This is a genomic window from Streptomyces fumanus (assembly GCF_014655295.1).
Taxonomy (GTDB): Bacteria; Actinomycetota; Actinomycetes; order Streptomycetales; family Streptomycetaceae; genus Streptomyces; species Streptomyces fumanus.
Genome location: NZ_BNBI01000006.1, coordinates 224,527 through 279,756, shown reverse-complemented (window position 1 = coordinate 279,756; position 55,230 = coordinate 224,527). Strand labels below are relative to the sequence as shown.

Sequence of the window (55,230 nt, the reverse complement as noted above, 5' to 3'; positions counted from 1 at the left end):
GCGTGGACGAGGCGTCGGTGCGGGCGCTGGCCAAGCTGGAGCAGGTGCTGCCGTCCCGGCTGCGGCACCGCGTCGCCACGCTCCAGGCCGCGACCACCGCGCTGACCAGCGGGGACGGCCCGAGCATCGCGCCCGAGACGCTCACCGTCATGGCTTCGACGGTGGCCGGCCGCGAGCGGCTGCGGTTCGCCTACCGGGCCGGCGACGGCACGGAGTCCCGGCGGGTGACCGAGCCGTACCGGCTGGTGTCGACCGGGCGGCGCTGGTACCTGGTCGCCTACGACCTCGACCGCGACGACTGGCGGACCTTCCGCGTCGACCGGGTCGGCGACCCGTTCCCCACCGGCGTCCGGTTCACGCCCCGCGAGCTGCCCACCGGGAGCGCGGCGGAGTTTCTGCGCCGGTCCATGCGGCGACACAACGACTCCTACGAGGTGGTGGTCGCCTTCGCCGCCTCGGCCGAGGCCGTCGCGGCCCGCCTCCCGGCCTGGCTCGGCCCGCCGGAACCCGCCGCCGACGGCACCTCCTGCGTCTGGCGGGCGACCGTCAGCGACGCACCGGAGTGGCTGGCGGTCCGGCTGGCGCTGCTCGGCTTCGACTTCCGCGTTCGGGAACCGGCGGAACTGGTGGCGTGCGTACGGGAGCTGGGGGCCCGGCTGAGCGGGGCGGCGGGGGACGGGTAGCCGCCCCGCCCGGCCGGCCCGCTCACTCCGGCACCCGGGTGATCGCCTCCCACGGCAGGGCGCGCAGCGCCTCCAGGTTGGCGAGGGCCACGTCGAGGGGGCCCCGGCCGGGGTGGGCGGGGCGGTCGTCGTCGGCCCAGTGCTCCACGGCGATGCGGACGGCGGCGCCCGCGCTGGCGGCGGCGAAGCGCAGGTAGGGGGAGGCGGCGAGGCGTACGGCAACGTTGTCGTCGCCGGCGGCGGCGCGGGCGGCCAGCACCTCGGTGAGCGTCCGTTCCGAGGCGAGGCAGACCTCCGCCCAGACCTTGCGCAGGGCCGGGTTGGTCCCGGTGAGCCGGACGAGGGTGCGGACCCACTCCCAGGACGCCGCCGACACCCCGGCGCCGGGCGTCAGGGTGTGCCGTACGGCGTGGGCGAGGGCCTCGGGCGGGGAGAGCGCGGCGGGGGCGTCCCGGACCGCCTCGGCCCAGCGCTGGGCGCCTGCCGCGTAGAGGGGGGCGACGGCCTCCTCCTTGGCCGCGAAGTAGCGGTAGAAGGTGCGGGGGGCGATGCCGGCGGCCTGGGCGATGTCCTCGGCGCGGGTGGCCCGCGGCCCCTGCTGGACGAAGAGCCGGGCGGCGGCCCGGGCGATCTCCATCCGCGTCTCGGCCTTGCGCCGCTCGGTCAGCGACGGCCCGGGGGCGGACGGGGCGAGGCGGGCCGGCCGATCCGGCGGGGTGGACCGATCCGGGTCCGACCGCGAGGACCGACCCGGCTGGGAGGAGAGATCGGAGGCCGACCGAGAGGACGGATCCAGCTCCGGCTGAGAAAACGGAACCGGGTCGGGCTGAGAAGACGGATCCAGGTCCGGCTGAGAAGACGGAACCAGGTCCGGCTGAGAGGACCGATCCGGCGGGAACGGCCGATCTGGCTGAGAGGTGGTGCTGCTCACCATCGGCAATCTATGCCCCTGTGGCACAATCTGCCATCTGGCGGGCCACCCCGGGGTTCAGGTTCGGGGTGCCCCGCCCCCCAAGCCTGGGCACGCCCGGACGAGGGGGTGAGCCGGACCCGGCGCCCGGGGGGAGAACGCCGAGTCCGGCTCGGGAAAGTCCCGGCACCGGGGGGAGTGCTACGGGACGTGGTCTTCGGGGGCCAGCGGGGTGACCCGAGGCCCGAACACGCGGACCCGGAATGCTTGTTCCCTGGACCCCGCGGGTTGAAGCAGCGTTCCACGGCCATGTTCGCGCCGACCCGCGCGCCCGCCGGGCGCCGGAGCCCCCGGGAGGGCCACAGCGCGGTCCGCACGGACGTACGTACCTACCTACGTTACGCCGCGGCCTCGAAGCCGGTGTCACGGGCCAGCTTCTTCAGCTCCAGCAGCGCGTGCTTCTCGATCTGGCGGATGCGCTCACGGGTCAGGCCGTGCTCCTTGCCGACCTCGGTCAGGGTACGCTCCCGGCCGTCCTCGATGCCGTACCGCATCTTGATGATGGAGGCCGTGCGCGGGTCGAGGCGGCCGATCAGGTCGTCCAGCTCCTCGCTGCGCAGCAGCGTCATCACGGACTGCTCGGGCGAGACGGCGGAGGAGTCCTCCAGCAGGTCGCCGAACTGGGTCTCGCCCTCGTCGTCCACCGGCATGTTCAGCGAGACCGGGTCGCGGGCCCAGTCGAGCACGTCGGTGACGCGCTCGGGCGTGGAGCCCAGCTCGGCGGCGATCTCGGCGTGCTCCGGCTCGCGGCCGTGCTCGCGGTTGAACTCGCGCTGCACCCGGCGGATCCGGCCCAGCTCCTCCACCAGGTGGACGGGGAGCCGGATGGTGCGGGACTGGTCGGCGATCGACCGGGTGATGGCCTGCCGGATCCACCAGGTCGCGTACGTGGAGAACTTGAAGCCCTTGCGGTAGTCGAACTTCTCGACCGCGCGGACCAGGCCGGCGTTGCCCTCCTGGATCAGGTCCAGCAGGGGCAGGCCGCTGCGGGGGTAGCGGCGGGCGACGGCCACGACGAGGCGGAGGTTGGACCGGATGAAGACGTCCTTGGCGCGCTCGCCCTCGTCGACGAGGGCCTGCAGCTCCTCCCGGCTGGCGTCCGCCTCGGTGTCCTCGTACCCTTCAAGGACCTGCCGTGCGAACACGCCCGCCTCGATGATCTGGGACAGCTCGACCTCCTTGGCGGCGTCGAGCAGCGGTGTACGCGCGATTTCGTCGAGGTACATGCCGACCAGATCGCGGTCGGCGAGCTCGCCGCCGTTGGCGCGGACGCTGGTTGCCGCGTCGGCCGTCTCGCCGGTGGCGGACTGACGACGGGCGACGGCACGGGTTGCCATGCGTGCTCCCTTGCGATGGTGGGGTCAGCGGGCGGTTCTGTGGAATCTGGGCGCCTCCCGAGTGCTCCGTCTCGATCCGGACTCACCGGGTGCCCTGCATCCGATGGAAACAACGACTGGAATCCGGACAGAATTCCCAACCCGCCCCCCGATTTTTCTGATCATGCAGTACCCTGTGCCGCCACACGAGGAGGCGTGATGGGTGGGGAGCGTGCTGAGGTCCAGGTCAGGCCCGGTGCCGAGGGGGACCTCGGGGCCCTCACGGACCTCTACAACCACTATGTGAGTGAGACGCCCATCACGTTCGACACCCGGCCCTTCACCCCGGAGGAGCGCCGGCCCTGGCTGCTCTCCCACCCAGAAGACGGGCCGCACCGGCTGATGGTTGCCACGGACGCGGACTCCGGGCGGATTCTGGGGTACGCCACCTCCAGCCCGCACCGCCCCAAGCCGGCGTACTCCACCTCGGTGGAGACGACCGTGTACGTGGCCCCGGACGCGGGCCGCCGCGGCATCGGCACGCTGCTCTACGAGGCGCTCTTCGCGGCCCTGGCGGGCGAGGACGTGCACCGGGCCTACGCGGGCATCGCGCAGCCCAACGAGGCGTCCGTACGGCTGCACGAACGCTTCGGGTTCCGGTACGTCGGTACGTACGCGGAGGTGGGCCGCAAGTTCGGCCGGTACTGGGACGTGGCCTGGTACGAGAAGGAGCTGTGACCGGCGCGGCGGCGGGCGCCGGCCCTCAGCCGCCGTTCCGCCCGCCGAACTGCACCGACCGCTTCGCCAGCCCCAGCCAGAACCCGTCGATCACCGACCGCTGGGTGTCCAGCTCACCGGCCGCGTCCGCCGCGCCCAGCGTGACGAAGAGCGGGGCGAAGTGCTCGGTGCGGGGGTGGGCGAGGCGGCCCGCCGGGGACGTGTGGCCGAAATCGAGCAGGGCGTCGACGTCCCCGGCGTCCAGCGCGCGCCGGCCCCAGTCGTCGAACTCGGCGGACCAGGCGGGGGTGCCGTCCTGCCGCAGCGCGGCGAGGTTGTGGGTGAAGAAGCCGGAGCCGACGATCAGCACGCCCTCGTCGCGCAGGGGCGCCAGCTTCCGGCCGATGTCCATCAGCCGGACCGGGTCCAGGGTCGGCATCGAGACCTGGAGGACGGGGATGTCGGCCTCGGGGTACATCTCGACGAGCGGGACGTAGGCCCCGTGGTCGAGGCCGCGGTCCGGGACGTCCTGCACGGGCGTGCCGGGGGCGCGCAACAGCTTGCGGACGGACTCGGCGAGCGCGGGCGCGCCCGGGGCGGGGTAGCGCACGCGGTAGTAGTGCTCGGGGAAGCCCCAGAAGTCGTAGACGAGCGGGACGGTCTCGGTGGCGCCGAGGGCGAGCGGGGCCTCCTCCCAGTGGGCGGAGACGACGAGGATCGCCGTGGGGCGGGGGAGGCCGGCCGCCCAGGCGGCGAGCTGGCCGGGCCAGACGGGGTCGTCGGCCAGCGGCGGGGCGCCGTGGCTGAGGTAGAGCGCGGGCATGCGTTCCTGGGCGGCGGCCACGGTCATGGCGGCGCTCCCTCCTCGACGGGCGATTCTCGGCAGGCACTTCCCGGCAGGCGGCCTTCGGCAGGCGGTCACGCCAGACAGTTACTTGAAACATCAAGCTCGTGCCGGTAAGGCTACGCCTAACTTGTTTAACCTTCAAGAAGAAGCTCGTACAGTGGTTGCATGAACACGGCACCGACCCCCGCGCCCGGCGACGACGAGCCCCGCTGGCTCACCCCCGAGGAACAGCACGTGTGGCGCTCGTACATCGAGGCCGCCACGCTGCTGGAGGACCACCTCGACCGCCAGCTCCAGCGGGACGCGGGGATGCCGCACGTGTACTACGGCCTGCTGGTGAAGCTGAGCGAGGCGCCCCGGCGGCGGCTGCGGATGACCGAGCTGGCCCGCAGCGCGAAGATCACCCGGTCGCGGCTCTCGCACGCCGTCGCCCGGCTGGAGAAGAACGGCTGGGTGCGGCGCGAGGACTGCCCCTCCGACAAGCGCGGCCAGTTCGCGGTGCTGACCGACGAGGGCCGGGAGGTCCTGCGGCGGACCGCGCCGGGCCATGTGGCCGCCGTCCGGCAGGCCGTCTTCGACCGGCTCACCCCCGGACAGCAGCAGGCCCTCGGCGAGATCATGCGGATCGTCGCCGAGGGCCTGCAGCCCGGAGAAGCGGGGGCGGACCTGCCCTGGCTGCGCTGAGCGCGCGGCCGGGACAGGTCCGCCGGGACCGTACGAGCGGGGCGTCCCCTCCCCGTACGTACGGGTGGAACAGGGTGGTGCCCGAAGGGGTACGGCGTCAGTGGGCGACGACCGGGATCGGCAGTTCGTCCTCGGCGCCCTCGCCGGAGCCGGAGGCGGCGGGACCGCCCGGACGGCCGACGTTGATCAGCGTCAGCGCGATCGCGGAGGCCGCGACCAGGATGCCGACGGCGAACCAGATGGCGCTGGTGTAGCCCTGCACCTGACCCTGGATCTGCACCAACTGCTGCTGGGTGCGGCTGTTGGCGCCCCCGATGTGGTCGGTGATGTACGACGCGGTGGCCGAGGCGGCGATCGTGTTCAGCAGCGCCGTACCGATCGCGCCGCCCACCTGCTGGGAGGTGTTGACCATCGCGGAGGCGACACCGGCGTCCTGCGGACGCACACCCTGGGTGGCCATCGACATGGCCGGCATGAACGCCGTACCCATGCCCAGGCCGAGCAGCACCATGCCGGGCAGCAGCACGCCCGCGTAGGAGGTGTCGATCTCCAACTGGGTCAGCAGCAGCATGCCGACGGCGGCGACCAGGAAGCCGGGGCCCATCAGCAGCCGCGGCGGGACGCGGGTCAGCAGGCGGGTGCCGATCTGGGTGGAGCCCGTGATCATGCCCGCGACCATCGGCAGGAAGGCGAAACCGGTCTTGACCGGCGAGTAGCCCTTCACGACCTGAAGGTAGTAGGTCAGGAACAGGAACAGACCGAACATCGCGATGATCGCGAGGCCGAGCGAGAGGTAGACACCGCCGCGGTTGCGGTCGGTGACCACGCGCAGCGGCAGCAGCGGGGCCTTGACCCGGGACTCGACCAGCACGAAGGCGATCAGCAGCACGGCAGAGGCGACGAACATGCCGACCGTCACGCTCTCGCCCCAGCCCTCGGACTCGGCGCGGGTGAAGCCGTACACCAGCGCGACCAGGCCCAGGGTGGACAGGAAGACACCGGGGACGTCGAGCGCGGAGCGGTTGCGACCGCCCTCGGGCTCACGGATGACGAACCAGGCACCGGCCGCCGCGACCACGGCGAACGGGATGTTGACGAAGAACGTCCAGCGCCAGTCCAGGTACTCGGTGAGGAAACCGCCGAGGATCAGACCGACGGCGGCACCGCCACCGGCGATCGCGCCGTAGATGCCGAACGCCTTGGCGCGCTCCTTGGCGTCGGTGAAGGTCACCGCGAGCAGGGACAGCGCGGCGGGCGCGAGCATGGCACCGAACGCGCCCTGCAGGGCACGGGCGCCGAACATCATGGCCTCGTTGGTGGCCGCGCCGCCCAGCGCGGAGGCGAGCGCGAAGCCGGCCAGGCCGACGACGAAGGCGCGCTTGCGGCCCCACAGGTCGGCTATCCGGCCGCCGAACAGCAGCAGACCACCGAAGGCGAGGGCGTAGGCCGTGACGACCCACTGCCGGTTGCCGTCGGAGATGCCGAGGTCCTGCTGGGCGGAGGGCAGGGCGATGTTCACGATGGTCGAGTCGAGGACGACCATCAACTGGGCGAGCGCGATGAAGACGAGCGCTTTCCAGCGACCGGCGTCGGGGACGCCGGGTGCCTTGACGGCGGTTTCGGACATGGGAGTACCCACTTCGGGACGTCGTGACGGAAAAACGGATCGAACTTTTGAACGAATGACTGATCGGACCGCGCCCCGGCTACGGCGCTGTAGCAACGAAACGGTCCGAAGAAGTACGGAAGACGAAGGTGAGGGAGACGAGAGGGTGTCGGCAGGGAGAAGGGGCGGAGAAGGGGCGGGAGACAGGCGGGCGGAGCTGGCTAGTCGCAGGGCCGGCGCAGATCCTCCATGGTCACGGCCGCTCCCGGCAGGACCGAGCGGGCCGGAGCCCGCAGCCCGTCCAGGAACAGTTGCAGATGACGGTGGACGAACCGGTCGCCGCGCAGGCACTCCGTACCGGCCGGCGGCCGGCTGAGCTGGGCGACGGCCACCATCACGTCGCCGACCCCCACGTCGGAGCGGAGCTGCCCGGCGGCCCGGGCCCGGTCCATGACCTGGCCGACGAGCCGCTCGACCCGCTCACGCGCCGCCACCAGGTCGGGATGGTTCTGGTCGAACGTGACGGAGACCATCGGGCACAGCGCGCTGATCCGCTCGTCGGCGGAGACGTGCACGAAGCGCTCCAGCGCCGCGAAGGCGTCCCCGTTCTCCGCGAGCGCGGTCTCCGCCGCCCGCGCCGTCCGGTCCATCACCGAGCAGACGACTTCGCGGACGAGGGCGTCACGGTCGGGGAAGTTGCGGTACACCGTGGCATTGCCGACGCCGGCCCGGCGGGCGACGTCGTCGAGCGGGACCTCGGGGCCGTGCTCGACGAACATCTCCCGGGCGGCGGTGACGATCCGCTCCCGGTTGCGCAGGGCGTCGGCGCGCGGCCGGGCCACCTTGCGCTGCACGGGGGTGGCGGTCTTCACGGCGTAACTCCTCTGGCGATGGCCGGATGGTGGTCTGTGATGCGAACCGGGGATCGTTTCCCCGGTTCATGCGGACACAGGTTCAAACGGGGAAACGGTCCCCGGTTATTTCCCGCTCCCGGATTTCCTTCCTGTGACCTGAGCCACACCTCTCCTCCCCTTCGGGCCCGTCTCTCCGTCCACATCCCGTGAACCCACGTCACCCGTCCGGACCGGTCCGGCCCCTACCCACCGGAAACCCACGATCGGTCTCCTCCAACGCGCGTCCGCGCGCCCCTCGGCACAGGGTGATCGGGAGGGTGCAGCCGGAGACCGGTGGCTGCCGTGGCCCGGGAGGTCTGCATGCAGCCACAGCGCCGACGGATACGTCCCCGCCGCGTGGCCGCACTCGGTTCCGTCACCGCGCTGACCCTCGCGGTGAGCACCTCCGCCACCGGCCACCTCACGCCGGGCGCCACCGCGGCCGGCCCCGGCCCCGCCGTTCTCTCCCGCTCCGCGGCGCACGGGCCCTGCATGATCAGCGGCGGCGCCGAGATCCAGATGTCCGAGGGCGTCCCCACCTCAGCGGGCTACGCCCGCTCCACCGGCACCGTCCGCGCCCTCACCCTGATGGTCGACTTCTCCGACGCCCCCGGCGAGGGCGAGGCCCTCGACCGCTACGCCGAGTTCTTCCCGCAGACCCAGCGGTGGTTCCGTACCGCCTCCTACGGCCGTCTCGACTACCGCCCCGAGGTCCCGGTCCGTGACTGGCTGCGGATGCCGAAGCCGTTCCACGAGTACGGCATAGAACGCGGCGCCCCCTTCGACCCCGCCTACCGCGGCCTGGTCGAGGACATCGTGGCCACGGCCGACCCGAAGGTGGACTTCCGCTCCTACGACCTGCTGAACGTCCTGGTCACCCCCAACGCCGGCCCCTCCGCCCTGGACACCGTCCTGTCCGTGACCTTCGCCGGTAACACCGAGGCCCCCGTCGCCGACGGCGTCCCCGTCGCCAACGCCTCCTTCGTCTACTCCCGCCAGGACGACGGCTCCGGCTCCTACGACCGCACCGGCTACCGCGTCCTGCCCCACGAGAACGGCCACGTCTTCGGCCTGCCCGACCTCTACACCCAGGAGGGCGGGGGCGCGGCCGGGCACTGGGACATCATGAGCGAGGACTGGGGCGCCAACAACGACCTCCTCGGCTGGCACAAGTGGAAGCTCGGCTGGCTCGACGCCGACCAGGTGCACTGCGCCTCCGCGCCCGGCACCAGGGAGTACACGCTCACCCCGCTGGCCCGCGCGGGCGGCGACAAGGTCGTCGTCATACCCCTGGACGGCCGCTCCGGATACGCCCTCGAACTGCGCACCCGCGCCGGCAACGACGAGACGGTGTGCCGCCCCGGCATCCTCGTCTACAAGGTCGACGCCGACGTCGACACCGGCATGGGCCCGGTCACCGTCTACGACTCCCACCGCGACAGCGGCGGCTGCACCCGCAGCCCCAACGTCCACGCGGAACTCTCCGACGCGACCTTCACCCCGGGGGAAGTGTTCAAGGACCCGGGGCGGCGGGTGACGGTACGGGTGGTGGGGGTGGACGGGGAGGGGGGATGGCGGGTGCGGGTCCACCGGGGGTAGCGGGCGGGGCGCCTGCGGGGAAGACCGCTGCCGAGGAAGACCGCTGCTGACGGAAGAGTGCCTGGACCGCTGATGACGGAACGGGACGTGGACCCCTGATGACGGAAACACGACGTGGACCGCTGATGACGGAACTGGACCTGGACCCCTGATGACGGAAACACGACGCGGACCGCTGATGACGGAACTGGACGCGGACCGCTGATGACGGAACGGGGCCTGGACCGCTGATGACGGGACGGCCACCCCCGGGGATTACGGTAACCATGCCGCCACCGCCGTACCGGAGAGCAGATGCCCGCCCCCACCCCCACCACCCTCACCCCCGCCCCTGACTACGATGCCGTTCCGGCCGAGGCGGTCACCCCGCTGCTGCGCGGCATCACCGTGCTGCGGAGGCTGACGGAGGCGGACGGCACGCTCAGCCTCAGCGCCTTGGAGAAGTCGACGGGCCTGGCCCGTTCCACGGTCGACCGCATCACCGCCACCCTCGCCCGGATGGGATACGTCCGCCTGGACGGCCGCGACGTGACCTTGGCGCCCCGCCTGATGGAACTGGGCAACGCCTACCTGGCCGCACTGCGCCTGCCGGCGCTACTGTCCGCGCGGGCCGACGCCCTGGCCGACGAACTGGACGAGTCGGTCTCCCTGGCCGTCGCCGACCGCGACGGCATCCGCTTCATCCACCAGGCCACCCGGCGCCGCGCGATGTCCCTCAGCTTCCGCATCGGCGACCTGCTCCCGGCCGAACGCACCGCGCCGGGCCCGCTGTTCGCGACGGAGTGGACCGACGCCGACTGGCACCGCTGGCGCACCCGCCGCGCGGCGGACCCCAGGGACGAGGGCTTCCCCGCCGTCCCCCCACGCGAGCACGCCACTCCCGACGAGGACTTCGCCCGCCGTACGACCCTGGCGGCGGCGGACGGCTGCTCCCTGGACGACCAGTTGATCGAACCGGGCCTGGTGGCGGTCTCGGCCCCGGTACGCGACCCGCGCACGGGCAGACTGGCCTGCGTAGCCAGCGTCGTCAGCCACACCAGCCGCCACACGGCGGCGGAACTACGCGAAACCCTCCTGCCACCCCTCCTCAGGACGGTCGCCGCGATGGAACACGAGCTGCGCACCGCCCCACCCCCGACCCCCGGCCCGCCCCCCGCGGGCCTGGCCACCTGGACCGGCGCGTCGAAACAGGAACTGGGCCGGGAGTTCGTGGAGTCCCTGGCCCGCGGCCTGACCGTACTGACCGCGTTCGGCGAGGGCCGCCCCGCGCTGACCCTGACGGAGGTGGCGAAGGCGACGGGCCTGTCGAGGGCAACGGCCCGCCGCGCCCTGATCACCCACGAGCACGCGGGCCTGCTGACCTCCACCCCCGACCGCACCTTCACCCTCACCCCCGAGGTCCTCTCCCTGGGCTTCCCCCCGCTCTCCCGCCTCTCCCTCCCCCAGATCGCCCAGCCCCACCTGGACGCGCTGGCCGCCCGCATCCAGGAATCGACCTCACTGGCCGTCCTCTCCGACTCGGGCACGGAGATCCAGTACACGGCCCGAGCGACAGCCGGCCGCGTGATGAGCGCCGACATCGCCGTAGGCACCCGGCACCCGGCCCGGGCAACCTCCCCCGGCCGCGTCCTGCTGGCCGACGCCCCCGAGGGCTACGCCCTGACCGACGAGGAACTCGAAGCGGGCCTGCGCACCCTCGCCGTCCCGGTACGCGACCGCACCGGCACGACGGTCGCCGCCGCCACCATCGCCCTCCACGCCGCCCGCCGCACCCCCGAGTCCTGCCTACGGGACCTCCTCCCACCCCTGCGCACCACCGCCGCCGCCATCGAGACCGACCTCCGCACAGCGGGCCACTTCCGCCGAGTCCCACTGACCTGACCCGCTACACTGACGGCGGCAGCACGCCACGCCTTCGTAGCTCAGGGGATAGAGCACCGCTCTCCTAAAGCGGGTGTCGCAGGTTCGAATCCTGCCGGGGGCACAGAGAGAAGGGCCAGCTCAGGAGGGGTTTCCTCCCAGACTGGCCCTTCGTCGTGTCCGGGGTCGTGCCACGTCGGCTTCGCTGTCAGTCCCGGCACGTACGGTCCCGCCCATGGCTGAGAGACCGACTACAGGCTGGCGTCACGGCATAGCGGAGGAAGCCGCGGAGATCGCCGCCGGCACTCTGGACCCCGAGTGCGCCTGCATGACTGGGCTGTTCCCCGAGAAACTACTCGGAGCCACCGATGCGGTCCTCGACACCTTCGAGGGCCAGCTTGCCGGGCTTGGCAATGCCGGCGACAAGCAGGTCTTTGCCGTGGTCGAGCGCATCGTCCTGGCCCTCAACGCAGTGGACGAAGCCCACAACGGAAGCGCCTTCGAAACCGACGAGCGCGAGGAGCTGTGCGACTACATCGACCAGTCGCTCACCGAGCACGGCGTCGACGTCGTCGCACTGACCGCCCGCCACGGACTGGGCCGCTACCAGCTCACAGACAAGTGGCGGAAGTGGTAGGGACGCGCACCCTGCTGAGCGTCGTACTACCACCGCATCACAAACGCACCAGGTCGAGCGGGAAACAGCGGGGAACCACGGTCAAAAGCAGTCGGCCGTGAGGACGCGTCACCGCTGCTGTATACCCAGGTAAGCGACCGAACCGTCCGTGTGGGATCGCAGGCTCCCCATCTGAGGTTCCCGGTATGCCGGCGCAGACGGAGCCGTAAGGTTCCACTCATGGTGACTGCGACTGTCCGCGAGTGGCACGACGAGGAAGGGTGGGGCGTGCTCGACTCCCCCGAGACTCCCGGCGGATGTTGGGGCCACTTCTCCCACATCCAAGTGAAGGGCTTCCGAACGCTGTCGCCGGGACAGCAAGTGGACCTCCAGTGGGAAGCTCCTGGCTTCAAACAGGACGGGTACAGCTACCGGGCCGTGAACATCGTTCCTCGGCCCGCCTGACATCACCAGGTGACATCAACGACAGCGAACGATGGCGCACCGAAGCAGCCACGATCGGACACACGAGCGACCGCTGAGCCCCGTTTCGGCACGCCGTGCGGCAAGGTGATCGAACTCCTAAAGCGGGTGTAGGGGGTTCTAATTCTCCCGACGGCACAGACCTCAGCAGCAGGTCAGGGAAGTGCTGGGCCCTCCGTTCAGCTCGAACGGTGGGCTTTCCTATGCCTGAAGTCCACGGAGAGTCTCCCCCGGCTCCCTGGACGCCCCTCTCGCAGACCTGCGCGGTTTCCGCCGGGAAAGCGGTCGAGTCGGCGATGCCCCGGGTCGCAGCGGGCGGAAAACTGGCATACTTGAAGTATGGCGACCCGGAAGATCACCATCACCGTGCCGGAAGAGCTAGTGGAGTCGATCAAGGAACGCGTCGACGCACGCGGAGTGTCCGGTTACATCGCGGCCGCCGCCGCTCATCAGGACGCCATGGACCGGCTGCGCGAGCTAGCCGAACGCCTGGAGGAAGAGCACGGCGCCGTGACGGACGACGAGCAGCAGACGGCGCTGGACCGCATCGCCGCCATCGACGACTGGCACGACGAGCAGCGATCACATCCCGGTGCAGCCGCGTGAGCCGTGCCTCAAGGGCAAAGCTGCACCCACCTCGACAGCGCGTCTTCGTGTTCGACTGTGAAGCCCTTTCCAAGGCAGTTCAGGGCGACCGGGAGATGACCGCGCTGGTCAAGGCGGCTCCGCGGCTCGACATCCCCATCATCACCTCGTCGCTCACCACCTTGGAGGCATGGAACCCTCACGACACGTCGAGGCAGGCACTGTGGAACTGGACGCTGTCCCGGATCCGCATCGTGCACACGGACGACCAGGTGATCACCACGGCACGGGACATGCTGAAGACCGCCGGCCTGCACGGGCACAAGTACGCCATCGACGCCGTCCTGGCTGCCGTGGCCGCCCGGGAAGCCGCGGACGGACCCCAGGCAACCGTCTTCACCTCGGACCCCGACGACCTGCGTCAACTCCTCGCAGACCGCCCGGTGCGAGTCGAGAAGGTCTAACAAGACGTATCACCTGGCTCGGCCCGCTCGTCGGCCCGCCCCGAGCGACCCGCCCCCACGCCGAGCGGCATCCACCGACACACACGAGCGCGGGAAGCCCCGTGAACTACGGAGAAATGTTTTTCCAGGCCAGACGCGGCACAGTCGACGTTTCCGCAGGTCACAGCCCCGCCCATGAAAAACTCTCAAAGCGGGTGTCGCAGGTTCGAATCCTGCCGGGGACACCAGGCCGAAGGCCCTTCACCTACAAATTGTGTAGGTGAAGGGCCTTCGACACTCGAGTCGAGCACCCAACGTTCACAGCTCGCGATCACAGACGACGCCTCCGGCGGGGATCGGCCGACACCGGGAGGAGGGGGGCCTGCCCGGCGCGGGCACATCGTAGCGAGCGTGCTGGGCTCTCGGTCCCGTCCACCGTCGCAAAGCCGAGCAGACGCGGCTCAGGGCGTCCTGGTCGTTCGTGCAGTGGCGCGTTGCACCTGCAGGCCCTGAACCAGCAAGGGATTTTTCTCGATTCAGCCCTGTCGGGGTCGTAGCTGCGCCTAGAATCCGCACACTTGCTCGTTGGGACCAAGGAGAGCCGTGAGCTATCGCAACAAAACCTACGTAGCGTTCGCCAGCGAGGACATCAGGCTGTATCGCCTCATGGAAGCATGGCGGGACAACAAGAACATCGACTTCAATTTTTACGACGCACACGACCTATACATCTCGCAGGATACCAGCCTACCTGCGACAATTAAGCGCAATCTTCGCCAGCGGATGGGCAACGCCAAGCAAATTGTGTTGATTGGCACCACGGAGGCCAAAAGAAAGGGAGGAGATGGACGCTCCTTTTTGGCTTATGAAATTGCAGTAATGCAAGAGTTCAATCTTCCGATCGTCATCGCAAATCACAATGGCAACAAAACGGTCGACCGGAATTTTATCCCCAAGCCGCTCCTGGACGCAGATTACTACACTCTCTCGGTTGCGTTTAGTCCAGCGGCTATCAGGTACGCACTAAACAATTATGCGGTTAGCTTTTCCTCAAGCGACAATAGCGGTCCGCATCATTACAAGCAGAGCGTCTACGACAGGCTCTAGCGATGCAGCTAACACGAGATCTTCGCAATCCTCGATTTTGGCGCGGTCTGGCAACCAGCGGTCTCGCCTCCCTCGGATTTTTCTCCGTCGGGTTGAGCCTGTTTGATCTTTTTTCGCCGAACAGGCTAGGGAAGCTCAATCTGCCGGAAATCTTAATTCTACCAGCAGTGGCTCTTGGTTATGCTATCTGGAAATCTTGGCCATACCCGGTGGAACAGCATTACTCTTCTCCAGATACGAAGGTGAGGCTGGTCACGGGTGATCTATTTGACCAGGACACAAACCTCGTTATCGGGATGTCAGACTTTTTTGATGTCGAGACTCCACACATCATCGCCGAGAACAGCGTGCAAGGGCAACTGCTCGCTCGCGTGTATCGGCACGACGTGTCAGCACTCAACTCCGACCTAGATTCGGCCCTGGCCGGCAAGACTCCAGTGGATACGGGTGTTGTAAAACCAGGTAAGTCAACCCGGTACCCTCTCGGCACCGTGGCCTGCATCCGCCGCAGTCGCACGCACTACTTCTGTGTGGCTTACACGACCATGGATCGGAATACCAACGTCTCGACTTCTATCGGCATCCTTTGGGAGGCGCTAGAGAAACTATGGAGTGACGTGCGGTCGCGATCCAACGGCGAAGCTATAGCTGCACCGATCATCGGTCTTGGCCAATCCGGCATGTCCACGATCTTGCCGATTCAGGACGCTATCCGATTTCTTATTCTTTCATTTATGTTCGCATCCCGACATCAGAGAGTGTGCGAAGAGTTGATAATCGTCGTTCGTCCGCAAGATGAGAAACGGATTGACATGCTGGAGATACAGGACTTCTTGCAATCACTGAAGAGGTCCTAACGATGAACCATCTCGTGATTCCTGACGCATACCCATGCGCATTCTGCGATTATCTAACAGGTAATCGGCCGTTCACAATCCTCCACCGAGAAAGCATGGCTGCTGTTCTTGTTCCGCGAGAACAGCGCGGGATCTCGCACTTGCTGGTGGTAACGACGCGTCACGCTCCAACGCTTCTCGACCTCTATGAGGCTGAGGCGCACGCAGTCATAGATTTGCTTCAGAGAGCATCTAGGGCCATTGATTCGACTGATCGACGCCCAGGAATCAGCGTGTGGCAGAATAACGGAGTAGACGCGCACCAGGCGATTCCACATTTCCACTTCCATGTGGCCGGTACAGTGGAAGGGGGTAGCACCAACTGGAATAAGGTCCCTGAACTAAGCATTTCTGAAACAGATCGTATCGCCGAGCGGTTGCGCTTGAAGTTCTAAGTCCTGCTGGCAAAGAGATTAGGAATCACTCGCGAGCGCATTAAGCTCGCGCCTCTCCGACGTCAGCCGCCTGAAACATACCGTGCATGGCCTTATTGAATTTCTGCACCGCTTCGTTCCAGAAGCGCAACGGGAGGATTAAGCCGATACTGGATAAAATCTCGTGTAGCTCATCGAAGACAGCGTCGGACTCTGCCTCAGCGCCAAGTAAACGCATTTTTACGTTCCCTACTGCCCTAATGGCAGCATGAATACTTAGTGGGGGCACTACCAATGGATATGTTGGCTTGTTCAGCACCCATGCTGCCCCGAGTTCCATTAGGCAGTACGGTCTAGTCAAGAACGTCTCACTGATTAACTCAATAACAACGGCCGAATTAGTCAACGTTTGCTGAAGGTGATGGTGCACATTTCGACCGGACGGGATTCCGGTGGAGTTTTCCGAAGAGAAGAAGATCTTCCCATTTGGGACACCACCGAGAACTAGGTGGTCTTTCAAAGCGCAAGCCAAGTCGCGGTCTGCCGATGCATGGCTAATGAAGATACACTTCCCGGAACTCATCTCGCCCTTGGATGGTGGGATGGCGGCGAATTCTGCGGCACTTTGCGCCGAATATCCGTCTAGTGTCAGTCGGAAGCGATCTACTGCGGCACTCAGGACTAGATCGACCCTTCCCTGAGCCGAGGCTGCTCGGATTGCAGAGTTGATCTTGGATTTCTTGCTGGCCATCCGGCCGGGGCGACTATACGCCTCACTGAGGCCGTAGGCAGAGAAAAAGGTGTCAGTTTCCGCGCCGGGAAGATCGGCTAGAGCATCCACAAGATCAAGAAGGAGTTTGCCAGACCACCTGCCATCCATGCGCTGATCGTACTGGCTGGGTGATGATGCTGTCTCCCCTTTCATGTGGTTGTGTCCGTTAAGCGATCATGGGCTGCCCGCCACTGTGCGCCAGATCGATGCGCCTCCCTTTCTCGAAGCGCCTGGTGCTCGCGAGCGGAGACGACCCACTCGTTCATACGATCGGGTGCTCCTCGTGACCCATCGCGTCCGCTGTCCCGGTGTGTGGAGCTCGTATCCCATAGCGAGGACCATCGGTGGGCACACCCATGGCTCGCCATCCAGTGGCTTCCGTCTCGGTTCTCGTCTCATTCAGCTTGCTTCGTGAACGTTCATCCGAGGATCAAACCGTGTCGAGGCAGCCGCGCGGTCTCCGATGTACGCAGGTGAACACGCCTGCACAGAGCACACCGATCCACCACTACAGTTGGAGGATCGAGTTGACCTGAGAGCAGGGTGTGTACTAGGCCCGGCCAGCGATAAGTGATCAGTTCGAGGCGTGGAGATCATCATCGCCAGTGCCATAGCCGCTCTGGGGACTCTGCTCGGCTCGGGGCTCACCTGGCCTTTCAGCACCGCACCACCGACAAGGGGCTTCAGTCACCCGCTATGAGAGGCTTCGCCAGGAGCGCGATCCCGGCCAGCGCTCGCTGCGGATCGTGCGCTGGCCGCCGCCGAGCGGTCCGGAGACCCGGTGCAGATCGGGGCCGCAGCTCGCCGTGTCGCCAAGAGTCTCGTCTACCAGGAGCGTCCGCGGGCCGCCGTCGAGTTCGCTACGGCAGCCGCACGGCGTCTCTCCAGCGACCTCACCCGGCGCGGGCCGCTCGGCCTGTCCACCCTCGGCATGCTGTACCTGTCCGCCGCGCTCGCCGAGTCCTCGCAGGAGAAGACGGCTGCCCGTGTCCGCGCGGCCGGCGGGTACGTCGACGAAGCGGGCGAGGCGGCAGCGCGGCAGGGCGCGGACCTCGACGAGGACTACACGCAGTTCGGACCGACCAACGTGGTCCTGCACCGGGTGGACATGCTGCTGCGGTTCGAGGACGGCTGGTCCGCGCTCGACGCGGCAACGGAGGCGGAGCCGGGGGCGCTGGCCAGGATGACCCGCGAGCGGCAGGCCGGACACCGGGTCGCGATGGCACGCGCTTCGCTCCTGACCCGGCGCAAGGACGATGCCGCCAAGGCGCTCCTGGCAGCCGACGAGCTGGCGCCCGAGGAAGTCCGCAGTCGGCCGGACGCCGTGAACCTGGTCAAGGACGTGGTCGGCGTGACGGCCGACCCGGGGCCGGGCTTGCGCGCGCTGGCCCGGCACTGTGGACTGCGCGCATGACCCGAGTGCTCTACCTCATCGCCTGTGCCGCCGGCCCCACCCAGTACGTCGATGAAGGGGTGCGCGTCGCCCGGGCCGACGGCTGGGACGTGTGCCTGATCCTCACTCCGTCCGCCGCCGCCTGGTGGGAGCCGCGGATGCAGGAACTGGTCGAGCTGACCGGGCATCCGGTGCGGTCGCGGTACAAGCTGCCGTGGGAGAAGGACGTACTGCCGAAGGCGGACGCGATGCTGGTGGCGCCCATGTCGTGCACCACGCTGAACAAGTGGGGGGCCGGCATCAGCGACACCCTGGCGATCGGTATCCCGTCGGAGGCGGTGCACATGGGGGTGCCCGTCGTGGCGATGCCCTACTTCAATCAGGCACAGGGCGCACAGCCCGCGGTGACTCGCTCCATCGCCGCGCTGCGGGAACAGGGTGTGCTCTTCCTCGACGGGCCGGACGGGTACGAGATGCATCCGCCGAAGCAGGGGGACCCGAAGTCGTACCCCTGGGACAGGGCACTTGCCGGCGTGCGGCGCCAGGTGAGTATCTGACCGTCGAGCATGACGAAACGGCCCCCGCCACCCGCATGTGACATCGGCGGCAGAGAGGCGGGGGGGAGCAGGGGAGGCAATAGATACGGTCATGGTCCGGCGTCCGGCTGTTCCGTGCGGCCGGTGTCGGTGGGTGGTGGAGGTGCCGGTTGCCGGTGCTGTCGGGTCAGGCCCGCCTGTACCGCGCTGGCCAGTACCCGTGCGGCGATTCCGACGAGCAGCAGACCTCCTGTCATCTGCGCCATCGTGAGGATCCGCCCGGTGCGGGAGCGTGGCGTGATGTCTCCGAAGCCGACGGTGGCGAACGTGGTCAGCGTGAAGTACAGCGCGTCCGTCCTGGTGAGCGGTTCGCTGAAGGAGTCGGGCGCGGAGCGGCCCAGCATGTAGTAGGAGCCGGCGAAGAGGACGAGGAACAGCACCAGCGTGGCGGCCAAGCCCTCGATCGCTTTCAGGCGTGGATGAGGGGAGCGCGTGATCGCCCGTACCTCCCAGCAGAACACGAGGAGGACCGCGAGCAGGCCGCACACCAGCAGCAGCGAGGTGCCGGCCGTGAGCCGCTCGTCCAGGGGAAGCACGTAGTAGGCGGTGACGAGGCCGACGGTGACGGACAGGGCCCGGGCGACAGCGACGAGGGTGGCGCGTCGGCGGGATCGTGCCTGTCCGGAAGCGGTCCCGTTCCCGTCCCTGCCGCCTGGGGGCGTATCGCTCATCTCGCGTCTCTTCGCTCTTCGTCTCGTCCGGTTCCGGTGGGCCGATCGTTCCCGGTTCCGGCCTCATCGCCCCGACGGCGGGTAGGGATCACCCCTGACGGGTGACCCCGTCCCCGCGTGGCGTCCAACGTTCCTCCGCCGGGTCCTGGGCTCCCGCCGCGATCAGGCGGGCTACGGCCAGCGGCCTGCACAGGCGGGCGGGCGTGGTCAGCGGGACCGACCAGTACGACGCCGTGCCCCGTACGGGGAACTCGACGGTGTCCAGCCTCGGTACGCCCAGGTACGTGCCGTGGCCCAGGCACTCGACGTCGTCCTTGCGCCAGTCGTCCACCGCGTCCCGCCAGGTCCTCGGCACGTTCGCCGGGACCAGGGCGTAGTACCGCGGGCCGTGGATGTCGCAGATGACCGGGCCACCGCCCAGGGTCTCGTCGAGTACGGCGTCGATGTCGGCGGGATCGGTGCTCGCGGCGACGGCCTGGACGACGCGGCCGGGGATGCGGAGGGCGGAGAACAGGGTGCCGAGGGCGAGCACGGCGATGCCGTGTTCGGCCCACTCCGCGCGGGCGTCACGGGGGGACGGGTGGGCGGAGAGGAGCCAGTCCGCGACGGTCAGGCATCGGTCGACATAGGGGTGTGAGGGTACGCCGGGTTCCGCTTCGGCCAGTCGCATGGTGGGCTGGGTGTCGCGGCTGTGCGCGGGGTCGCTCGGCATGGGTGGGGCCTCCACGGTCGGTGTGCTCCGTCTCGCCCACCGACCGTAGGCAGCGGCCAAGTCCGCAATGCTCACAAACCTGTGAGCATTGCGAGCACCTCTACAGACCGACCCAGGTAGCCATGTAGTTCAGCGTGTCCGGGGTACGACGGGCTGTGCGGACCAGACCACGGATCGTCTCCCGGGCGCCCGGGTGGTAGCGCGTCTGCTCCGGTGCCACGCGCCGCGCTTCGATGAGGTGCTCCAGTGCCTTTCCGGTCTGGCCCGTCTCCAGCTCCGTACGCGCCCGGTCGATCAGGAAGTGAGCACGCCGTGATGTGGCCAGCGACGCCGGCAACCGCACCTTGCGGGCTTGCTTCAGTGCATCGTCGTACTGGCCCATCTCCACAGCCGTCGACACGCGGTGCAGCGCCACGTTCGTCGGGCTGAAGGAAAGCCAGTGCACTTCGGAGGCGTCTCCGATCCGCCTCGCCACGGAACGGGCCTCGCCGAGGTGCCGCTGAACAGCGTCCCCGTTCCTGGCCCGCGCGTGGATGACGGACGCTCCCAAGTGCAGTTGGCCCGTCACAGCGAGGCTTTCCCGTGTCGTATCCGCCTGACCGACGATGCCATGGCCGGATGCGATGAGTCGTTGGCCGATCGTGTACTCGCCCTCCCGGAAATAGACCAGGGCTCGCATGTACTGGCGGACCGCCCCTAAGCAAGGGTCGGAGGCGCGTTCGGCTGCCCAGCCCATACGGTCCAGGGCGACAGCGGACAAATCGTAGTAGCCGAGCTTCACGCTGATGTCGTGGGCGGTTCGATACGTCGACGCGAGGGCTCTCCACACCTCAGTCGAGGGAGTGGCCCAGGCGGTGTGCGTCAGTTCGGCGATCGCCGTGGGCAGTGCGCGGGCCGCGTTGCGCAGGTGTGTGGCCCGTACTTCCTGGCAAAGACGGTCCGCTCTCACCAGCAGGTCTGCGGTTGACCGCACGGTCAGATCCGGGTTCGGCCCCAGGTCGTACAAGTCGAGGGCTTCGCGGATCGGTCGCACCAATTCGGCGAGTCGGTCGCGCTGCAATTCGGTTATGTAGGGCTGCCCGGTCAAAACGGTGACATCGATGTTCAGAACGCGCGCGACAGCGGCGACGAAGTCGGCTGTCGCCACACGCGCACCGCACTCCACCTGGTTCAACAGACTGTATGAGTACGGCATACGAGCGGCGAGCTGGCGCTGAGTAAGCCTGGCCAGTCTTCGCTGTTCCCGGATGCGGGTTCCTGTGTGGGCGTCGTCAGAAGAGGGCACGCTGGTCTCCTCGGTCCTCGCCGGAACTAGCAACGGTACGTGCGCGGACCTGCGCAAGTCAGGCGTTGGCCACCGACTCCCCCGGAAGCGGGGGCGGTTGCGAGTGATCCACCGCGCAGGGTGCTATAGCCGTATGACTCGCACCCTGTATCTGTTCGCCAGTGCCGCGCCGCCCGTGTTCGACATCGCCGGGGTGGTGGAGGACGCCCAGGCGCGGGGCTTCGACGTCTGTGTGGGGCTGACGCCGACGGCGGCGGGGTGGCTGGAGGGAAGCCTCGACGGGCTCGCGGTGCTGTCCGGGCATCCGGTGCGGTGGGAGTACAAGCGGCCGGGGGACGCGGATGTGTGGCCGAAGGCGGATGTGATCGCGTTCGCGCCCGCCACGTTCAACTCGGTGAACGCTTGGGCGCAGGGCATCACCCGGGACTTCGTGATCGGCGTGGTCGCGGAGGGGATCGGCAAGGACATCCCGATCGTGACCATGCCGTGCGTGAACGCGGCGTACGCCCGGCACCGGGCGTTCCAGCGGTCGGTCGAGGAGCTGCGGGAGATGGGGGTGGAGGTGCTGTACGGGGAGGGAGCATTCGTGCCGAATCAGCCTGGGCAAGGGCGGCCGGAAGAGTATCCCTGGGGGGTGCTGCTGGACGCGGTGGTCCGCCGGGTCGGGACGTGACGGCGGACGGGACGGCAGGACGTGACGGCGGACGGGACGGCAAGACGTGACGGCGGACGTGACGCGGGGGCCCAGTCCGGGGCTCGCGGAGACCTCCACGGCCGCGCGTCGAGTCCGCCGGGCCCGCTGTGATGAACCTGTCGCCCGGGGTCCGGGTGCGGGGAGGGGTTGGGGGCGCATACTGGGGGCAATGACTAAGCCTGCTGCACTGAAGCGTCATTTGCCCACCAGCCCCTTCAAAGCCCCGGTCGCGCCCGCTCCGAAGCAGTTCGCGGTGGGTGACCAAGTGACGCACGACGTGTACGGCCTCGGCCGGGTGGTCGGCGTCGAGAGCGGGGTCGCGGTGCTCGTGGACTTCGGCTCGGCTCAAGAGCGGATCTTGAGCCCGTACACCAAGATGACCAAGCTCTGAGGGGACCTCTCATCGAACTGACCTCGCTGTTCTCCGCCCCGGAAGGGACGCCCCGCAGCTCCGCCGCCGTATCGCCGCCTCCCGTCACGGACCCCTTCCGGGCCCCGGACTTCGGGGAGGACGAGGGTGCCGGGTACGAGGACGGGGAAGGGGCTCCCGTATCGTCGCCCCCATGGTGACCGCGATCGTTCGTGAGTGGAGTGACGAGGAAGGGTGGGGGGTGCTCGACTCCGCGGAGACCCCGGGGGGTTGTTTCGGGCACTTCTCCGACATTCAGGCGCCCGGCTACCGCACGCTGTCGGTCGGCCAGGAGGTCGACCTCGTCTGGGAAGCGCCCGGCTTCAAGCAGGACGGGTATGACTATCGTGCGGTGAGCATCACGCCTCGGTCCGGCTGAGATCGCGTTCGGGCTTCGCCGGCTGGCTCCGGATCCGTTCAGGGTCCGGGGCCTTTTTCGTGCTCGAAAGTTTCGGTGGTGTTCGGGTGAGTTGATCGGATCGGCTTGGAGGGGGTGTGTTCGAGGGGTCGTCGGGTGGGTTCTTCTCGTTATTGACGTGCACATAGTCGCGTCGACGGTCATCTCCTCAGCATCGAATGTTTCGGATACCGTGCCGAAACTATTGACACCTGGCAGGGACATATCAAAACTGTGTCCTCCCATCGGCCTCATGAGGACGAGGAGGACAACGCGCACATGAACCTCGCACCCGCACACCGCACCAACCGGAGACGCGGCCGGTTCCGGCTGTTCGTCGCCGGGGTCTGTACGACCGTGCTGGCCGCTGTCGTGGCGTTGACCATGCCCGGCACCGCGTACGCCGACACGGTGATCAACTCGAACCAGACCGGCACCGACAACGGGTACTACTACTCCTTCTGGACGGACTCCCCGGGCACGGTCTCCATGACGCTCAGCTCGGGCGGGAACTACCGCACCTCCTGGAGCAACACCGGCAACTTCGTGGCCGGCAAGGGCTGGGCCAACGGCGGGCGCCGGGCCGTGACGTACTCGGGGTCGTTCAACCCGTCCGGGAACGCCTACCTCGCGCTGTACGGATGGACGTCGAACCCGCTGGTCGAGTACTACATCGTGGACAACTGGGGCACGTTCCGGCCCACGGGGACGTTCATGGGGACGGTCACCAGTGACGGCGGTACGTACGACATCTACAAGACGACGCGGTACAACGCGCCGTCGGTGGAGGGGACCAAGACCTTCGACCAGTACTGGAGCGTGCGGCAGTCGAAGCGGACGGGTGGGACCATCACCACCGGCAACCACTTCGACGCGTGGTCCCGCGCCGGGATGCGGCTGGGCAGCTTCAACTACTACATGATCATGGCGACCGAGGGCTACCAGAGCAGCGGCAACTCCAACATCACGGTCGGGGACGGGGGTTCCGGCGGCGGTGGTGGCGGGGGCGGCGGCGGTGGTGGCGGTGGTGGCGGTACCGGTGGGTGCTCGGCCACGCTCTCCGCGGGTCAGCAGTGGAGCGATCGGTACAACCTCAACGTCTCCGTCACCGGCTCCAGCAACTGGACCGTCACCATGAACGTGCCGTCCCCGGCCAAGGTGCTGTCCACCTGGAACGTGAGCAGCAGCTTCCCGAGTGCCCAGACCCTCATCGCCAAGCCCAACGGCAGCGGCAACAACTGGGGGGTCACCATCCAGCACAACGGGAACTACACCTGGCCCTCGGTCTCCTGTACCGCGAGCTGACCCCCGTACCGCCGAGGCTGGAGGAGCACCCCGTATGAGAACCAGATTCCGTCTCCCCTTGCGTGCCCTGGTCACCGCGACGGCCGCCGTCTCGCTGGCCGCCGCCGGCACCGCCGCCGCCGACGCCGCGCCGGAGCGGGCCGCCGCCTGCAACGGGTACGTCGGGCTCACCTTCGACGACGGCCCGTCGAGCACCACGTCGAGCCTGCTCAACGCGCTGAAGCAGAACGGGCTGCGGGCCACCATGTTCAACCAGGGCCAGAACGCCGCCGCCAACCCGGGGCTGGTCAAGGCCCAGGTCGACGCCGGGATGTGGGTCGGCAACCACAGTTATACGCATCCGCACCTGACGCAGCTCGGGCAGGCGCAGATCGACTCGGAGATCTCCCGGACCCAGCAGGCCATCGCCAACGCGGGCGGCGGTACGCCGAAACTGTTCCGTCCGCCGTACGGCGAGACCAACTCGACCGTGCGGTCGGTGGAGGCCAAGTACGGGCTGACCGAGGTGATCTGGGACGTCGACTCGCAGGACTGGAACAACGCGAGCACCGACGCGATCGTGGCGGCCGTCGGGCGGCTCACCAACGGGCAGGTCATCCTGATGCACGACTGGCCCGCCAACACCCTCGCCGCGATCCCGCGGATCGCCCAGACGCTGGCCGGCCGCGGGCTGTGCGCCGGGATGATCTCGCCCTCGACCGGCCGTGCCGTCGCTCCCGACGGCAGTGGCGGGGGTGGGGGCGGTGGCGGTACCGGTGGGTGTACGGCCACGCTCTCCGCCGGGCAGCAGTGGAGCGATCGGTACAACCTCAACGTCTCCGTCACCGGCTCCAGCAACTGGACCGTCACCATGAACATTCCCTCCCCCGCCAAGGTGCTGTCCACCTGGAACGCCAGCACCAGCTTCCCCAGCGCCCAGACCCTGGTCGCCAAGCCGAACGGCAGCGGCAACACCTGGGGCGTCACCATCCAGCACAACGGGAACTGGAACTGGCCCACGGTCTCCTGCACCGCGAGCTGACCCGCGTACCGGTGGCGCGGCGGCCCGGCCGTCGCGCCTTCGGCGTGCCCGGACCCGGCGTGCGTGGACCCGGCGTGCCCGGACCCGGCTCGCGCGGACCCGTCTAGCATCCGTGGCATGACATCTGACGCAACTGAGTCCTCCGCCTCCCCCCTCGACGTCACGATCGGTGCCCTCCAGGGCGGTGCCGCGGATCTGGGGCAGTACGCCGGGAAGGTCGTGCTCGTCGTGAACGTGGCCTCCAAGTGCGGGCTGACGCCGCAGTACGAGGGCCTGGAGCGGCTCCACGAGCGGTACGCCGAGCGGGAGTTCACCGTGCTCGGCGTGCCGTGCAACCAGTTCATGGGGCAGGAGCCGGGCAGCGCCGACGAGATCGCCGAGTTCTGCTCGGCCACGTACGGGGTGACCTTCCCGATGACCGAGAAGGTCGAGGTGAACGGGGAGGGCCGGCATCCGCTGTACCGGCGGCTGGTGGGCTTCGCGGACGCCGAGGGGCACAGCGGGGACATCCGCTGGAACTTCGAGAAGTTCCTGATCGGCCGTGACGGCCGGGTCGTGGCCCGGTTCGCGCCGGGGACCGAGCCGGAGGCTCCCGAGGTGATCGCGGCCGTCGAGGAACAGGTGGCGTAGCCCCGGGACAGAGCCGAGCCCTCTCGGCTAGGACGGCGGGCTGGTCGAGAGGGCTCTGCGGGATCTCTGTCGCCGCGGGATGTCCCCTCAGGGCGGGGACCTCGGAGTCAGGGCCTCAGGTCAGGACTTGACCGAGGCGACGAACGCGGTCCAGGCGTCGGCCGGGAACGCCAGGTTCGGGCCCTCGGGGACCTTGGAGTCGCGGACGAACAGCTCCTCCACGGCCGGGGACCTGACCTCGACGCACGCGCCGTTGCCACCGGAGTAGGAGGACTTGACCCATGCGTCCGTGACGCCCTGGAGAATCGCCATTTCTGTGCTCCTGTCGCGAGTTGCCGAATGTGCATGCCAATGTCTGTGATCGTTGGCGTGATCGACGCTACTCGCTGCGCTCCCCGTTCGGTGGGCCCATTCACCCGACCGGATGGCATATTCCAAGGGAGTCTTCCAGGATCGCGTGACAGGGGTGTACGATCCCGCGCCCGGTCAGCGGGCGTCAGCGGGTGTCACCGTGTGTCAGCGGGCGTACTCCTTGGCGACGTCCAGGATGAGTTGCCGTGACTGCTCGACGTTCAGCGCCTGGGCGCGCAGGTGCTCGTACATCACCGTGTACTTCTGCACATCGTGCGCCTTCTCCAGGTACAGGTCGCTGGTCACGCCCTCGATGTAGACCACGCTGGAGTCGGCCGTGTCGGAGAACTCCAGGATCGAGTACTGGCCGTTGATCCCGGGGTGCGCCCCGACGTCGAACGGCAGCACCTGCACGGTGATGTGCGGCAGCTTGGACATCTCGGCGACGTGCTCCAACTGCTCCCGCATGATCTGCTTGTTGCCCACGATCCGGCGCAGCGCGGCCTCGTCCAGGACCACCCACAACCGCAGCGGGTTGTGCTCGGCGGTGACCCGCTCCTGCCGCCGTATCCGGACCTGGACGCGCTTCTCGATGTCCGCGATCGAGGTCTCCGGCAGCGCGCCCGGGATCAGGGCCTCCGCGTACCCGCGGGTCTGGAGCAGGCCGGTGATGATCTGGGGTTCGTAGGTGCGCAGCGACTCCGCGTCGGTCTCCAGGCCGATGTAGACGCTGTACGGGATGTCCCCGAACGCGTGCCACCAGCCCTGCTGGCGGGAGTCCTTGGCCATTTGCATCAGCGAGTCGACGATGCGCTGGTCCTCGACCTCGTACACCCCGCACAGATCGCGGACGTCGCGCTGGCTGATGCTGCGCCGGCCGTTCTCCAGGCGGCTGATCTTCGACTGCGACACCAGGAGCCGCTCCGCGACCTCCTCGGCCGTCATGCCCTTGAGTTCGCGGAGCCGGCGCAGCTCCTGGCCCAGCCGGCGCCGCCGGACGGTGGGATTGACATTGGACGCCACGGGACGTGCACCTCCGGCTGCGTGCCTCGAACTGCTTGCGACGTGCGACGCGGGACTCTCGATGCGTGCCTTGCGACGCGTGACGCGCGACGCGTGACTCGCAACTATGTGTATCTGCTGTTGAGCAGACTGCCACCAAGAGGGTTTCTACCGCTGGGAAACGGTGAATATGCGCCGCGTACACGCCAGTTCGGGCATGACCGCGTGCCCGCATGAAGATGCGGCCGCGCGGGGCGCGGACCGTGTCGTCGTCCGAACGGACGGTCCTTCGCCCCGCGCGGCCGGCGGCTCCCGTACCGGGTCTCAGGGGACTGTTCGGTGCGGCGGCGGTGCGGGTGTGCTGGGTGGTCCCGGCCTCAGTGGGCCGGGACGCGCGCCATGGGTCCGCGGCGCGGTTGCGCCGGGACGCCGCGGGCGGGTTCCGGTACCGGCCTGGTTCCGGCGGTGGCCTGGCGGCCGGCCGGGGCCGGGGCCTGGGCCTGGGTGCGGCGCGGCTGGGCCGCGACGCCGTTCTGGACGTCCATCACGGCGTGCGCCACGAGGCCGCCCATGGGGTCGTGCCTGATCAGGTCCCGGAGGCGGGAGCGGGAGGACCGCCCCTCGTTCCCCGGGTAGAGGTGCTTGCCGAGACCGACCGCGTGGGCCAGCGCGGCGAGCGCGGCGGTCCGCGGGTCCGGCGGTACGCCGGTGCGGATCGCCGAATCCAGCCGGGACCTGATCTCCCGGCTGATCGCCGTGTCCGTCGCCTGGTAGCGAGTCGTCGGCAGCACCCCGCACATCTGGCCGGCCACGGCATGCACCATGCCGCAGCGCTCCAGATGCGAGAGGTACGTCTGGCGGAGCCCCAGCCGGGGTCCGCCGATCCAGTGGACGGCCCGTACCGGGGCGCCGCGCCTTCGCAGCAGCTCCAACGCGCAGTCCAAGGTCGGATCTCCAGTCGGCCGTGGCACCACCACGGCGATACGATCCCCGTCTGGGGCTATCCGTCCGGCCAGTGCCAGCTCGACGAGCTGCGCTCCGGCCAGGCCGAGGTCGAGCGACTGCGGCTGCGCGGTGGTACCCGTGGCCGGGTCCAACGCCAGCAGCAGAAGCTCCTCCGGAAGTGTTCTGCGGCTCCTGCCCATCCATGCCTCCCCGCGTGGATGAATGACAGGGTGACCCCTCTCACATTGGTCTGTCGAGGGTGCGTGACCTGTTTGTAAGGGAACCGGCAGGTATGTCGTTCTCGTCTACCGCATGGGTCCAGGCCGTACACAGGACACTGGTACATGGTTCGGACAACGCCGCGAGCGGTGTTCCGGGCGGCGGTTCACGGTTCGGTAATCGAGGAGGCATCGGTGGCGGGCGAGTCCCCCGACAGGTCGAAGCAGCGCGAGTCGTCGGCAGAACCGACGTCGGGGAGTGCGGGTCCGGTTCCCGAGGCCCGGACGGAGTCGGAGCGGGGGGCGGGCGAACCGCGCGATCCGCGGCTGACGGTGGCGCGGGAGTCCGCGGGGCGCCCGGCGGGCGCGACGGTGGATACGGCGACGCGGGTGTTGTCGGTGTCCGGGGAGACGGAGAAGCCCGAAGGCTCCGACGCGTCTGATTCATCCAGTTCGTCCGGTACGTCCGGTGATACGCGGTTGCAGGCGGCGGTCGCCGCCTGGGTGCGGCCCGGAGACCGCGCCGAGGGCGAGAGCGAGGACGAGGGCTCCGAGGGGCCTGCGGGCGCCCAGGAGGCCGCGGAGGGGGCTTCCAAGGCCGCGGACGGCGCGGAGGCGCCCGAGGGGGCCTCCGGCGCGCGCAAGGGCGCTGAGGGGCGCGAGGACGACTCGGACGCGCCGGATGTCGGCACCGATGCCGGTGACAGCGACGGTGACGGTGACGAGAAGCCGGACGCCGACACCGACAAGGTCGACGAGGCCGACGAGGCCGACACGGCCGACACGGCCGACACGTCCGACCCCAAGGACGCCGACGAGCCCGACGACGCCGAACCCGCCAAGGCCGACGCCCCCGACGCCCCCGACGCCAAGGACAACGCCCCCGAGGACCCCGACCCCGACACCCCCACCACCGTCTTCAAGGCCGTACGCCCCACCACCCCCGCCCCCGCCGTCGACCAGCCGACGACCATGCTCAAGCTCGGGGACGTCAAGCCCGGGCCGGAGAAGCCGGCGAAGAAGGACGAGTCCGAGCCCGAGTCGCCCGCTGAGCGCACCAGCAAGTTCGTCGCGCTGAAGCCGCTGGACGACTCCCCGGCCGCCAAGCCGCCGGCGGCGGAGCGTACCGCCGTGGTGCCGCAGATCGGGCCGGAGCGGACCACGCAGCAGCCGGTGCCGCCGAAGCCGCCGCTGGATCTGCTGGCGGAGCTGACCAACACCCCGCCGCCCCCGCCGACGCCGCTGCGCACGCTGGCCCGGCGGGTGAAGATCTGGACGCCGCTGGCCATCCTGCTGGTGATCGTCTTTGCGGTCGTACAGGCCGTGCGGCCGCTGCCGGAGCCCACGCTGCGGCTCACCGCGCAGGAGACGGTGTCGTTCGAGGGCGGCAAGCCCTCCGTGCCGTGGCCCGGGCAGGGCCAGGCGGCGATGGATGTCAACGGCATCGGCTCGTTCGGCACGTCCGGCGCGCAGAAGCCCGTACCGATCGCGAGCATCGCCAAGGTGATGACGGTGTACGTGATCCTGCGCGACCACCCGCTGAAGACGGGTGACAAGGGCCCGAAGATCACGGTCGACGCGGCGGCGCAGAAGCACTACGAGACCGGCAAGGCCGAGAACGAGTCGGTGGTGAAGGTCACCGAGGGCCAGCGGATCACCGAGTACGAGGCGCTCCAGGCGGTCATGCTGCCGTCCGCCAACAACATCGCCAAGCTGCTGGCCCGCTGGGACTCCGGCAGCGGCTCCGAGGACGCGTTCGTCGACAAGATGAACAAGACCGCCGAGGAGCTGGGGATGAAGAACACCACGTACACCGACCCCAGCGGGCTGGACAAGACGACCGTCTCCACCGCCGAGGACCTGGTGAAGCTGGGGCGGGCCGCGATGGAGAACCCGGTGTTCAAGGAGATCTCCCGGCAGCCCAGCTATGTCGACCTCAACGGCGACCAGCAGAACAACTTCTTCGGGCTGGTGCCGACCGTGGCGATCGGCATCAAGACCGGCACCACCACCGCGGCGGGCGGCAACATCCTGTTCGCGGCGGAGAAGACGGTCGGCGGCAAGACCCAGACGATCATCGGCGCGGCCCTGGGCCAGTACGGGCGCAACGGCACCGCCAACATCGACGAGGTCACCGGCGTCGTACAGAAGCTGATCGAGGCGGGGCAGGACGCGCTCACCGCGAAGACGATCGTGAAGAAGGGCGAGGTGGTCGGACAGGTGGACGACGGTCTGGGCGGCACCACCCCGGTGGTCGCCACGAAGAACGTCACCGCCGTCGGCTGGTCGGGCCTGACCGTGAAGCTGGAGCTGGACAAGCCGGACGACGGCTCGGTGCCGCACTCGGCGGCGGCCGGCACCGAGGTAGGGACGCTCACCGTCGGCGACAGCGGGAGCGACAGTGCCATCAAGGTGCCGGTGGCCCTCCAGCGGGATCTGGCCGAGCCCGGCTTCTCGGAGAAGCTGACCCGCGTGGCCTGACCCTCCGCACGCCCCCCCGGTTCCTTCACGCACCCCGCCCGGCAGTCGCCCGGCGGGGTGCGTGCTAGCGTCACGAAACGGGCAAGGTGGCCGGTCGCGGCGGCGCGGGCGTGGACCGCACGGAACGGGACGGGACGCGGCCGAGAGCGAGAAAACGGGACACGGGGAGTGCCTTCAGGTGGCCACTGCGGAGCCGACACGGGCCGACGACGCCGATCCCGGGCCGGGCAACGGCCCCCGGGAGCCGGGCGGCGGCCCGCGAATACCCGCCACCACGGCCGGGGCGGCCGCCGCGCCGGAGCGGTCCGCCGGCCGGTTCGCCGGGCTCCGTGAGCGGGTCCACCCGGTGCTCTTCGTCACCGTGCTCTCCGGGGTCCTGCACGTCGTCTGGTTCTTCACCTTCGCGAACAGTGGCGGGGATCTCGCCGCGCAGGACGCGTGGGCGGAGTTCGTCGGCCGGCACCCGGCCTCGGCGTACAACCTGGCCTGGTACGGCGGGATGCACCCGGTGTCGTACAGCGTGGTGTCGCCGTATCTGATGTCGGTGCTCGGGGTGCGGACCACGATGATGATCGCGGGGACCGTCTCGGCCGGGCTGCTGACGCTGGTGCTGCTGCGCAGCCGGGCGGTGCCGAACGCGCTGTGGGCGGCGCTGGCGGGGCTGTTCGGGCTGCTGTGCAACGCGGCGTCGGGGCGGGTGACGTTCGGGCTCGGCACGATGTTCGCGCTGGGCGCGGTGGCCGTGGTGTTCTGCTGGCCGCGCCGGTGGCGGTACAAGCGGTGGGCGAAGGCGCTGTGCGCGGCGCCGCTGGCCGCGCTGGCGACCATGGCGTCGCCGGTGGCGGGGCTGTTCGTGGGCCTGATCGCGGTGGCGCTGTTCCTGCAGAAGCGGCGGCCGGGCGCGTGGGCGCTGGGGCTGGCGCCGGCCGCGGTGGTGGCGCTGTCGGCGTGGCTGTTCCCGTTCTCGGGGACGCAGCCGATGTCGTTCGGGTCGGCGAGCCTGCCGATGCTGTACGCGGTCTTCGTGTTCCTGGCGGTGCCGCGGGCGTGGGTGACCGTGCGGATCACGGCGGCGGTGTACTTCCTGGCCGTGCTGCTGGTGTGGCTGATCAGCTCGCAGATCGGGTCGAACATCACGCGGCTGGCGATGCTGTTCGCGGGGGTGGCGCTGGTGGCGGCGCTGCCGTTCGCGGTGCCGAGGTCGCGCAAGTGGTACGCCATCGTGATCGCGTGTGCCGGGTTCGCGGTGTGGATCGGCTACAAGTCGGTGGACGACGTGGTGCACACGACGCCGGCCGCGTCCTGGGCGCGGGAGCTGGCGCCGCTGGTCAACGAGTTGCAGGAGGTCGGCGCCGAGCGGGGCCGGGTCGAGGTGGTGCCGGCCCGCTCGCACCGGGAGGCGTCGGCGCTGGCGCCGTACGTGAACCTGGCGCGGGGCTGGAACCGGCAGGCGGACATGGAGCGCAACCCGCTCTTCTACGACGACACCCTGAACTCGGCGAACTACCACGAGTGGCTCAAGCGCTGGGCCGTGCACTTCGTGGTGGTGCCCAAGGACGAGCCGGACGGGGACGGCGGCGAGCGGGAGCGGGAGCTGGTGCAGCGGGGGCTGCCGTATCTGAAGCAGGTCTGGGGGGACGCCAACTGGCAGTTGTTCGAGGTGGTGGAGCCGACGCCGCTGGCCGAGCCGAACGCGGTGGTGCAGCGGGCCGACCAGGGCGAGTGGACGCTCCAGGTGCGGCGGGCGGGCCGGATCCTGGTCCGTATCCCGTACTCGCCGTGGCTGAGCATCGTCGACGCCGAGGGCCGCAGCCTGGAGCCGCCGCGGGAGACGGAAGCCTCGAAGAACCGGGCGGAGGGCGAGGCGAAGTCGTACGAGAACGTGAACGGCTGCCTGATGGAGACGGCGGAGGACGCGGACGGCGACCGGTGGACGGTGCTGCTGGCACCGAAGGCGGGTACGTACCGGCTGGCGGCGCCGTACCAGTTCCCGAGGGGGACGCCGTGCCCGGAGGAGTGGCGCGAGGAGCGGTAGCGCCGGCCCTGTGCGGGCGTTCAGGTAGCTGAACGGGGATCAGCGGACCGAACTTTTTTACCCCCTCTTGACCTTCCCCTTCCTTGTCGTGCCTGCGTCAGCGCACTCACGATGAGCGGGCCGTTCACAAGGCGGACCCTGGAAGGGGGCACATGAACAGTCTCGACTGGGCCGTGCTCATCGGCTACTTCGCCGTGATGGTCGCCATCGGCGTCTGGTCGCACAAGCGCGTGGACAACGTCAGCGACTTCTTCACGGCCGGCGGCAAGATGCCCTGGTGGCTCTCCGGCATCTCGCACCACATGTCGGGCTACAGCGCGGTGATGTTCACCGGGTACGCGGGCATCGCCTACACGTACGGCGTCACATCCTTCGTGACGTGGTCCTTCCCCATCGCGCTCGGCATCGCCATCGGGTCGAAGCTGTTCGCGCCCCGGATCAACCGGCTGCGGTCGAGGCTGCACGTCGCCTCGCCGCTGGAGTACCTGAAGAACCGGTACAACCTCCCGACCCAGCAGGCGCTGGCCTGGTCCGGGATGCTGCTGAAGATCGTGGACGTCGGCGCGAAGTGGGCGGCCATCGCCACGCTGCTGTCGGTGTTCACCGGCATCTCGCTCAACCAGGGCATCCTGATCACCGGTGTGATCACCGGCATCTACTGCACGATCGGCGGCCTCTGGGCGGACGCGCTGACCGAACTCGGCCAGTTCGTCATCCAGTTGCTCGCCGGGATCGCGATGTTCGTCGCCGTCCTCGCCGAACTCGGCGACTACGGCGGCTTCTTCGGGGTCTGGGACGAGCCGGCCCTCCAGGGCCATGAGAAGCCGCTGGTCGGGCCGTACAGCACGGTGTTCCTGCTGGCGTTCCTGTTCATCAAGCTGTTCGAATACAACGGCGGGATGCTCAACCAGGCCCAGCGGTACATGGCCACCTCGTCCGCCAAGCAGGCCGAGCGGTCGGCCCGGCTGTCGGCGGTGCTGTGGCTGGTGTGGCCGCTGGTGCTGTTCTTCCCGATGTGGATGTCGCCGCTGCTGGTGGAGGCGCAGAAGCCGGACGGCTCCGACTCCTACGGCCTGATGACCGAGCAGCTCCTGCCGCACGGTCTGCTGGGCCTGGTCATCGTCGGCTTCTTCTCGCACACCATGGCCATGTGCTCCTCGGACGCCAACGCCATCGCGGCGGTGTTCACCCGGGACGTGGCGCCGGTGCTGTCGGCGCGGGCCCGGGCCTGGAACGAGCGCAGCGGCCTGGTCGCGGCCCGGCTGACCACGGTGGTCTTCCTCGCGCTGTCGATGGCGGTGGCCACCCAGGTCAACTCGCCGACGTTCAAGGACATCATCACCGTGGTGATCAAGTGGGTGGCGGGGCTGATGGGGCCGATCGCCATCCCGATGATGCTCGGTCTGCTGCGGCCCTTCCGCCGCTCCGGACCGACGGCGGCGCTCACCAGTTGGGCGACCGGTCTGCTCGCCTTCTGGCTGGTCAACTACCCGATCAACTGGAGCGTGGACGGCGGTGTGCCGCTGGAGTACCAGGTGTCGGTGCCGCTGGCCGTCTCCCTCGTCCTCTACGTCCTGATCGGCTTCCTCAAGCCGGAGGACACCCCGGAGCGGCTCGCGATCATCGAGCGGGTGAACACGGACGGGGACGGCGGCGCCGGTGCGGGTGCCGCCGCGGCGGTCCCGCGGCCGGCCGACGGGACGGAGGACGCGGTCGTGACGCGGGTCAAGGACTGAGCCGCGGAGGTGTAGGTGACGAGGGCCCCGTATCCCCGGCTCGCTCGCGGGGGTACGGGGCCCTGGTCATGGCCGTCCGGGTCAGCCGCGCAGCACGCGGCCCTGCTTGTCGGTGCGGTCCTTGCTGGTGAGGAAGAGGATGCCGTCGATCAGCGCCCAGATACCGAGGCCGCCGCAGGTGAGAAGCTGGGCTATGCCCACGCCGACGGAACCGACGTAGAAACGTCCGATGCCGAGGCCGCCGAGGAAGATCTGGAGGAGCCCCGCCACGATCTTGGACTTGTCCGAGTACGGGCGGCCGAGCGGGTCGACGCCGTAAGGGGCCTCGGGGGTGGGGACGGTCATGAGTACTGCTCCTGATGGTTTTACGTGAAACACCGGGACGGAGTGTCCTGGTGGTGGCAGGAGGTACGTACGTCATGCGTCGTCACCGGGCGCGCCCTGACACGGCACCCGGCGGTTCCCCCCTGTGAGGGGTGAGCATAGGGAGGCCGAGGGGGCTGGGGGGACTGCGGTGAAGAGATCGTGCCAGTACCGTGATCAAACGCGGTCGTCAGGGGCCGACGAGATTGCGGGCCACGGTCCAGACGACGGCGGTCACGAGGATCGCGGCCTGCGTACGGCGGCCGAGGCGGGGGCTCCAGCGACGTCCGCGCAGCCCCTCCCAGCTCCAGCGGGCCAGCAGCGCGAGGGCGAACGGGGCGGCGAGCAGCAGGAGCCGGTTGTCCGCCCACGCCTGGGCGAGGTGGCCGTGCATCAGGTCGTACACCATGCGGGTGCCGCCGCAGGCCGGGCAGAGCAGGCCCGTCACCAGGTGGAACGGGCACGGGGGCAGGAACTGCCCGGACTGGTGCGGGTCGGTGGTGTAGAGGTACGCGGCGCCGGCCGCCCCCGCCGTGAGGACGGCGAGGGGTGCGGCCGCCGTCGCCTCAGCCACCGCGCAGCACCCGGCCCTGCGCGTCGGTGGTCTCGTTGCCGGTGACCAGGATGATGCCGTCGATCAGCGCCCAGATCCCGAGGCCGCCGCAGGTGAACAACTGGGCGAGGCCGATGCCGACATGGCCTATGTAGAAGCGTCCGACGCCGAAGGTGCCGAGCACGAACTGGAGGACACCGGCGACGATCTTCGACTTCTCGCTGTACGGGCGGCCGAGGGGGTCGTAGCCGTAGGGCGCGTAGGGGTCGCCGGTGTAGGTGCCGGGAGGGACGGCGCCGGGGTAGCCGCCCGGGGGTGGGTAGCCGCCGGGGGGCGGGGGCGGGTAGCTGCCGGGGGGCGGGGGCGGGTAGCCGCCGGGGGGCGGGTAGCCCTGGTATCCGTAGCCGGGCTGCTGGTAGGCGCCGCCGGGCGGGGGACCACCGGGGTGCGGGCCGCCGGCGTAGGGGCCGCCGCCGGGATACCCGTATCCGGGCTGGGAGGGCGGCTGTTGCGGCGGCTGTGGCTGCTGCGGTGGCTGTGGCTGGTCCTGTTCGGACACTTGTTCTCCCCCGGTGGGACGCGTGCGTGATCAGGTCATCTTGCAGCAGACGCCGAGCCGGGGGAAAGCCGGTCAGGCCCTCGGGTACCGCGCCAGCCAGGCCGGGGAGGCACCGGCCGGGCCGTGCAGGGCCGGGCCCTGGGTCATCTCCATGGCGAAGTCGTCGGCCAGTTCCAGGATCGTGGGCCGCCCCTCCAGCTCCGCCAGCCAGGCCGGCGGCAGGGCCGTCTCGCCGTGCAGCGCGCCGAGCAGTCCCCCGGTCAGGGCGCCGGCCGCGGCGGCGGGCCCGCCGTGGTTGACGGCCAGCCGCAGGCCGTGCCGGACGTCCTCGCCGACCAGGGCGCAGTACACGGCGGCGGCGACCAGGCCCTCCGCGGTGCCCGCGCCGGCCAGTTCGGCGACCCGCCCCGGGGTGGGCATGCCCTGGCGCACGGCGCCGAGGGCGCGCTGGAGGGCGTCGGTGACCGGCGGGTGGCCGGGGCGGGCGGCCAGCAGGGCGAGCGCGCGCTGCACGGCGGCGTCCAGGCTCTCGCCGCGGGCGAGTCCGTGCACGGCGAGGGCGTACGCGCCCGCCGCGAGACGGGCGGTGGGGTGGCCGTGGGTCTGCGCCGCGCACTCGACGGCCAACTGGGCGACGAGCTGCGGCTCCCAGCCGACGAGCAGCCCGAACGGGGCGGACCGGGCGGCGGCCTCCGGGCCCCGCTCCCCCGGGTTCTTCGGCGTCTCGGGCGTCCCCATGGTGGCGTCACCGAGGCCGAGCAGCAGGGCGCGGGGCGGCTCCCGGCGGGCGTAGAGCCACTCCTCCCGGGCCAGCCAGCCGTCCTCCTTGCGGCGCTCGTCGGGGCCCCAGTCGCGCTGGGTGGCCGCCCACCGCAGATACGCCCGGTGCAGGTCGGTCGGCGGGTGCCAGGCGCCGGTGTCCCGGCGGACCTGGGCGCGGATCAGCCCGTCGACGGAGAACAGGGTGAGCTGGGTGAGGTGGGTGACGGCACCGCGCCGGCCGTACGCGACGGCCAGGTCGACGATGCCTTCCGCGCCGTGCGCCGCGCGGATCTCCTCCGGTGCCATGCCGTCCACGGGGGCGCCGAGCGCGTCTCCTACGGCCACGCCGAGGAGGGTGCCGCGCACCCGGCTCCGGAAGTCCTGCTGCTCGGCACGGCCCCAGACGGCACCGGCAGTCGCACCCACTTGACCTCCCCGGGCACCGTCCGTACGTACGACGTCCAGCACTGTAATCGAATGGGGACGCCCCGTTCAGGACAAGAAGGATGCCGGGCCGGTGTGGAAGGGGTGTGGATATCCGGCAGCCCGTTCACGAGTTCGTGAGGTCCCCGGCGTCGCTCCGACCAACTCACAGGTCCCCACGGTCCGGTGCCACCTCCGCCCACACCGTTTTCACCGGGCCCGTGCGCTCGAAGCCCCAGCGGTCCGCGTATGCCTCCACGATGAGCAGCCCCCGGCCGCTCTCCGCCAGCGCGGGGTCCTGGACACGCGGGATCCTCTCGCACCGGGCGTCGGTGACCTCGATACGGACCGTGCCGGTGTCACTGCGTGACAGGGAGAGGCGGAAGTCGCGGCCGGGTACGCGGCCGTGCAGCACGGCGTTGGCCGCCAGCTCGGCCGCGACGTGCGTCGCCTCTGCCGACGGCACGTCCCAGTCCTTGAGTTGACGCTCCGTCAGCAGTCGGGCTAGCCGTGCCCCCCTGCGGGTCGCGGACAACAGGATCGTCATTTCGGGGGCGGATTTACCGGTCATGTCACCCAGCGTGGCGTCCCATCCCTACCGTGAACAGCCTTGGCCACAGTACGCACGGTCACTGTCCGGGCGCCGAACGTGGCCGTACGGTCGGTACGACGGGAGGGCAGAGGTGGAAGACGAAGAGGCGGCGGCCGTGCTCAAGGCGGTCGGCCGGCAGATCAAACTCTGGCGCGAGGCCGCGGGCATGCGGCAGGTCGAACTCGGCGCGGCCATCGGCTACAGCGAGGAAATGGTCTCCTCGGTGGAACGCGGCCGCCGCGTCCCCAAGCCGGAGTTCCTCGACGCGACGGACGAGGCCCTCGGCGCGGACGGCAAGATCGCCGGCATGAAGGAGGATGTGGAGCGGGCTCGGTATCCCAAGAACGTCCGGGACTTGGCCAAGCTGGAGGCGGAGGCCGTCGATCTGGGGGCCTACGAAGCGCTGCACGTGTACGGCCTATTGCAGACGGAGGAGTACGCCCGCGCGTTGTTTGTGATGCGGCGACCTGCGTACACGGAGGAGGAGATCGAGCGGCATGTAGCAGGGCGCATGGCCCGGAAGGCCATTTTCGACCGTGTACCCCACGCCATGCTCACCTTCGTTCAGGAGGAGGTGACGCTGCGCAGGCCGATCGGGGGCAAAATGGTGATGCGGCGGCAGCTCGAACATCTGCTGGAGGTAGGGCAGATGCGACATGTCGTGATCCAGGTGATGCCGACCGATCGGGATGAACACGCGGGGATGGCCGGGTCGTTCCAGGTGCTGAAGCTCCGGGACGGTAAGACCCTCGGACACTCGGAAGGCCAGTTGTACAGCCGCGTGATCGCCGATCCACGAGACGTCCAGAAACTCGAAATGCGCTATGGAATGATCCGAGCGCAGGCCCTCACGCCCCGTGAGTCGCTGGCCTTCATTCAGAAAGTTCTGGGAGAAGAGACATGAAGCTCGCGTTGAAGTGGTTCAAGAGCAGCTACAGCAGCAACGACGGTCCCGCGTGCGTCGAGGTCGCCATCACCGCCCCCACTGTCCACGTCCGCGACTCCAAGGCCAAGGACCGCGCACGCCTCACCTTCACCGACGACGCCTGGACCAAATTCCTGGCAGCCATGGAGCAGTCATGACGCCTGCACTGGTCTGGCGGAAGAGCAGCTACAGCGGCAACGACGAGCCCGACTGCGTCGAAGTCGCCACGACTTGGGTCAAGAGCAGCTACAGCAGCAACGACGGCCCTGAGTGTGTCGAGGTGGCCAGGACCTGGGTCAAGAGCAGTCACAGCAGCAACGACGGCCCCGACTGCGTCGAAGTCGCGCTTTCTACCCCCACCGTCCACATCCGTGACTCCAAGGACACCGACCTCCCCCACCTCACCTTCCACGCCACCCCCTGGGAGAACTTCCTCGCGTTCGCCGGGCGGGGCTGAGGGGCAGGGAGAGGGCATGGTCACTTCAACTCAGGGTCGTGCCCTCGGGCTTGCCGTCACGTTGCTCACCGGGGTCGTCGCGTTGTACATGACGCTGGTCGCGTTCGGGAACATCACCGACTTCGGGACCAACCGGGAGTTCGTGCGGCATGTGTTCGCCATGGACACCACGTTCAAGGACGACGATCTGATGTGGCGGGCGATCACCACCCGGTGGGTGCAGGACGCCGCGTACGTGCTGATCATCGTCTGGGAGACGGTCGCCGCGCTCGTGCTGCTGTACGGGACCTGGCTGTGGGCCCGGCGGGAGCCGGGACGGGCCCGGCGGTTCTCCACGTACGGGCTGTTGATGGTGATGCTGCTGTTCGGGGCCGGGTTCATCGGGATCGGCGGTGAGTGGTTCGCCATGTGGCAGTCCGGGGACTGGAACGGGCTGGACGCCGCCACCCGGATCTTCCTGGTCAGCGGGGTCGTCCTGATCGTGAACCACCTGCCGGACGGCGACGCTACTCGATCACGCTGACCGTCGTCCCCGCCGTCGCGAACGCCCAGAGCGCCTCGCCGTCCGCCTTGTGCACGCGGATGCCGCCCGTCTTCACGCCGGAGGCGGGCGGTGGCGGCGAGGAGCCGTCGACCGCGTTGGAGAAGCCGACCGAGATGCCGTCGGCCAGGGCGAAGTACACGATGTGCTCCACCTCCACCCCGTCCGAGCCGGTGGTCGCCTCCGTACGGGTGCCCACCGTGTAGCTGCCGGGATCGGGGCTGACCGTGCCCGGCCACACCGTGAAGCTGCGCCGCGTGGCGTCGCTCGCGTCGACCAGCCAGACCCGCTTGTCCCCGAGCGCGTACACGATCCGCCGCCCGGTGCCGGAGCCGTCCGGCACGGCGGGCGTCGCCGACGCCGAGGGCTTGGGCGTCGGCTTGGCGTCGGCCGTCGCCGAGGCGGAGGGCCGGGCCTGCACCGCGGCCGTCGGGTGCGGCCCCTGCTCCGCCTGCACGGCCAGCGCGGTCACCACCACGAGCGCGCCCGCGGTCAGACCGGTGACCCAGGCCCACGAGGGAAGTCGGGCAGGCACGGGCACGCATCTCCTCAGCTACGAAAATCCTCCGATCATCGTACTGTGAGCCGCCTGTCCAGCGTCACGGGCCGGAGTTCTCGGGCGACGGCGGACCGGCGAGTTCGGGCAGGCGCAGCCCGTGGTGCACAACGGAGAAGGACAGGTCGGTGAGGTCGACGTCGCACAGGTGGGCATGGGCGCGCAGCAGGGCGACCGCCTGGTCGGTGGAGAGCCCGTGCCGGTAGCTGATCATTCCGGTGGCCTGGTGGATCACCGCGTCGACCGGCAGCAGCAGGCCCCAGGCGGCCTCGTCCTCCTCCGGCGTCAACGTGGACAGCAGCAGCAGTTCGGCGGCGTGGGCGTGGGCGCGGGCGGTCTCCAGGTCGGCGTCCGAGAGCCGGCCGGGCCGGTCGCCGTACAGGGAGAGGACGAGGCCGGTCTGCCCGGCGGTCCCGGGCCCGTTGACCACCGGGACGGTGAAGACCGACCGGATGCCGTGGGCGCGGGCCTGCGCGGCGAACACGGGCCAGGACCGGGTCACTTCCGGGTCGTCGAGGTCGGTGGCGAACACCGGCGCGTGCCGGCGCAGCGCCTGGATGCACGGTCCCTCGCCGAGGTTGATCTGCAGGGCCTCGCCCCGCTCGGCCAGCGGGCCGTCGGCGGCGAGGGAGGCCCGCTGGGCCAGCGCCGCGTCCGCCGCCAGGGTCAGGCCCACCGAATAGGGCGCGTCGAGCGCCTCCCGGCACGCCCGGGTGATGCTCCGGGCGGGGGCGGGGTGGTCGGCGTGCCGGGAAGCGAGGAGTACGGTCTCCACCCGGTGCCCGGTCATGGGACGGCGCTGACGGCGGGAGGGGCGCAGCCCTCGGGAATGCGTGCGGACACGGCGGGTTCCGATCTTGGCATTCACCGCCGATGCTGCCCGGAACCGGAAGCCAATGTCAGGTAGCTGGAGTGGGACGGTTCCGTCCTCTTGGGTACGGGCAGCTTGTCTTCTCACCGAGGGTACTCCTCCGCCCGCCCCCGGCCGGTTCCCCGGGAGAACCGGCCGGATTCCCGCCCTAGACTCAAGGGTGCCGCGTCGCGGGGACCGGCGGGTGCGGGAGGTGACGGACCATGTCATCCAGAGGCGATCTGGCCGCCGTGGTGGAGACCCTGCGCCTCGCCCCGAGCGGCGGCCTGATCGATGCCGACCCCGCGGACTGCGCGCTCTCCCTCGGAGTGGACGGGGTCGCGGTGTCCGCGCTGATGGGCGAGGGGGCGAGCGAACTGCTGTGGGCCACCTCCGGGGCCAGTACCGTGCTGGAGGACCTCCAGTACACCCTGGGCGAGGGACCCGGGCCCGACGTGGCGAACTCGTGCGCGGCCGTCCTGGTGCCCGATCTGACGAAGGTGCCGGCCGACCGGTGGCCCGCGCTGCTGCCGCAGGCCCTGCGCGCGGGCGTCGAGGCGGTCTTCTGCCTTCCGCTGCACATCGGCGGCGCCTGCCTGGGCACCCTCACCCTCCAGTGCGCCGCGGCCGGTCCGCTGCCGGAGCGGGACCTCGCCGACGCCTGGATCGTGGCCAACACCCTGACCTCCGTACTCGTGCGGAACGCGGAGCGGTGGACGGCCACGGCCGAGGACGGCTCCGACCTCTACCGGGCGGTCGTGCACCAGGCCGCCGGGATGATCAGCGTGCAGGCCGAGGTGAGTCTGGCCGAGGCGCTGCTGCTGCTGCGGGCCCACGCCTTCCGCCAGGGCACACCGGTGGTGCGGGCCGCCGAGGACGTGGTGGCCCGGCGGGTGCACTTTCGCAATGATGGGGACGAGCCGGGCGCGTCTGGCCGGCGAAGGGACTGCACAAGGCCATGACTCGTGAGGAACGCCTGCTGGCGGCCGTCATCGACGCGGTGGACACCCTCGTCGACGACTTCGACCTGATCGACTTCCTGCACACGCTGTGCGACCGCTGCACCGAGCTGCTGGACGTGACGGCGGTCGGCGTGATGCTCGCCGACCCCGGCGGCCGGCTCCAATTGATCGCCGCCTCCGACGAGCACACCCGGCTGTTGGAACTCTTCGCGCTCCAGCACGAGGAGGGGCCCTGCGTACGGTGCCACGCGGACGGCACCGCCCGGCTCAACATCCCCCTCGACTCGCCCGTCACGGCCGCCGAGTACCCGCTGTTCGCCGCGCAGGCCCGCGCGGCCGGGTTCGCCGTCACCCACGCCCTGCCGATGCGGCTGCGCGAACAGGTCGTCGGGGCGCTCAACCTCTTCGACGCCCGCGAGCAGGACATCGACGCCGCCGACGCCCGGGTGGCGCAGGCGCTGGCGGACGTGGCGACCATCGCGATACTCCAGCACCGCACCCTGGCCCACGCCAACCAGGAACGCGCCCAACTGCGGGCCGCCCTGTCCAGCCGCATCGTGATCGAGCAGGCGAAGGGCATCCTCGCCGAACGCTGGGACACCGGCGTCGACGAGGCGTTCGCCGCCCTGCGCCGCTACGCCCGCGCCCACCGGACGGGCCTGTCCGCGCTGGCCCAGCGGCTGATCGACGGGGAACTCGACAGCGACGCCCTGCGACGGGCCTGATCCTGCGGAGACCTCGTGGACGACGACGACCAGCTCACCGGTCTCTGGCGGCGCATAGCGGACGCCGGGGACATCACCCTCGGCGCGGCCTGTGACGTGTGCGCCGCCGACCTCTCCGTGGACTGCGCCGGGATCACCCTGATCGACGGCGGGGAGCTGCGGACGCTGGGCCACGCCACCGACGAGCGGGCCCGGCGCCTGGAGGACAACCAGTTGGTGACCGGGGAGGGGCCCTGCACCGAGGCGTACGTCCGGCAGACCCTCGTCGAGTCGGCGGACCTGCACGACGCCTACGCGCGCTGGCCCGCCTTCGCGCCGGTCGCGGTCGAGGAGGGCGTACGGTCCGTGACCGCGCTGCCGCTGACCATAGGGCGGGGCCGGATCGGCGCCGTGGACCTCTACCGCACCGCGCCCGGCCCGCTCACCGAGCCGGAGCGGGAGCGGGCGCGCGGCTACGCCCGCATCCTCACCCTGCTCGCCCTCGACTCCCGGCCCGGCCTGCTCGCCCCCCGGCACCAGCCGCTCCGGCCCGGCCCGCAGGGCTTCCCGCCGCACGTGCACGCGGCCGCCGGCATCCTCGCCGAGCGGTACGCGCTGCCGCCCGACGACGCCCTGGCCAGGATGCGCGCACACTCCTTCCGGCACGGCCAGCCGCTGTCCCGGACCGCGGAGCACGTCCTCGCCCACCGGACGCTGGACTGAGCCCCGCGGTCCCGGGCCCTCAGTCCAGCACCGGCAGCAGCTCCGGCAGGTGCCCGTCCGAGGCCGCCGCCGCGCGCCGCCGCTCCTCGGGGACCTCGCCGTACAGGGTGGTCCGGGGCTTCGCGGGCCGCCCGGCCGCGTCCGCGACCGCGATCAGGTCCCGCACCGACTTGTACGAGCCGTAGGACGACCCGGCCATCCGGGAGATGGTCTCCTCCATCAGCGTGCCGCCCAGGTCGTTCGCCCCGGACCGCAGCATCTCGGCCGCGCCCTCCGTGCCCAGCTTGACCCAACTGGTCTGGATGTTGGGGATGTACGGGTGCAGCAGCAGCCGGGCCATCGCCGTGACCGCCCGGTTGTCCCGGGTCGTCGGGCCGGGGCGGGCGATGCCGGCCAGGTAGACCGGCGCGTTGGTGTGGATGAACGGCAGCGTCACGAACTCCGTGAAGCCGCCCGTGCGCTGCTGGATGCCGGCCAGCGTGCGCAGGTGGCCGAGCCAGTGCCGGGGCTGGTCGACATGGCCGTACATCATGGTGGACGAGGAGCGGATGCCCAGTTCGTGGGCGGTCTCGACGACCTCGATCCAGGTGGCGGTGGGCAGCTTGCCCTTGGTGAGGATCCAGCGGACCTCGTCGTCGAGGATCTCCGCGGCCGTGCCCGGGATCGAGTCCAGGCCGGCCTCCTTCGCCGCGGTCAGCCACTCGCGGATGGACAGGCCGGTCCGGGTGGCGCCGTTGACGACCTCCATCGGCGAGAAGGCGTGCACGTGCATGCCGGGGACGCGTTCCTTGACCGCCCGGGCGATGTCGAAGTACGCCGTGCCCGGCAGGTCGGGGTGGATGCCGCCCTGCATGCAGACCTCGACCGCGCCGACCTCCCACGCCTGCTGGGCGCGGTCGGCGACCTGGTCCAGGGAGAGGGTGTAGGCGTCGGCGTCGGTGCGGCGCTGGGCGAAGGCGCAGAACCGGCAGCCGGTGTAGCAGACGTTGGTGAAGTTGATGTTCCGGGTGACGATGTACGTCACGTCGTCGCCGACGGCCGACTTGCGCACGTCGTCGGCGACCCGGCACAGGGCGTCCAGGGCGGGGCCGTCGGCGTGCAGCAGGGCGAGCGCCTCGGCGTCGGTCAGCTTCGTCGGGTCGTCGGCGGCGGTGGCCAGGGCGGCGCGGACGTCGGTGTCGATGCGCTCGGGGGCCATGCCGGGGGCGGCGGCCTCGCGCAGGGCGGCCCAGTCGCCGTACACCTCGTCGAAGTCGTCGCGGCGGTCGGTGGTGCGGCCCTCGGTGTCGATGGTGGCGTGCAGATCGGTGCGGCCGGAGGCGGTGAACACCTCGTCCGGCTCCTGCCACGGGCGGCCCTGGACCACGGCGTCCTCGCGGGCCAGACCGGTCGCCGGGTCGGCGAGCGCGGCGACGTGCGGGCGCAGCCGGGGGTCCAGCCAGGGCTCGCCGCGCTGGACGAACTCCGGGTAGACGCAGAGGCGTTCGCGCAGTGCGAACCCGGCGGCGCGGGACTGCTCGGCCAGCTCCTCGATCCGCGGCCAGGGGCGCTCGGGGTTGACGTGGTCGATGGTGAGCGGGGAGACACCGCCCCAGTCGTCGATGCCGGCGCCGATCAGGCGTCCGTACTCGCGGTCCACCAGGTTGGGCGGCGCCTGGATGTTGGCGGCCGGGCCCATGATGAGCCGGGCGACGGCGACCGCGGCGACCAGCTCGTCCAGCTCCGCGTCGGGCATGCCGCGCATCGCGGTGTCCGGCTTGGCGCGGAAGTTCTGGATGATCAGCTCCTGGACGCCGTGGTAGGCGCGGGCGATCTTCCGGAGCGCGAACAGGGACTCGGCGCGCTCCTCGTAGGTCTCGCCGATGCCGATGAGCAGGCCGGAGGTGAAGGGCACGGAGGAACGCCCGGCGTCCTCCAGGACCCGCAGCCGGACGGCCGGTTCCTTGTCCGGGGAGCCGTAGTGCGGGCCGCCCGGCTCGGACCACAGACGGGTCGCGGTGGTCTCCAGCATCATGCCCATGCTGGGCGCGACCGGCTTCAGCCGCTGGAAGTCGGTCCAGGTCAGCACGCCGGGGTTGAGGTGCGGCAGGAGGCCGGTCTCCTCCAGGATGCGGATGGAGATGGCACGGACGTAGGCGATCGTGTCGTCGTAGCCGTGCGCGTCGAGCCACTCGCGCGCCTCCGGCCAGCGGTCCTCGGGCTTGTCGCCGAGGGTGATCAGCGCTTCCTTGCAGCCGAGCGCGGCGCCCTTGCGGGCGATGTCCAGCACCTCGTCCGGGGACATGAACATGCCGTGGCCGTCGCGGCGGAGCTTGCCGGGGACGGTGACGAAGGTGCAGTAATGGCACTTGTCGCGGCACAGCCGGGTCAGCGGGATGAAGACGCTCTTGGAGTACGTGATGACGCCGGGCCGGCCCGCCGCGTCGAGACCGGCGTCGCGGACGCGGGCGGCGGAGGCGGTGAGGTCGGCCAGGTGCTCGCCGCGGGCCTGGAGGAGGACCGCGGCCTCGGAGACGTCCAGGGTGACGCCGTCTCGGGCGCGTTTGAGGGCGCGACGCAGGGAGTTCTCGGTGGGGCCGGGTCCGGGGGTCGCGGAGGTCGTCATTCTTCGAGGATACGAGGGGGGTGATCAGGGGGGTGGGGGGTGGTTTGTCGGGTGCGGGTGCGTTGTGGTTGATCGCGCCCACGCGGCGGAGCCGCATATTGATACAGTCCCGCGCCCCTAGGTTGGCTTTCCTTCCGGCGATTGATTGCCTTGCCGTTTCGCTCAGTTCACGGGCGGATTGGAGCGTTGGGCTCATGGGTGCTGATATCGGTAGGCGTGCCGTGGTCGTGACGGGGGGCGCTGCCGCGCTTACGTTGGGGAGTGTGAGCTTCGCTTCGGGGGCCGAAGGGCAGGAGAGCAGGACGATCCGGGGGACGCTGCCCACCGGGTCGCCGGACTTCGTGTACGTGCCGGTCGAGGTGCCGCCGGGGGTGCGGGAGTTCCGGGTCTCCTACCGCTACGACCGGCCGGCCGTGCCCACCGGGACCGTGGGCAACGCGCTGGACATCGGCGTCTTCGACGAGCGCGGCACCGAGTTGGGCGGCCGGGGGTTCCGGGGCTGGTCGGGCGGGGCCCGTACGGAGTTCTTCCTCCGCGCCGACGAGGCCACTCCGGGGTATCTGCCGGGGCCGGTGCGCGCGGGGACCTGGCATCTCGCGCTGGGTCCGTACACGGTGGCCCCGCAGGGGCTGTCGTACGAAATCACGGTGACGCTGACGTACGGCGAACCGGGCGAGGGCGTGCGGCCGGTCTACCCGCCGGAGCGGGCCAAGGGGCGGGGGCGGGCCTGGTACCGGGGGGACTGCCATCTGCACTCCTGGCACTCCGACGGGCGCCGCACCCCGGCCGAGATCGGGGCGCTGGCGCGGGCCGCCGGGCTGGACTTCATCAACTCCTCCGAGCACAACACCTCCTCCGCGCACGCCCATTGGGCCGAGGTCGCCGGGGACGACCTGCTGGTGATGGTCGGCGAGGAGGTGACGACCCGGAACGGGCACGTGGTGGCGCTGGGCACCGACCCGGGGACCTTCGTGGACTGGCGCTACCGGGCGCGGGACAACCGCTTCGGGCGGTTCGCCCGGCAGATCCGCCGGGCCGGCGGACTGGTCGTACCGGCCCACCCGCACGCCACCTGCATCGGCTGCAACTGGAAGTTCGGATTCGGCGAGGCCGACGCGGTCGAGGTGTGGAACGGGCCGTACACGCCCGACGACGAGGTGGCGCTCGCCGACTGGGACTCGATGCTGGTGGCCTCCGTGCGCGAGGGCCGGGACTGGATCCCGGCGATGGGCAGCAGCGACGCCCACCGCGACCCGGACGTGATCGGGCTGCCGCAGACGGTGGTCCTCGCCGACGACCTGACCCGGCGGGCGATCCAGGAGGGCATCCGGGCCGGGCGGTCGTACATCGCCGAGTCGGCCGGGCTGACGCTTTCGTTCACCGCGTCCGGCGGGCGCGGAGAGCACGCCGGGATCGGGGAGCGGCTGCGGGTGGACCCGGACACGCCGGTCACCGTGCGGCTGGCGGTGACCGGCGCCCCGCGCTGCACGGTCCGGTTCGTCACCGACCAGGGGGTGCTGCACACCAGCGCCCCGCTGCCGGTGTCCGGCGAGGGCGTGGTGGAGTGGCGGACCACCGCCGCGTACGCCGCCTACGTACGGGCCGAGGTGCGGCACGAGGCCGCGGCCGGGCCGGTGCCGGGGGCGCTCGCCGCGTTCACCAACCCGGTGTTCCTGGGCCGTCGCTGAGGTCGGCGACGACCGCCGCGTGGTCGGAGGGCCAGACGCCGTCCACGGGGCCGTCGCCCGCCCGCCGGACCGCCCGGACGGTGCCGGGGCCGGGCGGGCCGACGTGGATGTGGTCGACGCGGGCCGCCTCCTCGCCGGTGATGTACGGGTTGGCCGGGTCCCAGGTGGCGGCCGGGGCGTCCGGGTCGGCGTACTCCCACAGGTCCCGGAAGCCGTGCGCGGCCAGCGGGCGGACCTCGGCGGAGTCCGGTTCGGCGTTGAAGTCGCCGGTGAGGACGGGCGGGTGGCCGGCGTCCCGGGCGTGCTCGGCGACGAAGCCGGCCAGGGCGCCGACCTGCTCGGCGCGGACCGCCGAGGCGTGCGAGGCGGAGGTCAGGTGCACGGTGACGAACGGCAGCCGTCCGCCGGGGGTGTCCAGCCCGGCGTACAGCGCGAGCCGCCCGTCGTCCAGGTCCTCGGGGGCGGGCAGCTTCAGCACCGCCCGGTCCGTCACCGGCCAGCGGCTGAGCACCGCGTTGCCGACGCCGACCGTGCCGGCCCCGCTGTCCAGCAGCCGGCGCTGCCAGCGCTCCGGTGCCTCGGAGGCAGCCCACGCCCAGTGCAGGCCGAGTTCGCCGGCCAGCCACCCGGCGAGGTTCTCGCCGTCGGCCTCCCACACCTCCTGGAGGCCCACCACATCGGGGCGCAGCTCCCGCAGCACGGCGAGGATCGCCTTCTGCCGTTCGGCCCAGGGCCCGAACCGCCACCACAGATTCCAGGTCACGATCCGCACGACCGCACCGCCCGTCTCTCGCCGTTCCCTCGTCCCCTTGAGCTTTTCCGGGGACCATCGAAGAACACGGGACCGTCACGGGACGGTCAGGAGACGGGAAGCCGAAGGACAGATGACGACCGACCCCGCGAAGAAGTACCGGGCCGTGCGGCCCGTCCAGCGCCGGCTCAACGCGCTGCTGCGCGCACTGCCGTTCCAGACCCTGCTGGAGACCACCGGCCGGGTCTCCGGGCTGCCGCGCCGCACCCCGGTCGGCGGGCGCCGGGTGGGCGGCTCCTTCTGGCTGGTGTCGGAGTTCGGCGACCGCTCGCAGTACGTCCGCAACCTCCGGGCCGATCCCCGGGTCCGGGTCCGGCTGCGGGGCCGCTGGTACCCGGGGACCGCGCACCCGCTGCCCGACGACGACCCGGTGGCCCGGCTGCGGGCGCTGCCCCGGTTCAACAGCGCGGCCGTGCGCGCCTTCGGCGCCGGGCTGCTGACCATCAGGGTGGACCTTGACGAGTAGCCGTACGACGCGCCGCCGTACTTCCAGGAGTGGTGAAGAGGTCGTGACGGTACTGCGCGGCCGCTTGTGATCGGTGTCTCCCCCGGCTGACGAGGTCGGCCCGCGCAAGGCAGACTGGCAGGGTTGCTCAGGACGTCTAGGGGGACGACATGGACGGTGTGCCGCGAGTGCCGAAGCCTCGGCGGGCCGGTTCCTCGGCGGAACCGGCGGCCCTGCGCTTCGCCGTGCTCGGCCCGGTGCGCGCCTGGCGCGGCGAGGAACCGCTGGCCACCGGCTCCCCGCAGCAACGCGCCCTGCTCGCCGCCCTGTTGCTGCGCGAGGGCCGCACCGCCGTGCCGGCCGAGCTGATCGACGCGCTGTGGGGCGAGGACCCGCCCTCCCAGGCGCTGGCGGCGATCCGCACGTACGCCTCCCGGCTGCGCAAGGTGCTCGGCGCCGAGGTGCTGGTCAGCGAGTCCGGCGGCTACGCCGTGCGGGGGCTGGCCGACGGGGCGCTGGACCTCGCCGACGTCCGGCGCCTGGCCGCGGAGGCGGACAAGGCCCGCGCCGGCGGGGAGCTGGGCCGGGCCCGGGACCTGCTGCGGCGGGCGCTGGCCCGGTGGGACGGCGAGGTGCTCGCCGGGGTGCCGGGGCCCTACGCGCAAGCCCAGCGGGCCCGGCTGGAGGAGTGGCGGCTCCAGCTCCTGGAGTGCCGCCTCGACCTGGACCTGGAACAGGGCCGGCACGCCGAGGCGGTCTCCGAACTGACCGCGCTCACCGCCGAGCACCCGCTGCGGGAGAAGCTGCGCGAGCTGCTGATGCTCGCCCTGTACCGGTGCGGACGGCAGGCCGAGGCGCTCGCCGTGTACGCCGACACCCGGCGGCTGCTGGCCGAGGAACTCGGCGTGGACCCGCGCCCCGGTCTGCGCGAACTCCAGCAGCGCGTCCTGCGCGCGGACCCGGCCCTCGCCGAACCCGCCGCGCCCGCGGCCGGACCGGCGCCGGTGCCGGTGCGGCCCGCCCAGCTCCCGGCGACGGTGCCCGACTTCACCGGGCGGGCCGGGTTCGTCCGGGAGCTGAGCGCCGCCCTGGCCTCGGCGGAGGGCCGGGTCATGGCGGTCTCCGCGCTGGCCGGGATCGGCGGGGTCGGCAAGACCACCCTCGCCGTGCACCTCGCCCACCAGGCCCGCGCCGCCTTCCCCGACGGGCAGCTCTACGTCGACCTGCAGGGCGCCGGGCCCCGGGCGGCCGAACCGGAGGCGGTGCTCGGCTCCTTCCTGCGCGCGCTGGGCACCGAGGACGCGGACGTGCCGGACACCCTGGAGGAGCGGGCGGCGCTGTACCGGTCGGTGCTGGACGGGCGGCGGGTCCTGGTGCTGCTGGACAACGCCCGCGACGCCGCCCAGGTACGGCCGCTGCTGCCGGGCACGCCGGGCTGCGCGGCGCTGGTGACCTCCCGGGTGCGGATGGTGGGCCTGGCCGGGGCCCACCTCGTCGACCTGGACGTGATGTCGCCGGAGGAGGCGCTCGCCCTCTTCACCAAGATCGTCGGTGCGGAGCGGGTCGCCGCGGAGCGGGAGGCCACCCTCGACGTCGTCGCCGCCTGCGGGTTCCTGCCGCTGGCGATCAGGATCGCGGCGTCCCGGCTGGCGGCCCGCCGTACCTGGACGGTGTCGGTCCTCGCGGCCAAACTCGCCGACGAGCGGCGCCGGCTGGACGAGTTGCAGGCCGGGGACCTGGCGGTGGCGGCCACCTTCGAGCTGGGCTACGGGCAACTGGAGCCCGCCCAGGCCCGGGCGTTCCGGCTGCTGGGCCTCGCGGACGGCCCGGACATCTCCCTGTCGGCGGCGGCGGCGGTGCTGGACCTGCCGGCGACGGCCACCGAGGACCTGCTGGAGTCGCTGGTCGACACCTCCCTGCTGGAGTCGGCGGCGCCCGGCCGCTACCGCTTCCACGACCTGGTCCGGCTCTACGCGCGTGCCTGCGCCGACCGCGACGAGCCCGCCGCCGAGCGCTCGGCCGCGCTCTCCCGGGTGCTGGACTTCTACCTGGCCACCGCCGCCGGGGTGTACGCGCTGGAGCGGCCCGGCGACCGGCTGGTGGACCACCTGGCCGGCACCGACCACCCGGGGCTGCGGTTCACCGCGGGCACGGCCGCGCTGGACTGGCTGTACTCCGAGGCCGCCGCGCTGCTGGCCTGCGTACGGCAGGCGGCCGGCACCGACCGGCTGCGCCGGGCCGTGGACCTGCTCTGGGCGGCCAAGGACCTGACGGAGTCGGGGGCCGACTCCCGGGCGTACGAGGCCACCGCCCGCGCGCTGTGCGACGCCACCCGGGAGGCGGGCGACGTCCGTGCCGAGGGCCGGGCCCGCACCACCCTCACCAATGTGCTGCTGGTCTCCGGGCGGATCCAGCAGGCCGCCGAAGAGGCCCGGCTCGCCATGGACCTGGCCGCCTCGGCCGGGGACGCCATGGCGGTGAGCTGGGCCGCCAACGACCGGGGCCTGACCTGTCTGCACCAGGGCCGCTACGCCGAGGGCAAGACCTTCTTCGAGCAGTCCATCGAGGGGTACGGCGCGATCGGCAACCGCCCGCTGGAGGCGCTCAGCCTGTGCAACCTCGCCCGCGCCCACCTGGGCATGGGCAATGTCACCGAGGCGGTGGAGATCGCCCAGCGGGCGCTGCTCGCCTACCGGGCGATCGGGCGGACCCTGCGGCTGGGCAACGGCCACTTCACGCTGGGCATCGCGCTGACCCACGCGGAGCGGTACGCCGAGGCGCTGGCGGAGTTCTCGGCGGCGCTGGAGGTGTTCGGCGCCCACCGGCAGCGGCTGTGGGAGGGGACGACCAACTTCCGGATCGCCGAGGCCCATCTGGCGGCCGGCCGGCCGGCGCAGGCCGCCTGCTCCGCCGAACAGGCCCTGGCGCTGGGCTGCATCGGCGGGGACCGGATGCGGGGCACGGTGCTCACCCTGCTCGGCCGGGCGCTGGACCGGCTCGGCCAGGTGGACCGGGCCACGGCCTGCTGGCAGGAGGCGCTCAGCCTGCTGGAGGAGAACGGCAGCCAGCCGGAGGCGGAGCAGGTCAGGGCGCTGCTCGCGCCGGCCACCGCGGCCTGAGCGGGCCCGGCGGGACCGGCGTTCAGCGTTTGTTTATCGGCACCCGGCACTCTCTGACCCACGGACCGTCGCGTCGGGGGGCAGGCGGTCCGGGCGGAGCCCGACCGGTTAGGGTGCGGCTCCGAACGCCCGTCCGGCAGCCCTCGGGGGAGCTACCGGACGGGCGTTCCACACTCGCCACCTCGCCACCACAGCTAAGGACGCAGCGCATGAGCGACGAGAAGAACGTGGACGCCACCACCCAGGACAACGGCATGCCCACCCCGGCCGCGAAGCAGCCGGAGGCCACCAAGCAGGACAACGGCATGCCCAGTGAGCCCGTCAGCACCTCGGGCATCACCACCATGGACAACGGCATGCCCGCGCCGCCCGCCCTGGACCTGGACGGCGGCAAGTAGCCATCTCCTGACGGGGACCGGCCGCGGCGGCGCGGAGGGGAGCCGCCGCGGCCGTGGCATGTCCGCGTCCGGAACGGGCCCGCGCGGTCAGGCCGTGCGGGCCGTTCCCGTGCCCTTCTCCGCGTCCAGCGCGTACACGCAGCGGTCCTTGCTGCACGCGTACACGATGCCGTCCCGCACCACCGGCGACCCGGTGATCTCGCCGCCGGTCGCCAGCTTCCAGCGCAGCCGGCCGTCGTCGGCCTTGAGCGTGTAGAGCAGGTGGTCGGTGGAGCCGAAGTGGATCCGGCCCTCGGCGACCGCGGGCGCGCCCACGATGTCGCCGCCCGCCTGGAAGCGCCACTTGGGCGTGCCCGTGACCGCGTCCAGGGTGTAGAGGCCCTTGCCGCTGCCGACGTGCACATGGCCCCCGGCGACCAGCACCGGCTCGGTGGCGGCGCGGGCCTCGGTGGCGATCCGCCAGCGGTCGCGGCCGTCGGTGGCGTCGAGGGCGTAGACCGTGCCGAGGTAGTCGGCGAGGTAGACGCCGCCGCCGGTGACGGCCGGGCCGGGCACGAAGACCGGCGGGCACAGGAAGACCGCCGGGGCCTCGAAGTGCCAGCGCACGTGCCCGCTCGCCACCTCCAGCGCCAGCACGCGGGTGCCGGCGCTGACGTACACGTAGCCGTCCTGCGCCTGGGCCACCCGGACCGGGACGCCGCCGCAGGAGGCCGCGTCGCCGATCGGGTACGACCAGCGCTCGTCGCCGCTGCGGGCGTCCAGGGCGCGCAGCCGGGCGTCCTGCCAGACGTAGACCGTGCCGTCGTGCAGGACGGCGCCGGCCTCGGGGGACTCGAAGTCGGTCTGGCAGCCGGTGATCTCCCACAGCTTCCGGCCGGTGGACGCCTCCCACGCCTGGACGCCGCCGCCGCGGGTGCCGGTGACGACCGTGCCCCGGTCGGCCTGGATCGAGTACACCCAGGCGTCCGTGCGGAACCGCCACAGGTCGGCGCCGGAGCGGGCGTCCAGGGCGAACAGGGTCGGCCCGTCGGAGGCGTGGATCCGGCCGTCCGCGACCGTCATCGACCAGGCCACGTCCCGGGTCTTGAAGCGGCGCCGCCCGGTGGCCACGTCCAGGGCGTGCACCTCGAAGGAGGTGACGTAGACCAGGTCGTCGGCGACGGAGGGGGTGCCCCACAGGTCGTTGGACATCCGGAACCGCCAGGGCCGCCAGGTGCCCGGCGCGGCGTCCGGGGGCGCGGCGGGGGCGGGCGGCACGGCGGGGTCGGCGCCGTTGACGCCGGGGCGGGGCTTGGACCAGGAGGCGGCGAGGGCGGCCTCCGGGGGCGGTGCCTTGACGGCGGTGGCCCGGGTGTCGGCGACCCGGGGGCCGGGGCCGATCGGCACCGCGGCGCCGGCCAGCCGGACCGGCCCGGTGCCGGGGGCGCCGGCCGGCCCGGGCACCGGCGGGGCGGTGGCGGGCGGCGGCGGGACGACGGGGTCGTGCGCGGGCGGCGGCGGCACGGCCGGGGCGCGGCCCGCGCTGCGGCCCGCGGCGGGGCCCGGCTTGGCGGGGGGACGGCCGCCCCGGCGGGACTCGATCAGGCTCACCGCCCGCTCGGGCAGCCACGCCGACGCCGTACCGCTGTCGTCGGAGCCGGAGCCGAACAGGTGCGGGGCGAGCTGGGCCTGGAGGTCGGCGGGGCTCGGGCGGGCCGCGGCCTCCATCTGCATGCAGGACTCGATCAGCGGGCGCAGCTCCTCGGGCAGCCCGTCCAGGTCGGGGCCCTCGCGCAGCAGCATGAACACCGTCTCGACCGGGTTGGCGCCGTGGAACGGGGCGTGGCCGGTGGCGGCGAAGACCAGGGTGGAGCCGAGGGAGAAGACATCGCTGGCGCCGGTGACGCTGCGGGAGTCCTTGGCCTGCTCCGGGGACATGTAGGCGGGGGTGCCGACGGCGACGTTGGTCATCGTCAGACGGGTGTTCGACACGCCGGAGGCGATGCCGAAGTCGATCACCCGGGGGCCGTCCTCGACGACGAGGACGTTGGACGGCTTGAGGTCGCGGTGGACCAGCCCGGCGCCGTGAATGGACTGGAGCGCCTCGGCGACACCCGCCGCCAGCCAGCGCACCGCCTGGGCCGGCAGCGGCCCGCACTCGTTCACTATCTCTTCCAGCGAGGGCGCGGGCACATAGGCGGTGGCCAGCCACGGCACGGCGGCGCGGGGGTCGGCGTCGACCACGGCCGCGGTGTAGAAGCCGGAGACCGCGCGGGCCGCCTCGACCTCCCGGGTGAACCGGACGCGGAAGAGCTGGTCCTCCGCCAGTTCCGTGCGCACCGTCTTGATCGCCACGCGCCGCCCGGACGCCGAGCGCGCGAGGTAGACCAGCCCCATGCCGCCGGCCCCGAGCCGCCCCAGCACCTCGAACGGCCCGATCCGTCGCGGATCGTGCTGCGTAAGCTGATCCACTTGCCTGCCACCTCCCCGTACGAGCCGCGCCACCCACATATGTCCGCGGCCGAAGTGCAGCGTCTCACCACCGCTACGCCGTGGCGGCACGCACCCCGATTCTTCCTGTCCGGACCGCCGGTTGCGAACCTGGTGACAATCAGGGTGTCTCATCCCATTGGCGGGCGAAAACGTTCATACGTCAACGTTCCAGCAGGGCGAACGAGGCGCCCTGGTCGTCCGTGACCACCGCGACCCGCCCGTACGACGCCTCGAAGGGCGGCGCCTGCACCCGGCCGCCGAGCCGCGCCACCCGCTCCAGCGCCGCCGCGCGGTCGGCGACCCGGAAGTGGACCAGGAAGTGCGGCGGCATCTCGGCGGGGAAGACCTCGGTGACGGCCGCCCGGCCGAAGTCGGGCGCGGCGCCGGGGC

The 55,230-nt window shown here is 70.8% G+C and carries 57 protein-coding genes and 2 tRNA genes (2 of these 59 cut by a window edge); 36 read left to right on the top strand and 23 right to left on the bottom strand.

The window, feature by feature from the left end; genetic code table 11:
• A protein-coding gene (locus IE316_RS15520) for a helix-turn-helix transcriptional regulator (RefSeq protein ID WP_190204905.1) crosses the window boundary here: on the top strand, positions 1-683 show its 3' portion. It extends 289 nt beyond the left edge of the window; only the last 683 of its 972 coding nucleotides appear in the window; its start codon lies beyond the left edge, outside the window; its stop codon occupies positions 681-683.
• Positions 684-705: 22 nt separating this feature from the next.
• Here the strand turns inward: IE316_RS15520 and IE316_RS15515 are convergent, their stop codons facing one another.
• On the bottom strand, positions 706-1,320 hold the full coding sequence (locus tag IE316_RS15515; RefSeq protein WP_190204904.1) for a TetR/AcrR family transcriptional regulator: 615 nt from the start codon (positions 1,318-1,320) through the stop codon (positions 706-708).
• A 671-nt stretch (positions 1,321-1,991) separates the two neighbouring features.
• Positions 1,992-2,990 (bottom strand): sigma-70 family RNA polymerase sigma factor, encoded by a 999-nt coding sequence (locus IE316_RS15510; RefSeq protein ID WP_190204903.1) that lies wholly within the window; start codon positions 2,988-2,990, stop codon positions 1,992-1,994.
• A 198-nt stretch (positions 2,991-3,188) separates the two neighbouring features.
• On the opposite strand from IE316_RS15510, the gene IE316_RS15505 reads away from it, so the two are divergent.
• Entirely contained in the window at positions 3,189-3,707 is a 519-nt protein-coding gene (locus IE316_RS15505; RefSeq protein ID WP_190204902.1) for a GNAT family N-acetyltransferase, read from the top strand.
• Between the two features lie 25 nt (positions 3,708-3,732).
• Here the strand turns inward: IE316_RS15505 and IE316_RS15500 are convergent, their stop codons facing one another.
• Positions 3,733-4,509: a dioxygenase family protein gene (locus tag IE316_RS15500; RefSeq protein WP_190205089.1), complete on the bottom strand. Its 777-nt coding sequence runs from the start codon at positions 4,507-4,509 to the stop codon at positions 3,733-3,735.
• Positions 4,510-4,698: 189 nt separating this feature from the next.
• Between IE316_RS15500 and IE316_RS15495 the strand changes: the two genes are divergently transcribed.
• On the top strand, positions 4,699-5,217 hold the full coding sequence (locus IE316_RS15495) for a MarR family winged helix-turn-helix transcriptional regulator (RefSeq protein WP_190204901.1): 519 nt from the start codon (positions 4,699-4,701) through the stop codon (positions 5,215-5,217).
• Positions 5,218-5,314: 97 nt separating this feature from the next.
• Here IE316_RS15495 and IE316_RS15490 read toward each other — a convergent pair whose 3' ends face one another.
• Entirely contained in the window at positions 5,315-6,844 is a 1,530-nt protein-coding gene (locus tag IE316_RS15490) for an MFS transporter (protein ID WP_190204900.1), read from the bottom strand.
• 200 nt (positions 6,845-7,044) lie between these two features.
• Positions 7,045-7,695, bottom strand: coding sequence for a TetR/AcrR family transcriptional regulator (locus IE316_RS15485; RefSeq protein WP_190204899.1), 651 nt, complete (start codon positions 7,693-7,695; stop codon positions 7,045-7,047).
• 342 nt (positions 7,696-8,037) lie between these two features.
• Between IE316_RS15485 and IE316_RS15480 the strand changes: the two genes are divergently transcribed.
• From IE316_RS15480 to IE316_RS36245, 11 genes are all read left to right on the top strand, one after another.
• Positions 8,038-9,315, top strand: coding sequence for a M6 family metalloprotease domain-containing protein (locus IE316_RS15480; RefSeq protein WP_190204898.1), 1,278 nt, complete (start codon positions 8,038-8,040; stop codon positions 9,313-9,315).
• Positions 9,316-9,609: 294 nt separating this feature from the next.
• A complete protein-coding gene (locus IE316_RS15475) occupies positions 9,610-11,196 on the top strand; it encodes an IclR family transcriptional regulator domain-containing protein (protein WP_190204897.1) in 1,587 nt (528 codons plus the stop codon).
• Between the two features lie 30 nt (positions 11,197-11,226).
• Positions 11,227-11,299: transfer RNA gene (locus IE316_RS15470), tRNA-Arg, on the top strand.
• A 111-nt stretch (positions 11,300-11,410) separates the two neighbouring features.
• Positions 11,411-11,812, top strand: a complete 402-nt coding sequence (locus tag IE316_RS15465) for a hypothetical protein (protein ID WP_190204896.1) — start codon at positions 11,411-11,413, stop codon at positions 11,810-11,812.
• 219 nt (positions 11,813-12,031) lie between these two features.
• On the top strand, positions 12,032-12,256 hold the full coding sequence (locus IE316_RS35545) for a S1 domain-containing protein (RefSeq protein ID WP_081236054.1): 225 nt from the start codon (positions 12,032-12,034) through the stop codon (positions 12,254-12,256).
• Between the two features lie 357 nt (positions 12,257-12,613).
• Positions 12,614-12,880, top strand: coding sequence for a hypothetical protein (locus IE316_RS15460; protein ID WP_190204895.1), 267 nt, complete (start codon positions 12,614-12,616; stop codon positions 12,878-12,880).
• Positions 12,881-12,927: 47 nt separating this feature from the next.
• Positions 12,928-13,323: a hypothetical protein gene (locus IE316_RS15455; protein WP_373311202.1), complete on the top strand. Its 396-nt coding sequence runs from the start codon at positions 12,928-12,930 to the stop codon at positions 13,321-13,323.
• A 149-nt stretch (positions 13,324-13,472) separates the two neighbouring features.
• Positions 13,473-13,550: transfer RNA gene (locus tag IE316_RS15450), tRNA-OTHER, on the top strand.
• Positions 13,551-13,905: 355 nt separating this feature from the next.
• Complete coding sequence (locus IE316_RS15445; RefSeq protein ID WP_190204893.1) at positions 13,906-14,409, top strand: TIR domain-containing protein; 504 nt, start codon at positions 13,906-13,908, stop codon at positions 14,407-14,409.
• A 2-nt stretch (positions 14,410-14,411) separates the two neighbouring features.
• Positions 14,412-15,266 carry a macro domain-containing protein gene (locus IE316_RS15440; RefSeq protein ID WP_190204892.1) on the top strand — a complete coding sequence of 285 codons (855 nt, stop codon included), beginning with the start codon at positions 14,412-14,414 and terminating at the stop codon, positions 15,264-15,266.
• A 2-nt stretch (positions 15,267-15,268) separates the two neighbouring features.
• Entirely contained in the window at positions 15,269-15,700 is a 432-nt protein-coding gene (locus IE316_RS36245; RefSeq protein WP_190204891.1) for an HIT family protein, read from the top strand.
• Positions 15,701-15,740: 40 nt separating this feature from the next.
• On the opposite strand, the gene IE316_RS15430 is transcribed toward IE316_RS36245, so the two are convergent.
• Positions 15,741-16,559 (bottom strand): toll/interleukin-1 receptor domain-containing protein, encoded by an 819-nt coding sequence (locus tag IE316_RS15430; protein WP_190204890.1) that lies wholly within the window; start codon positions 16,557-16,559, stop codon positions 15,741-15,743.
• Positions 16,560-17,232: 673 nt separating this feature from the next.
• Between IE316_RS15430 and IE316_RS15425 the strand changes: the two genes are divergently transcribed.
• Both IE316_RS15425 and IE316_RS15420 read left to right on the top strand, forming a co-directional pair.
• Positions 17,233-17,865, top strand: a complete 633-nt coding sequence (locus IE316_RS15425; protein ID WP_190204889.1) for a hypothetical protein — start codon at positions 17,233-17,235, stop codon at positions 17,863-17,865.
• Positions 17,862-18,401, top strand: a complete 540-nt coding sequence (locus tag IE316_RS15420; RefSeq protein ID WP_190204888.1) for a flavoprotein — start codon at positions 17,862-17,864, stop codon at positions 18,399-18,401. The genes IE316_RS15425 and IE316_RS15420 overlap by 4 nt, the downstream gene beginning before the upstream one ends.
• 89 nt (positions 18,402-18,490) lie before the next feature.
• Here IE316_RS15420 and IE316_RS15415 read toward each other — a convergent pair whose 3' ends face one another.
• The 3 genes from IE316_RS15415 to IE316_RS15405 all read right to left on the bottom strand — a co-directional run bounded on the left by IE316_RS15415 (position 18,491) and on the right by IE316_RS15405 (position 21,108).
• The gene (locus IE316_RS15415) at positions 18,491-19,111 is read right to left on the bottom strand and encodes a potassium channel family protein (protein ID WP_190204887.1); all 621 of its coding nucleotides are present in this window, start codon (positions 19,109-19,111) and stop codon (positions 18,491-18,493) included.
• A gap of 88 nt (positions 19,112-19,199) precedes the next feature.
• Positions 19,200-19,823: a hypothetical protein gene (locus IE316_RS15410; protein WP_190204886.1), complete on the bottom strand. Its 624-nt coding sequence runs from the start codon at positions 19,821-19,823 to the stop codon at positions 19,200-19,202.
• A gap of 100 nt (positions 19,824-19,923) precedes the next feature.
• The gene (locus IE316_RS15405) at positions 19,924-21,108 is read right to left on the bottom strand and encodes a helix-turn-helix domain-containing protein (protein WP_190204885.1); all 1,185 of its coding nucleotides are present in this window, start codon (positions 21,106-21,108) and stop codon (positions 19,924-19,926) included.
• Positions 21,109-21,241: 133 nt separating this feature from the next.
• On the opposite strand from IE316_RS15405, the gene IE316_RS15400 reads away from it, so the two are divergent.
• The 6 genes from IE316_RS15400 to IE316_RS15375 all read left to right on the top strand — a co-directional run bounded on the left by IE316_RS15400 (position 21,242) and on the right by IE316_RS15375 (position 25,564).
• Positions 21,242-21,781: a flavoprotein gene (locus tag IE316_RS15400; protein ID WP_190204884.1), complete on the top strand. Its 540-nt coding sequence runs from the start codon at positions 21,242-21,244 to the stop codon at positions 21,779-21,781.
• A 190-nt stretch (positions 21,782-21,971) separates the two neighbouring features.
• On the top strand, positions 21,972-22,193 hold the full coding sequence (locus IE316_RS15395; protein ID WP_190204883.1) for a hypothetical protein: 222 nt from the start codon (positions 21,972-21,974) through the stop codon (positions 22,191-22,193).
• Between the two features lie 172 nt (positions 22,194-22,365).
• The gene (locus tag IE316_RS15390; protein ID WP_190204882.1) at positions 22,366-22,590 is read left to right on the top strand and encodes a S1 domain-containing protein; all 225 of its coding nucleotides are present in this window, start codon (positions 22,366-22,368) and stop codon (positions 22,588-22,590) included.
• Positions 22,591-22,887: 297 nt separating this feature from the next.
• The gene (gene xynA, locus IE316_RS15385) at positions 22,888-23,913 is read left to right on the top strand and encodes an endo-1,4-beta-xylanase XynA (protein ID WP_308438925.1); all 1,026 of its coding nucleotides are present in this window, start codon (positions 22,888-22,890) and stop codon (positions 23,911-23,913) included.
• Between the two features lie 34 nt (positions 23,914-23,947).
• Positions 23,948-24,934 (top strand): polysaccharide deacetylase family protein, encoded by a 987-nt coding sequence (locus IE316_RS15380; protein ID WP_190204881.1) that lies wholly within the window; start codon positions 23,948-23,950, stop codon positions 24,932-24,934.
• Positions 24,935-25,051: 117 nt separating this feature from the next.
• Positions 25,052-25,564, top strand: coding sequence for a glutathione peroxidase (locus IE316_RS15375; RefSeq protein ID WP_190204880.1), 513 nt, complete (start codon positions 25,052-25,054; stop codon positions 25,562-25,564).
• A 120-nt stretch (positions 25,565-25,684) separates the two neighbouring features.
• On the opposite strand, the gene IE316_RS15370 is transcribed toward IE316_RS15375, so the two are convergent.
• From IE316_RS15370 to IE316_RS15360, 3 genes are all read right to left on the bottom strand, one after another.
• Complete coding sequence (locus IE316_RS15370; protein WP_190204879.1) at positions 25,685-25,876, bottom strand: DUF397 domain-containing protein; 192 nt, start codon at positions 25,874-25,876, stop codon at positions 25,685-25,687.
• Between the two features lie 204 nt (positions 25,877-26,080).
• On the bottom strand, positions 26,081-26,938 hold the full coding sequence (locus IE316_RS15365) for a helix-turn-helix domain-containing protein (RefSeq protein ID WP_190204878.1): 858 nt from the start codon (positions 26,936-26,938) through the stop codon (positions 26,081-26,083).
• 356 nt (positions 26,939-27,294) lie between these two features.
• Complete coding sequence (locus tag IE316_RS15360) at positions 27,295-28,062, bottom strand: GOLPH3/VPS74 family protein (protein ID WP_190204877.1); 768 nt, start codon at positions 28,060-28,062, stop codon at positions 27,295-27,297.
• Between the two features lie 498 nt (positions 28,063-28,560).
• Here IE316_RS15360 and IE316_RS15355 point away from each other — a divergent pair, with 498 nt between their 5' ends.
• From IE316_RS15355 to IE316_RS15345, 3 genes are all read left to right on the top strand, one after another.
• A complete protein-coding gene (locus IE316_RS15355) occupies positions 28,561-30,561 on the top strand; it encodes a D-alanyl-D-alanine carboxypeptidase (RefSeq protein ID WP_308438924.1) in 2,001 nt (666 codons plus the stop codon).
• Between the two features lie 178 nt (positions 30,562-30,739).
• The gene (locus tag IE316_RS15350) at positions 30,740-32,596 is read left to right on the top strand and encodes a DUF8823 domain-containing protein (RefSeq protein WP_190204875.1); all 1,857 of its coding nucleotides are present in this window, start codon (positions 30,740-30,742) and stop codon (positions 32,594-32,596) included.
• A 152-nt stretch (positions 32,597-32,748) separates the two neighbouring features.
• Complete coding sequence (locus IE316_RS15345; RefSeq protein WP_190204874.1) at positions 32,749-34,332, top strand: sodium:solute symporter family protein; 1,584 nt, start codon at positions 32,749-32,751, stop codon at positions 34,330-34,332.
• Positions 34,333-34,413: 81 nt separating this feature from the next.
• Here the strand turns inward: IE316_RS15345 and IE316_RS15340 are convergent, their stop codons facing one another.
• From IE316_RS15340 to IE316_RS15320, 5 genes are all read right to left on the bottom strand, one after another.
• On the bottom strand, positions 34,414-34,677 hold the full coding sequence (locus IE316_RS15340; protein WP_190204873.1) for a TM2 domain-containing protein: 264 nt from the start codon (positions 34,675-34,677) through the stop codon (positions 34,414-34,416).
• 208 nt (positions 34,678-34,885) lie between these two features.
• Complete coding sequence (locus tag IE316_RS15335) at positions 34,886-35,269, bottom strand: DUF2752 domain-containing protein (protein WP_190204872.1); 384 nt, start codon at positions 35,267-35,269, stop codon at positions 34,886-34,888.
• Positions 35,262-35,807 carry a TM2 domain-containing protein gene (locus IE316_RS15330; RefSeq protein ID WP_190204871.1) on the bottom strand — a complete coding sequence of 182 codons (546 nt, stop codon included), beginning with the start codon at positions 35,805-35,807 and terminating at the stop codon, positions 35,262-35,264. The genes IE316_RS15335 and IE316_RS15330 overlap by 8 nt, the downstream gene beginning before the upstream one ends.
• A gap of 72 nt (positions 35,808-35,879) precedes the next feature.
• A complete protein-coding gene (locus IE316_RS15325; protein ID WP_190204870.1) occupies positions 35,880-36,995 on the bottom strand; it encodes an ADP-ribosylglycohydrolase family protein in 1,116 nt (371 codons plus the stop codon).
• 163 nt (positions 36,996-37,158) lie between these two features.
• The gene (locus IE316_RS15320; protein WP_351056968.1) at positions 37,159-37,539 is read right to left on the bottom strand and encodes an ATP-binding protein; all 381 of its coding nucleotides are present in this window, start codon (positions 37,537-37,539) and stop codon (positions 37,159-37,161) included.
• A 136-nt stretch (positions 37,540-37,675) separates the two neighbouring features.
• On the opposite strand from IE316_RS15320, the gene IE316_RS15315 reads away from it, so the two are divergent.
• Genes IE316_RS15315 through IE316_RS15300 form a run of 4 tightly spaced genes read left to right on the top strand, consistent with a single transcriptional unit; the run spans position 37,676 to position 39,489 of the window.
• A complete protein-coding gene (locus IE316_RS15315) occupies positions 37,676-38,488 on the top strand; it encodes a helix-turn-helix domain-containing protein (protein ID WP_190204868.1) in 813 nt (270 codons plus the stop codon).
• Positions 38,485-38,667, top strand: coding sequence for a DUF397 domain-containing protein (locus tag IE316_RS15310; RefSeq protein ID WP_190204867.1), 183 nt, complete (start codon positions 38,485-38,487; stop codon positions 38,665-38,667). The genes IE316_RS15315 and IE316_RS15310 overlap by 4 nt, the downstream gene beginning before the upstream one ends.
• A complete protein-coding gene (locus IE316_RS15305) occupies positions 38,664-38,966 on the top strand; it encodes a DUF397 domain-containing protein (protein ID WP_190204866.1) in 303 nt (100 codons plus the stop codon). The genes IE316_RS15310 and IE316_RS15305 overlap by 4 nt, the downstream gene beginning before the upstream one ends.
• Before the next feature lie 16 nt (positions 38,967-38,982).
• Positions 38,983-39,489, top strand: coding sequence for a DUF2165 domain-containing protein (locus tag IE316_RS15300; RefSeq protein ID WP_190204865.1), 507 nt, complete (start codon positions 38,983-38,985; stop codon positions 39,487-39,489).
• On the opposite strand, the gene IE316_RS15295 is transcribed toward IE316_RS15300, so the two are convergent.
• A complete protein-coding gene (locus IE316_RS15295; RefSeq protein ID WP_190204864.1) occupies positions 39,473-40,042 on the bottom strand; it encodes a hypothetical protein in 570 nt (189 codons plus the stop codon). The two genes, IE316_RS15300 and IE316_RS15295, sit on opposite strands and share 17 nt — an antisense overlap.
• A gap of 64 nt (positions 40,043-40,106) precedes the next feature.
• The gene (locus tag IE316_RS15290; RefSeq protein ID WP_190204863.1) at positions 40,107-40,853 is read right to left on the bottom strand and encodes a GAF and ANTAR domain-containing protein; all 747 of its coding nucleotides are present in this window, start codon (positions 40,851-40,853) and stop codon (positions 40,107-40,109) included.
• A gap of 284 nt (positions 40,854-41,137) precedes the next feature.
• Between IE316_RS15290 and IE316_RS15285 the strand changes: the two genes are divergently transcribed.
• Genes IE316_RS15285 through IE316_RS15275 form a run of 3 tightly spaced genes read left to right on the top strand, consistent with a single transcriptional unit; the run spans position 41,138 to position 43,302 of the window.
• On the top strand, positions 41,138-41,875 hold the full coding sequence (locus IE316_RS15285; RefSeq protein WP_190204862.1) for a GAF domain-containing protein: 738 nt from the start codon (positions 41,138-41,140) through the stop codon (positions 41,873-41,875).
• A complete protein-coding gene (locus tag IE316_RS15280; protein WP_190204861.1) occupies positions 41,872-42,600 on the top strand; it encodes a GAF and ANTAR domain-containing protein in 729 nt (242 codons plus the stop codon). The genes IE316_RS15285 and IE316_RS15280 overlap by 4 nt, the downstream gene beginning before the upstream one ends.
• A gap of 15 nt (positions 42,601-42,615) precedes the next feature.
• On the top strand, positions 42,616-43,302 hold the full coding sequence (locus tag IE316_RS15275) for an ANTAR domain-containing protein (RefSeq protein ID WP_190204860.1): 687 nt from the start codon (positions 42,616-42,618) through the stop codon (positions 43,300-43,302).
• A gap of 19 nt (positions 43,303-43,321) precedes the next feature.
• Here IE316_RS15275 and IE316_RS15270 read toward each other — a convergent pair whose 3' ends face one another.
• Positions 43,322-45,907 carry a bifunctional FO biosynthesis protein CofGH gene (locus IE316_RS15270; protein WP_190204859.1) on the bottom strand — a complete coding sequence of 862 codons (2,586 nt, stop codon included), beginning with the start codon at positions 45,905-45,907 and terminating at the stop codon, positions 43,322-43,324.
• 194 nt (positions 45,908-46,101) lie between these two features.
• On the opposite strand from IE316_RS15270, the gene IE316_RS15265 reads away from it, so the two are divergent.
• Positions 46,102-47,595 (top strand): CehA/McbA family metallohydrolase, encoded by a 1,494-nt coding sequence (locus tag IE316_RS15265; RefSeq protein WP_190204858.1) that lies wholly within the window; start codon positions 46,102-46,104, stop codon positions 47,593-47,595.
• Here IE316_RS15265 and IE316_RS15260 read toward each other — a convergent pair.
• Positions 47,564-48,367: an endonuclease/exonuclease/phosphatase family protein gene (locus IE316_RS15260; protein WP_190204857.1), complete on the bottom strand. Its 804-nt coding sequence runs from the start codon at positions 48,365-48,367 to the stop codon at positions 47,564-47,566. The two genes, IE316_RS15265 and IE316_RS15260, sit on opposite strands and share 32 nt — an antisense overlap.
• 112 nt (positions 48,368-48,479) lie before the next feature.
• Between IE316_RS15260 and IE316_RS15255 the strand changes: the two genes are divergently transcribed.
• From IE316_RS15255 to afsS, 3 genes are all read left to right on the top strand, one after another.
• A complete protein-coding gene (locus tag IE316_RS15255) occupies positions 48,480-48,872 on the top strand; it encodes a nitroreductase/quinone reductase family protein (protein WP_190204856.1) in 393 nt (130 codons plus the stop codon).
• Between the two features lie 149 nt (positions 48,873-49,021).
• Positions 49,022-51,970: an SARP-family global regulator AfsR gene (gene afsR / locus IE316_RS15250; protein WP_190204855.1), complete on the top strand. Its 2,949-nt coding sequence runs from the start codon at positions 49,022-49,024 to the stop codon at positions 51,968-51,970.
• A 209-nt stretch (positions 51,971-52,179) separates the two neighbouring features.
• Complete coding sequence (afsS, locus tag IE316_RS15245; RefSeq protein WP_190204854.1) at positions 52,180-52,368, top strand: regulatory protein AfsS; 189 nt, start codon at positions 52,180-52,182, stop codon at positions 52,366-52,368.
• An 87-nt stretch (positions 52,369-52,455) separates the two neighbouring features.
• Here the strand turns inward: afsS and afsK are convergent, their stop codons facing one another.
• Together afsK and kbpA are read right to left on the bottom strand one after the other, a co-directional pair.
• Positions 52,456-54,858, bottom strand: coding sequence for a protein serine/threonine kinase AfsK (gene afsK / locus IE316_RS15240; RefSeq protein ID WP_190205087.1), 2,403 nt, complete (start codon positions 54,856-54,858; stop codon positions 52,456-52,458).
• Positions 54,859-55,000: 142 nt separating this feature from the next.
• On the bottom strand, positions 55,001-55,230 hold the end of the coding sequence (gene kbpA / locus IE316_RS15235; RefSeq protein ID WP_190204853.1) for an AfsK-binding protein KbpA. Its footprint extends 508 nt past the window's final position; 230 of the gene's 738 nt are visible here — the last part of the coding sequence; its start codon lies beyond the right edge, outside the window; its stop codon occupies positions 55,001-55,003.

Bases quoted from the DNA above. Each gene is read 5' to 3' on its own strand.
- IE316_RS15480 (WP_190204898.1), top strand. From the start codon at position 8,038: ATGCAGCCACAGCGCCGACGGATACGTCCCCGCCGCGTGGCCGCACTC.
- IE316_RS15375 (WP_190204880.1), top strand. From the start codon at position 25,052: ATGACATCTGACGCAACTGAGTCCTCCGCCTCCCCCCTCGACGTCACG.
- IE316_RS35545 (WP_081236054.1), top strand. From the start codon at position 12,032: ATGGTGACTGCGACTGTCCGCGAGTGGCACGACGAGGAAGGGTGGGGC.
- IE316_RS15305 (WP_190204866.1), top strand. From the start codon at position 38,664: ATGACGCCTGCACTGGTCTGGCGGAAGAGCAGCTACAGCGGCAACGAC.
- IE316_RS15395 (WP_190204883.1), top strand. From the start codon at position 21,972: ATGACTAAGCCTGCTGCACTGAAGCGTCATTTGCCCACCAGCCCCTTC.
- IE316_RS15465 (WP_190204896.1), top strand. From the start codon at position 11,411: ATGGCTGAGAGACCGACTACAGGCTGGCGTCACGGCATAGCGGAGGAA.
- IE316_RS15280 (WP_190204861.1), top strand. From the start codon at position 41,872: ATGACTCGTGAGGAACGCCTGCTGGCGGCCGTCATCGACGCGGTGGAC.
- IE316_RS15310 (WP_190204867.1), top strand. From the start codon at position 38,485: ATGAAGCTCGCGTTGAAGTGGTTCAAGAGCAGCTACAGCAGCAACGAC.
- IE316_RS15440 (WP_190204892.1), top strand. From the start codon at position 14,412: ATGCAGCTAACACGAGATCTTCGCAATCCTCGATTTTGGCGCGGTCTG.
- IE316_RS15500 (WP_190205089.1), bottom strand. From the start codon at position 4,509: ATGCCCGCGCTCTACCTCAGCCACGGCGCCCCGCCGCTGGCCGACGAC.
- IE316_RS15515 (WP_190204904.1), bottom strand. From the start codon at position 1,320: ATGGAGATCGCCCGGGCCGCCGCCCGGCTCTTCGTCCAGCAGGGGCCG.
- xynA (WP_308438925.1), top strand. From the start codon at position 22,888: ATGAACCTCGCACCCGCACACCGCACCAACCGGAGACGCGGCCGGTTC.
- IE316_RS15345 (WP_190204874.1), top strand. From the start codon at position 32,749: ATGAACAGTCTCGACTGGGCCGTGCTCATCGGCTACTTCGCCGTGATG.
- IE316_RS15370 (WP_190204879.1), bottom strand. From the start codon at position 25,876: ATGGCGATTCTCCAGGGCGTCACGGACGCATGGGTCAAGTCCTCCTAC.
- IE316_RS15415 (WP_190204887.1), bottom strand. From the start codon at position 19,111: ATGAGCGATACGCCCCCAGGCGGCAGGGACGGGAACGGGACCGCTTCC.
- IE316_RS15285 (WP_190204862.1), top strand. From the start codon at position 41,138: ATGTCATCCAGAGGCGATCTGGCCGCCGTGGTGGAGACCCTGCGCCTC.
- IE316_RS15475 (WP_190204897.1), top strand. From the start codon at position 9,610: ATGCCCGCCCCCACCCCCACCACCCTCACCCCCGCCCCTGACTACGAT.
- IE316_RS15490 (WP_190204900.1), bottom strand. From the start codon at position 6,844: ATGTCCGAAACCGCCGTCAAGGCACCCGGCGTCCCCGACGCCGGTCGC.
- afsS (WP_190204854.1), top strand. From the start codon at position 52,180: ATGAGCGACGAGAAGAACGTGGACGCCACCACCCAGGACAACGGCATG.
- IE316_RS15255 (WP_190204856.1), top strand. From the start codon at position 48,480: ATGACGACCGACCCCGCGAAGAAGTACCGGGCCGTGCGGCCCGTCCAG.
- IE316_RS15340 (WP_190204873.1), bottom strand. From the start codon at position 34,677: ATGACCGTCCCCACCCCCGAGGCCCCTTACGGCGTCGACCCGCTCGGC.
- IE316_RS15400 (WP_190204884.1), top strand. From the start codon at position 21,242: ATGACTCGCACCCTGTATCTGTTCGCCAGTGCCGCGCCGCCCGTGTTC.
- IE316_RS15390 (WP_190204882.1), top strand. From the start codon at position 22,366: ATGGTGACCGCGATCGTTCGTGAGTGGAGTGACGAGGAAGGGTGGGGG.
- IE316_RS15300 (WP_190204865.1), top strand. From the start codon at position 38,983: ATGGTCACTTCAACTCAGGGTCGTGCCCTCGGGCTTGCCGTCACGTTG.
- IE316_RS15510 (WP_190204903.1), bottom strand. From the start codon at position 2,990: ATGGCAACCCGTGCCGTCGCCCGTCGTCAGTCCGCCACCGGCGAGACG.
- IE316_RS15505 (WP_190204902.1), top strand. From the start codon at position 3,189: ATGGGTGGGGAGCGTGCTGAGGTCCAGGTCAGGCCCGGTGCCGAGGGG.
- IE316_RS15430 (WP_190204890.1), bottom strand. From the start codon at position 16,559: ATGGATGGCAGGTGGTCTGGCAAACTCCTTCTTGATCTTGTGGATGCT.
- IE316_RS15265 (WP_190204858.1), top strand. From the start codon at position 46,102: ATGGGTGCTGATATCGGTAGGCGTGCCGTGGTCGTGACGGGGGGCGCT.
- IE316_RS15495 (WP_190204901.1), top strand. From the start codon at position 4,699: ATGAACACGGCACCGACCCCCGCGCCCGGCGACGACGAGCCCCGCTGG.
- IE316_RS15360 (WP_190204877.1), bottom strand. From the start codon at position 28,062: ATGGGCAGGAGCCGCAGAACACTTCCGGAGGAGCTTCTGCTGCTGGCG.
- IE316_RS15320 (WP_351056968.1), bottom strand. From the start codon at position 37,539: ATGACGATCCTGTTGTCCGCGACCCGCAGGGGGGCACGGCTAGCCCGA.
- IE316_RS15410 (WP_190204886.1), bottom strand. From the start codon at position 19,823: ATGCCGAGCGACCCCGCGCACAGCCGCGACACCCAGCCCACCATGCGA.
- IE316_RS15380 (WP_190204881.1), top strand. From the start codon at position 23,948: ATGAGAACCAGATTCCGTCTCCCCTTGCGTGCCCTGGTCACCGCGACG.
- afsR (WP_190204855.1), top strand. From the start codon at position 49,022: ATGGACGGTGTGCCGCGAGTGCCGAAGCCTCGGCGGGCCGGTTCCTCG.
- IE316_RS15460 (WP_190204895.1), top strand. From the start codon at position 12,614: ATGGCGACCCGGAAGATCACCATCACCGTGCCGGAAGAGCTAGTGGAG.
- IE316_RS15290 (WP_190204863.1), bottom strand. From the start codon at position 40,853: ATGACCGGGCACCGGGTGGAGACCGTACTCCTCGCTTCCCGGCACGCC.
- afsK (WP_190205087.1), bottom strand. From the start codon at position 54,858: ATGTGGGTGGCGCGGCTCGTACGGGGAGGTGGCAGGCAAGTGGATCAG.
- IE316_RS36245 (WP_190204891.1), top strand. From the start codon at position 15,269: ATGAACCATCTCGTGATTCCTGACGCATACCCATGCGCATTCTGCGAT.
- IE316_RS15270 (WP_190204859.1), bottom strand. From the start codon at position 45,907: ATGACGACCTCCGCGACCCCCGGACCCGGCCCCACCGAGAACTCCCTG.
- IE316_RS15420 (WP_190204888.1), top strand. From the start codon at position 17,862: ATGACCCGAGTGCTCTACCTCATCGCCTGTGCCGCCGGCCCCACCCAG.